This window comes from Proteiniclasticum sediminis (assembly GCF_018128025.1).
Taxonomy (GTDB): domain Bacteria; phylum Bacillota; class Clostridia; order Clostridiales; family Clostridiaceae; genus Proteiniclasticum; species Proteiniclasticum sediminis.
In genome coordinates, this window is sequence record NZ_JAGSCS010000002.1 from 57,672 (window position 1) to 115,342 (window position 57,671).

The 57,671-nt window shown below is 51.5% G+C and carries 57 protein-coding genes and 1 other annotated feature (2 of these 58 cut by a window edge); of the genes, 52 read left to right on the forward strand and 5 right to left on the reverse strand.

Features of this window, described 5'->3' with window-relative positions; translation table 11 throughout:
• From KCG48_RS01855 to KCG48_RS01925, 15 genes are all read left to right on the forward strand, one after another.
• A protein-coding gene (locus KCG48_RS01855) for an Ig-like domain-containing protein (protein ID WP_211799596.1) crosses the window boundary here: on the forward strand, nucleotides 1–5,292 show its 3' portion. Its footprint begins 1,752 nt before the window's first position; only the last 5,292 of its 7,044 coding nucleotides appear in the window; the start codon falls outside the window, past its left edge; the stop codon is at nucleotides 5,290–5,292.
• Between the two features lie 164 nt (nucleotides 5,293–5,456).
• On the forward strand, nucleotides 5,457–6,383 hold the full coding sequence (gene yhfZ / locus KCG48_RS01860) for a GntR family transcriptional regulator YhfZ (protein WP_269142394.1): 927 nt from the start codon (nucleotides 5,457–5,459) through the stop codon (nucleotides 6,381–6,383).
• Between the two features lie 46 nt (nucleotides 6,384–6,429).
• Nucleotides 6,430–6,795, forward strand: a complete 366-nt coding sequence (locus KCG48_RS01865) for a PRD domain-containing protein (RefSeq protein WP_211799598.1) — start codon at nucleotides 6,430–6,432, stop codon at nucleotides 6,793–6,795.
• A gap of 18 nt (nucleotides 6,796–6,813) precedes the next feature.
• A complete protein-coding gene (locus KCG48_RS01870; RefSeq protein WP_211799599.1) occupies nucleotides 6,814–7,170 on the forward strand; it encodes a DUF2620 domain-containing protein in 357 nt (118 codons plus the stop codon).
• Nucleotides 7,171–7,191: 21 nt separating this feature from the next.
• A complete protein-coding gene (locus KCG48_RS01875) occupies nucleotides 7,192–8,484 on the forward strand; it encodes a YhfT family protein (protein ID WP_211799600.1) in 1,293 nt (430 codons plus the stop codon).
• A 73-nt stretch (nucleotides 8,485–8,557) separates the two neighbouring features.
• Nucleotides 8,558–9,436: a phosphotriesterase family protein gene (locus KCG48_RS01880; RefSeq protein WP_211799601.1), complete on the forward strand. Its 879-nt coding sequence runs from the start codon at nucleotides 8,558–8,560 to the stop codon at nucleotides 9,434–9,436.
• Between the two features lie 6 nt (nucleotides 9,437–9,442).
• Entirely contained in the window at nucleotides 9,443–10,537 is a 1,095-nt protein-coding gene (locus tag KCG48_RS01885; protein WP_211799602.1) for an aminotransferase class V-fold PLP-dependent enzyme, read from the forward strand.
• A gap of 10 nt (nucleotides 10,538–10,547) precedes the next feature.
• On the forward strand, nucleotides 10,548–11,717 hold the full coding sequence (locus KCG48_RS01890; protein ID WP_211799603.1) for a YhfX family PLP-dependent enzyme: 1,170 nt from the start codon (nucleotides 10,548–10,550) through the stop codon (nucleotides 11,715–11,717).
• A gap of 16 nt (nucleotides 11,718–11,733) precedes the next feature.
• The gene (locus KCG48_RS01895; protein WP_211799604.1) at nucleotides 11,734–12,954 is read left to right on the forward strand and encodes a phosphopentomutase; all 1,221 of its coding nucleotides are present in this window, start codon (nucleotides 11,734–11,736) and stop codon (nucleotides 12,952–12,954) included.
• 340 nt (nucleotides 12,955–13,294) lie between these two features.
• A complete protein-coding gene (locus KCG48_RS01900; protein WP_211799605.1) occupies nucleotides 13,295–13,564 on the forward strand; it encodes a hypothetical protein in 270 nt (89 codons plus the stop codon).
• A gap of 14 nt (nucleotides 13,565–13,578) precedes the next feature.
• The gene (locus tag KCG48_RS01905) at nucleotides 13,579–14,622 is read left to right on the forward strand and encodes a type II TA system antitoxin MqsA family protein (RefSeq protein ID WP_211799606.1); all 1,044 of its coding nucleotides are present in this window, start codon (nucleotides 13,579–13,581) and stop codon (nucleotides 14,620–14,622) included.
• A 182-nt stretch (nucleotides 14,623–14,804) separates the two neighbouring features.
• Nucleotides 14,805–15,131 carry a PadR family transcriptional regulator gene (locus KCG48_RS01910; RefSeq protein WP_211799607.1) on the forward strand — a complete coding sequence of 109 codons (327 nt, stop codon included), beginning with the start codon at nucleotides 14,805–14,807 and terminating at the stop codon, nucleotides 15,129–15,131.
• Nucleotides 15,131–15,634 (forward strand): DUF2812 domain-containing protein, encoded by a 504-nt coding sequence (locus KCG48_RS01915; RefSeq protein WP_211799608.1) that lies wholly within the window; start codon nucleotides 15,131–15,133, stop codon nucleotides 15,632–15,634. Before KCG48_RS01910 ends, KCG48_RS01915 begins: the two co-directional genes overlap by 1 nt.
• A gap of 156 nt (nucleotides 15,635–15,790) precedes the next feature.
• Complete coding sequence (locus KCG48_RS01920) at nucleotides 15,791–16,132, forward strand: DUF1475 family protein (RefSeq protein WP_211799609.1); 342 nt, start codon at nucleotides 15,791–15,793, stop codon at nucleotides 16,130–16,132.
• A gap of 14 nt (nucleotides 16,133–16,146) precedes the next feature.
• Nucleotides 16,147–16,818 carry a DUF3159 domain-containing protein gene (locus KCG48_RS01925; RefSeq protein ID WP_211799610.1) on the forward strand — a complete coding sequence of 224 codons (672 nt, stop codon included), beginning with the start codon at nucleotides 16,147–16,149 and terminating at the stop codon, nucleotides 16,816–16,818.
• A gap of 128 nt (nucleotides 16,819–16,946) precedes the next feature.
• On the opposite strand, the gene KCG48_RS01930 is transcribed toward KCG48_RS01925, so the two are convergent.
• Genes KCG48_RS01930 through KCG48_RS01940 form a run of 3 tightly spaced genes read right to left on the reverse strand, consistent with a single transcriptional unit; the run spans nucleotide 16,947 to nucleotide 18,868 of the window.
• On the reverse strand, nucleotides 16,947–17,648 hold the full coding sequence (locus KCG48_RS01930; protein WP_211799611.1) for a hypothetical protein: 702 nt from the start codon (nucleotides 17,646–17,648) through the stop codon (nucleotides 16,947–16,949).
• Nucleotides 17,638–18,525, reverse strand: coding sequence for an ImmA/IrrE family metallo-endopeptidase (locus tag KCG48_RS01935; RefSeq protein ID WP_211799612.1), 888 nt, complete (start codon nucleotides 18,523–18,525; stop codon nucleotides 17,638–17,640). Before KCG48_RS01935 ends, KCG48_RS01930 begins: the two co-directional genes overlap by 11 nt.
• Entirely contained in the window at nucleotides 18,503–18,868 is a 366-nt protein-coding gene (locus KCG48_RS01940) for a helix-turn-helix domain-containing protein (RefSeq protein ID WP_211799613.1), read from the reverse strand. Before KCG48_RS01940 ends, KCG48_RS01935 begins: the two co-directional genes overlap by 23 nt.
• Before the next feature lie 355 nt (nucleotides 18,869–19,223).
• Here KCG48_RS01940 and KCG48_RS01945 point away from each other — a divergent pair, with 355 nt between their 5' ends.
• The 34 genes from KCG48_RS01945 to KCG48_RS02105 all read left to right on the forward strand — a co-directional run bounded on the left by KCG48_RS01945 (nucleotide 19,224) and on the right by KCG48_RS02105 (nucleotide 54,097).
• Entirely contained in the window at nucleotides 19,224–19,907 is a 684-nt protein-coding gene (locus tag KCG48_RS01945) for a nuclease-related domain-containing protein (protein WP_211799614.1), read from the forward strand.
• 37 nt (nucleotides 19,908–19,944) lie between these two features.
• Nucleotides 19,945–20,832 (forward strand): ROK family protein, encoded by an 888-nt coding sequence (locus KCG48_RS01950; RefSeq protein ID WP_211799615.1) that lies wholly within the window; start codon nucleotides 19,945–19,947, stop codon nucleotides 20,830–20,832.
• Between the two features lie 149 nt (nucleotides 20,833–20,981).
• On the forward strand, nucleotides 20,982–21,794 hold the full coding sequence (locus tag KCG48_RS01955) for a sugar phosphate isomerase/epimerase family protein (protein WP_211799616.1): 813 nt from the start codon (nucleotides 20,982–20,984) through the stop codon (nucleotides 21,792–21,794).
• 17 nt (nucleotides 21,795–21,811) lie between these two features.
• A complete protein-coding gene (locus tag KCG48_RS01960; protein WP_230976957.1) occupies nucleotides 21,812–22,777 on the forward strand; it encodes a Gfo/Idh/MocA family protein in 966 nt (321 codons plus the stop codon).
• 242 nt (nucleotides 22,778–23,019) lie between these two features.
• Nucleotides 23,020–24,033: a LacI family DNA-binding transcriptional regulator gene (locus tag KCG48_RS01965; protein ID WP_211799617.1), complete on the forward strand. Its 1,014-nt coding sequence runs from the start codon at nucleotides 23,020–23,022 to the stop codon at nucleotides 24,031–24,033.
• 57 nt (nucleotides 24,034–24,090) lie between these two features.
• Nucleotides 24,091–25,089 carry an ABC transporter substrate-binding protein gene (locus KCG48_RS01970; RefSeq protein WP_211799618.1) on the forward strand — a complete coding sequence of 333 codons (999 nt, stop codon included), beginning with the start codon at nucleotides 24,091–24,093 and terminating at the stop codon, nucleotides 25,087–25,089.
• A gap of 116 nt (nucleotides 25,090–25,205) precedes the next feature.
• Nucleotides 25,206–26,726 (forward strand): sugar ABC transporter ATP-binding protein, encoded by a 1,521-nt coding sequence (locus KCG48_RS01975; protein WP_211799619.1) that lies wholly within the window; start codon nucleotides 25,206–25,208, stop codon nucleotides 26,724–26,726.
• A complete protein-coding gene (locus tag KCG48_RS01980; protein ID WP_211799620.1) occupies nucleotides 26,719–27,759 on the forward strand; it encodes an ABC transporter permease in 1,041 nt (346 codons plus the stop codon). Before KCG48_RS01975 ends, KCG48_RS01980 begins: the two co-directional genes overlap by 8 nt.
• A 56-nt stretch (nucleotides 27,760–27,815) precedes the next feature.
• Complete coding sequence (locus KCG48_RS01985; protein WP_211799621.1) at nucleotides 27,816–28,871, forward strand: Gfo/Idh/MocA family protein; 1,056 nt, start codon at nucleotides 27,816–27,818, stop codon at nucleotides 28,869–28,871.
• Between the two features lies 1 nt (nucleotide 28,872).
• A complete protein-coding gene (locus KCG48_RS01990; protein ID WP_211799622.1) occupies nucleotides 28,873–29,787 on the forward strand; it encodes a sugar phosphate isomerase/epimerase family protein in 915 nt (304 codons plus the stop codon).
• Between the two features lie 155 nt (nucleotides 29,788–29,942).
• Nucleotides 29,943–30,737, forward strand: a complete 795-nt coding sequence (locus KCG48_RS01995) for a glucosamine-6-phosphate deaminase (RefSeq protein WP_230976958.1) — start codon at nucleotides 29,943–29,945, stop codon at nucleotides 30,735–30,737.
• 3 nt (nucleotides 30,738–30,740) lie between these two features.
• Nucleotides 30,741–31,751 carry a 3-dehydro-L-gulonate 2-dehydrogenase gene (gene yiaK, locus KCG48_RS02000; RefSeq protein ID WP_211799623.1) on the forward strand — a complete coding sequence of 337 codons (1,011 nt, stop codon included), beginning with the start codon at nucleotides 30,741–30,743 and terminating at the stop codon, nucleotides 31,749–31,751.
• 24 nt (nucleotides 31,752–31,775) lie between these two features.
• Nucleotides 31,776–33,176, forward strand: a complete 1,401-nt coding sequence (uxaC, locus tag KCG48_RS02005) for a glucuronate isomerase (RefSeq protein ID WP_211799823.1) — start codon at nucleotides 31,776–31,778, stop codon at nucleotides 33,174–33,176.
• 89 nt (nucleotides 33,177–33,265) lie between these two features.
• Complete coding sequence (locus KCG48_RS02010) at nucleotides 33,266–33,454, forward strand: hypothetical protein (protein WP_211799624.1); 189 nt, start codon at nucleotides 33,266–33,268, stop codon at nucleotides 33,452–33,454.
• Nucleotides 33,455–33,699: 245 nt separating this feature from the next.
• Nucleotides 33,700–34,779 carry a mannonate dehydratase gene (gene uxuA, locus KCG48_RS02015; protein ID WP_211799625.1) on the forward strand — a complete coding sequence of 360 codons (1,080 nt, stop codon included), beginning with the start codon at nucleotides 33,700–33,702 and terminating at the stop codon, nucleotides 34,777–34,779.
• A gap of 14 nt (nucleotides 34,780–34,793) precedes the next feature.
• The gene (locus KCG48_RS02020) at nucleotides 34,794–35,474 is read left to right on the forward strand and encodes a GntR family transcriptional regulator (RefSeq protein ID WP_211799626.1); all 681 of its coding nucleotides are present in this window, start codon (nucleotides 34,794–34,796) and stop codon (nucleotides 35,472–35,474) included.
• A gap of 83 nt (nucleotides 35,475–35,557) precedes the next feature.
• The gene (locus tag KCG48_RS02025; RefSeq protein ID WP_211799627.1) at nucleotides 35,558–37,063 is read left to right on the forward strand and encodes a sugar ABC transporter ATP-binding protein; all 1,506 of its coding nucleotides are present in this window, start codon (nucleotides 35,558–35,560) and stop codon (nucleotides 37,061–37,063) included.
• A 50-nt stretch (nucleotides 37,064–37,113) separates the two neighbouring features.
• Nucleotides 37,114–38,124, forward strand: a complete 1,011-nt coding sequence (locus tag KCG48_RS02030) for an ABC transporter permease (protein ID WP_230976960.1) — start codon at nucleotides 37,114–37,116, stop codon at nucleotides 38,122–38,124.
• A gap of 72 nt (nucleotides 38,125–38,196) precedes the next feature.
• A complete protein-coding gene (locus KCG48_RS02035; RefSeq protein ID WP_211799628.1) occupies nucleotides 38,197–39,255 on the forward strand; it encodes an ABC transporter substrate-binding protein in 1,059 nt (352 codons plus the stop codon).
• A gap of 136 nt (nucleotides 39,256–39,391) precedes the next feature.
• The gene (locus KCG48_RS02040; protein WP_211799629.1) at nucleotides 39,392–39,793 is read left to right on the forward strand and encodes a hypothetical protein; all 402 of its coding nucleotides are present in this window, start codon (nucleotides 39,392–39,394) and stop codon (nucleotides 39,791–39,793) included.
• Between the two features lie 87 nt (nucleotides 39,794–39,880).
• Nucleotides 39,881–40,543 (forward strand): GntR family transcriptional regulator, encoded by a 663-nt coding sequence (locus tag KCG48_RS02045; RefSeq protein ID WP_211799630.1) that lies wholly within the window; start codon nucleotides 39,881–39,883, stop codon nucleotides 40,541–40,543.
• 243 nt (nucleotides 40,544–40,786) lie between these two features.
• Nucleotides 40,787–42,250, forward strand: coding sequence for a tagaturonate reductase (locus KCG48_RS02050; RefSeq protein WP_211799631.1), 1,464 nt, complete (start codon nucleotides 40,787–40,789; stop codon nucleotides 42,248–42,250).
• A gap of 19 nt (nucleotides 42,251–42,269) precedes the next feature.
• Complete coding sequence (locus KCG48_RS02055) at nucleotides 42,270–43,766, forward strand: UxaA family hydrolase (protein WP_211799632.1); 1,497 nt, start codon at nucleotides 42,270–42,272, stop codon at nucleotides 43,764–43,766.
• 53 nt (nucleotides 43,767–43,819) lie between these two features.
• A complete protein-coding gene (locus KCG48_RS02060) occupies nucleotides 43,820–45,307 on the forward strand; it encodes a tagaturonate epimerase family protein (RefSeq protein ID WP_211799633.1) in 1,488 nt (495 codons plus the stop codon).
• Between the two features lie 211 nt (nucleotides 45,308–45,518).
• Nucleotides 45,519–45,653, forward strand: coding sequence for a hypothetical protein (locus KCG48_RS14850; RefSeq protein WP_269142390.1), 135 nt, complete (start codon nucleotides 45,519–45,521; stop codon nucleotides 45,651–45,653).
• A 32-nt stretch (nucleotides 45,654–45,685) separates the two neighbouring features.
• A complete protein-coding gene (locus tag KCG48_RS02065) occupies nucleotides 45,686–46,039 on the forward strand; it encodes a hypothetical protein (protein ID WP_211799634.1) in 354 nt (117 codons plus the stop codon).
• A 135-nt stretch (nucleotides 46,040–46,174) separates the two neighbouring features.
• The gene (locus KCG48_RS02070; RefSeq protein ID WP_408004690.1) at nucleotides 46,175–46,849 is read left to right on the forward strand and encodes a DUF969 domain-containing protein; all 675 of its coding nucleotides are present in this window, start codon (nucleotides 46,175–46,177) and stop codon (nucleotides 46,847–46,849) included.
• Between the two features lie 20 nt (nucleotides 46,850–46,869).
• Nucleotides 46,870–47,799 (forward strand): DUF979 domain-containing protein, encoded by a 930-nt coding sequence (locus KCG48_RS02075; protein WP_211799636.1) that lies wholly within the window; start codon nucleotides 46,870–46,872, stop codon nucleotides 47,797–47,799.
• 48 nt (nucleotides 47,800–47,847) lie between these two features.
• Nucleotides 47,848–48,492, forward strand: coding sequence for a pyroglutamyl-peptidase I (pcp, locus tag KCG48_RS02080; RefSeq protein ID WP_211799637.1), 645 nt, complete (start codon nucleotides 47,848–47,850; stop codon nucleotides 48,490–48,492).
• A gap of 215 nt (nucleotides 48,493–48,707) precedes the next feature.
• Nucleotides 48,708–48,959 (forward strand) — a binding site (T-box leader).
• 123 nt (nucleotides 48,960–49,082) lie between these two features.
• A complete protein-coding gene (locus KCG48_RS02085) occupies nucleotides 49,083–50,531 on the forward strand; it encodes a tryptophanase (protein WP_211799638.1) in 1,449 nt (482 codons plus the stop codon).
• A gap of 81 nt (nucleotides 50,532–50,612) precedes the next feature.
• On the forward strand, nucleotides 50,613–51,656 hold the full coding sequence (locus KCG48_RS02090) for an LCP family protein (protein ID WP_211799639.1): 1,044 nt from the start codon (nucleotides 50,613–50,615) through the stop codon (nucleotides 51,654–51,656).
• A gap of 345 nt (nucleotides 51,657–52,001) precedes the next feature.
• On the forward strand, nucleotides 52,002–52,691 hold the full coding sequence (locus tag KCG48_RS02095; RefSeq protein WP_211799640.1) for a CpsD/CapB family tyrosine-protein kinase: 690 nt from the start codon (nucleotides 52,002–52,004) through the stop codon (nucleotides 52,689–52,691).
• Nucleotides 52,692–52,763: 72 nt separating this feature from the next.
• Nucleotides 52,764–53,543, forward strand: a complete 780-nt coding sequence (locus tag KCG48_RS02100) for a tyrosine-protein phosphatase (protein WP_211799641.1) — start codon at nucleotides 52,764–52,766, stop codon at nucleotides 53,541–53,543.
• A gap of 398 nt (nucleotides 53,544–53,941) precedes the next feature.
• Nucleotides 53,942–54,097 carry a hypothetical protein gene (locus KCG48_RS02105; protein ID WP_211799642.1) on the forward strand — a complete coding sequence of 52 codons (156 nt, stop codon included), beginning with the start codon at nucleotides 53,942–53,944 and terminating at the stop codon, nucleotides 54,095–54,097.
• An 87-nt stretch (nucleotides 54,098–54,184) separates the two neighbouring features.
• Here the strand turns inward: KCG48_RS02105 and KCG48_RS02110 are convergent, their stop codons facing one another.
• Both KCG48_RS02110 and KCG48_RS02115 read right to left on the reverse strand, forming a co-directional pair.
• Nucleotides 54,185–54,970: an SDR family oxidoreductase gene (locus tag KCG48_RS02110; RefSeq protein ID WP_211799643.1), complete on the reverse strand. Its 786-nt coding sequence runs from the start codon at nucleotides 54,968–54,970 to the stop codon at nucleotides 54,185–54,187.
• Nucleotides 54,971–55,072: 102 nt separating this feature from the next.
• Nucleotides 55,073–55,483 (reverse strand): Hsp20/alpha crystallin family protein, encoded by a 411-nt coding sequence (locus tag KCG48_RS02115; protein ID WP_211799644.1) that lies wholly within the window; start codon nucleotides 55,481–55,483, stop codon nucleotides 55,073–55,075.
• 287 nt (nucleotides 55,484–55,770) lie between these two features.
• Here KCG48_RS02115 and KCG48_RS02120 point away from each other — a divergent pair, with 287 nt between their 5' ends.
• From KCG48_RS02120 to fsa, 3 genes are all read left to right on the forward strand, one after another.
• Nucleotides 55,771–56,487, forward strand: coding sequence for a copper homeostasis protein CutC (locus tag KCG48_RS02120; protein ID WP_211799645.1), 717 nt, complete (start codon nucleotides 55,771–55,773; stop codon nucleotides 56,485–56,487).
• Nucleotides 56,488–56,521: 34 nt separating this feature from the next.
• The gene (locus KCG48_RS02125; protein WP_211799646.1) at nucleotides 56,522–57,151 is read left to right on the forward strand and encodes an HAD family hydrolase; all 630 of its coding nucleotides are present in this window, start codon (nucleotides 56,522–56,524) and stop codon (nucleotides 57,149–57,151) included.
• Between the two features lie 98 nt (nucleotides 57,152–57,249).
• Nucleotides 57,250–57,671, forward strand: the 5' portion of a protein-coding gene (fsa, locus tag KCG48_RS02130) for a fructose-6-phosphate aldolase (RefSeq protein ID WP_211799647.1). It continues 223 nt past the right edge of the window; only the first 422 of its 645 coding nucleotides appear in the window; its start codon is at nucleotides 57,250–57,252; the stop codon falls past the right edge of the window.

Sequence of the window (57,671 nt, forward strand, 5' to 3'; positions counted from 1 at the left end):
GCCACCGATTTGAAAACTACGACATATTTGTCTAGTAATAGCAACATAGCTACGGTTAATGAAAATGGTTATGTTACTGGAATTTCTCCCGGGGAAACAACAGTGACAGTATCAAACGGAAACACGAAGAAGGACGTCAAGATAAAAGTAACATCAGTATTAGAAAGTATTACCCTAAATAAAACAACAATAAGCGGTTCGAAAAATGCGAGTGAACTATTAGTTGTTAATTTTAGTCCACTCGATACAACTGATGATAAGACCATCACATGGAGTTCGAGTAATCCAGCTATTGCTTCAGTTGATAACAACGGCCTTGTATCCTTTGTATCGAAGGGAATAGCGACGATAACCGCAACAGTTGGAAACTATGCCGCAAAATGTACGGTAATTGTTACTGAAATTCCCTTAAGGTCTATTTCACTAAATTATTCATTACTTGATTTGGTTTATGGTGAAAGTGTTGATTTAAACGTAATTTTTGATCCTTTTAATACCACTGAAAGTAAGAGTATTGTATGGACGACAAGTGATGAGACAGTGGCAAAAGTCGATTCTGAGGGAATGGTTATGGGGATGAGTAGCGGAACTGCGACGATTCGTGCTACTACATCTGATGGGGCGAAAAATGCAACTTGTGTAGTGACAGTTATTGTACCCATCACTGGGGTTGAACTTGATAAAAGTGAACTGCTCTTTACAGAATTTAATCAATCATATCCATTAGCTGCTAAAATTCTTCCAATACATGCACCTGCTCAGGACCTGATCTGGACATCCAGCAGTGAGTCTGTAGCTACCGTGAGTGTAGACGGTGTCGTAACAGCCGTGGGAAATGGAGCAGCTATGATTGTTGTCACCACAGCAGATGGACAAAAGAATACAGCCTGCAAGGTTACCGTGGCTGTTCCGGTGAAAGCAATAACTTTGGATAAGACTGAATTGTTTTTCTCTGAGTTTAATCAGACAAGTATGCTGATACCAACAATAATGCCGATAAATGCAGCGAATATGAACCTGACTTGGACTTCCAGTGATGAGACGGTGGCGTCGGTAAATGACTTTGGAACTGTTACAGCTTTGGGAAATGGTACTACAGTGATCACTGTCTCAACTGAGGATGGTAATTTTAGTGCATCCTGTGTAGTAACCGTTACTGTAACCGTCATTGGAGTTTCTTTGGATAAGAGTGAATTATTTTTTTCGGATTTTCAACAGACCAGCCAGTTGGTTGCCTCAATTTTACCTTCTAATGCAGCAAATCAGAATTTAATTTGGGTATCTAGCGATGAGACGGTGGCAACCGTGAGTAACGACGGAAGAGTTACTTCTGAAGGAAATGGATTGACAGTGATCACTGTCACCACGGAAGATGGTGAAAAGAGTGCATCTTGTTATGTCCGTGTTGCGGTCCCAGTGACTGGAGTGGTCTTAGATAAGTATAGTTTGGATTTCGCAGAATCAATGCAGATGATTCAGCTGATGGCAACCATTATGCCCTCAAATGCAGCTAACCAGAATCTGGTTTGGTCATCCAATGATGAGCGGGTAGCTACGGTAGATGCATTTGGCAAGGTTACAGCCATAAACAATGGAACTGCACGTATCAGTGCCACGACAGAAGATGGGCAGAAGGTTGCAACTTGTACTGTCACCGTAGCTATAAGGCTAAAGGGAATCACCCTTGATCAGAGTGAAATTCATTTTAATGATTTAAGTCAATTCCGGAGGCTGATCGCATATATTGAGCCATCCAATGCATTGAACCAGAAAATTACGTGGACATCCAGTAATGAGTTAGTAGCAAAAGTGAGTTATGATGGAGTAGTTACATCTATTGGGATTGGAACTGCAATAATAACTGCAACATCAGATGAAGGGCAGTTTGCAGCATCCTGCACTGTCATTGTGGCAATACCTGTAGATGGAGTTATTTTAGATAAGAATGAGTTGCTTTTTACAAAGTTAAGTCAAAGCTATCAATTCTTAGCTAAAGTTTTACCATCCAATGCTGGCAATCAAAATGTATCATGGACTTCCAGCAATGAGTCTGTGGCAACAGTCAGTAAGGATGGACTAGTTACAGCCGTGGCCAATGGAACAACTATAATTACCGTGACTACGGAAGAAGGGAAGAAAAGTGCAACATGCTTAGTTACTGTGGCTTTACCGGTAACCGGAGTCGCTTTGGATAAAACCGAAATTTACTTTACTGAGTTGAAACAAACAAGTATGTTAAAGGCTACAGTATTTCCGGGCAATGCAGCCAATCAAGATTTGATTTGGATGTCCAGTGATGAGGCTGTAGCTCTGGTCAATCAGTATGGAACCGTAACTGCAGTAGATAATGGAACAGCAGTAATTACGGTAACAACAGTAGATGGTAATTATCGTGCATCTGCTACAGTCAATGTGGCAATGGCGGTTACTGATGTCAGATTGGATAAGCAAGAGCTTTATTTCTGGGCAATTAACCAAACCGACTACTTGAGCGCTTCTATTTTGCCCAATAATGCAGTCAATCAGAAAGTCACCTGGACATCCAGCAATGAGTCTGTGGCGATCGTAAGCGCAGATGGCAAAGTCACTGCCGTTGGGAACGGAACGGCAGTGGTTTTCGTGACAACAGAAGATGGGCAAAAGAGCGCAGCTTGCTTAGTTACTGTGGTAGTGCCAGTTACCGGAGTTTCATTGGACAAGAAAGAGCTTAACTTTACTAAAATTTCTCAATCAGACATATTGGTTGCAACTATTGTGCCCTTTAATGCAGCGAATCAAAAACTTATATGGAGTTCACTTGATGAAGCTGTGGCCACGGTAAGCATTGATGGTACAGTCACCGCAATAGGAAATGGGTCTACGTATATTATGGTTTCTACTGAAGATGGTGATTGGAGAGCATTTTGTTTAGTTACGGTGGCAGTTTCAGTTTCCGATGTTATTTTAGACAAGACGATCATTAAATTTACAGAGTTTAATCAGACAAATAGGTTACTCGCGACTGTAATACCCTTCAATTCGGCCAATCAGAATGTATGCTGGACTTCCAGCGATGAGTCTGTTGCAACGGTAAATCAGTTCGGAACCGTTACGGCGATGACTAATGGAACAGCAACGATCACCGTTTCCACGGAGGAAGGTAATTTTACAGCATCTTGTATCGTTACCGTGGCGGTACCTGTTACCAGCGTCACTCTGGATAGGAACGAACTGTACTTCACGGAGCTTAATCAAGTGAGTGAATTAGAAGCAACGATTCTACCTTTAAATGCGGCTAATCAGAATATCATCTGGACGTCCAGTGATGAGTCTGTCGCTTTAGTCAATTCTGATGGAGTTGTTACTTCGGTAGGAAACGGGACAGCGACGATTATGGCAACCACAGCAGAGGGCCAAAAAAGTGCTGCCTGCAAGGTCACAGTTGCTGTGCCGGTGACAGGAATCATGCTTGGTCAGAGCGAGCTTCATTTAACGGCATATAATCAAACAAGTCAACTGATTGCAACAATATTGCCATCAAATGCAGCCAATCAGACACTGATTTGGACAACCGATAACGCATCTATTGCAACGGTAAGTTCAGATGGCGTAGTTACAGCAGTAGGGAATGGGATAGCCTCGATCTCCGCAACCACAGTCGATGGGAGCAAAACTGCAACGTGTATAGTAACTGTGAAGGTCCCCGTAACAGGGGTAATCCTGGACAAAAGTGAACTTAATTTCACTACCCTTACACAAACAATGAAGTTAGTTGCTATCGTTATCCCAGGAAATGCAGCGAATCAACAGGTCATCTGGACTTCCAGCGATGAGGATGTAGCTACGGTCAAAGCGGATGGAACAGTCACTGCAATAGGCAATGGAGTAGCGATTATTAAAGTTACGACGGCCGATGGAGAGAGGAGTGCCACTTGCGCAGTTACCGTGGCAGTCTCGGTGACGGGGATTGCTCTGAATAAGGGTGAACTTAAATTTACGAAAATTGGACAAGTCGAGCGTTTACAGGCCACCATCACTCCATGGAATGCATTAAATCAGAAGATGGTTTGGACTTCTAGCGATGAGAATGTGGCAACGGTAAGTTCTGATGGGTTGGTTACTGCAGTAGGAAATGGCTCAGCGAAGATCACTGTAAATACGGCAGATGGAAGTTTTACAGATGTGACAGACGTCAATGTTCAAGACTACAGTGGTATCTATACGATTAACTCCAAAAACAGTGGATTAGTCATGGATGTGTATGATGGTGGGACAAAAGAAGGAACGAACATTATTCAGTACAGCTACCACGGTATGGAGAACCAGCAGTGGAGGTTTGATTCCCTGGGTAATGGCTACTACAAGATTACCTCAGTTCTCAACCCCGAGTACTCCATTGATGTCTTTGGCGGGGGAGACACCATGGGGAACCGCGTGATCCAATACCACTATCATGGGGGCACAAACCAGCAGTGGAAGATTCTCAAGAATGCTGATGGTTCCATCTCATTGATGTCCAGACTCGCAGAAGAAAATGGAACCAACTTTGTGTTGGATGTCTTCGGAGGAGGAAAAACGGAAGGGGTAAATGTCATCCAGTGGGCTCTCAATGGCGGAGACAACCAGAAGTGGTTCCTGCAGCCCGTGGCTTCTCACACAGTGAACTTTAACAGCAATGGCGGAACGGAAGTAACATCTGTCTCTGGAACCGAAAGATCATTAATCACTGAGCCTGCAGCTCCGGTAACAGAAGGCATGGTCTTTGACGGCTGGTACAAGGATGAAGCCCTGACGCTTCGCTGGAACTTTGCTTCTGACCGGATCCCCACGACGGACATCACCCTCTATGCCAAGTGGGTGAAGGACTACAGTGGAACCTACATCATCCGCTCCAAGAACAGCAACCTGGTCATGGACGTCTATGGTGGAGGCACCACCGAAGGCACGAACATCATCCAGTACAGCTACCATGGCATGACCAACCAACAGTGGAAGTTTGAATCCCTGAACAACGGATACTACAAAATAACTTCCGTGCTCAATCCGGAGTACTCCATCGATGTCTACGGCGGAGGAACCACCATGGGCAACCGGGTCATTCAGTATCATTACCATGGGGGCATCAACCAGCAGTGGAAGATCCTCGAAAATGCCGATGGCAGTATCTCCTTAATGTCTCGCCTAGCCGAAGAAAGCGGAACCGGGTATCTTCTGGACGTCTTTGGTGGCGGAAAGACCGAAGGGGTAAATGTGATCCAATGGGTCAGCAATAATGGAGACAACCAGAAATGGTATCTGGAGAACGTGAACTAACTCTATGATTTATAAGGGAGCTTCGGCTCCCTTTTCCATGTTTTGGAGGGGATAGAATAGGGTGGGCTGAAGTCAGGGTAAATTATTTGTTTGAACGAAGTCTTGTAAACCTTTAGAAAGTATGTTATCTTGAAAGTACAGAAAATTGTACGTTGGTGATGAAGATGGAAATACGGGAAAAACTGCTAAATAAGAATGCTTTAATGATCAATTACCTGGCAAAAGAATTCATGACCAAGGATGAAGGCGACCGAATTATGACCGTGGCGGACTATGCGGAGAAATACTACCTGGGCCGTGGTACGGTGCAGTCGGCGCTGAAATTTCTCTGTGATCTGGACGCGGTCTCCCTGGATAAGCGGGGACATCTGGGCACCTATCTCACGAAGATCGATTACCTGAAGCTCCTGAAAGTGACGGATATCAACTTCATCGTGGGTGTTATGCCGCTGCCTTACACCAAGCGCTATGAAGGCCTGGCCACAGGACTTAACCACAGCGAGTTTGCCAAAAAGTTCGCCATGAACCTGGCCTATATGCGCGGTGCCATCAACCGTCTGGAGTCACTGCTCCAGAACCGCTACGACTTTGCCGTGCTTTCCAAATTAGCGGCTAAGCACTATATTGGCGAAGGATACCCGGTGGAGATCATTCTCAGTTTTGGGAAAAACAGCTTCGTCGGAAACCATGCCTTGGTCTTCTCCAATGGGAAGAGTCACACCATTGAAGATGGCATGCGGGTAGGGGTAGACTCCACCTCCATTGACCATGTGATTATCACGAAGAAGCTCACCAAAGAAAAGAAAGTGGAACTTTTAGATATGCCCTATAATGTCATGCGGGCAAAGCTTTTTGAAGGCGAACTGGATGCAGGAGTTATGACCTTGGATGAAGTCCAGGGGAAAGACATCAACTTCAACACCAAAATTGTGGATGAACTCCTTCCCCAGGGGGAAAACACGGAAGCGGTCATTGTGGTTAAACGGGACAAGAAAGAGATTCAGAAAATCCTGGAGAAATACATCGTCAAAGCCGATGTGCTCCGGATCCAGGAACAGGTAGTCGCGCATCAGATGGTGCCCAACTACTGATCCTTTTTACTCCAAATATACAAAAAATTGTACATTGAGGTGCCCCATGGAAATTTATGAAAGACTGGACATCCTGAAAATGGCAGGACAGATCAGTGAAAACACTTATGAGCAGGTTCTTCGGATCATCGACTACTTCAACGAAGAGCATCTTCTTCAGATCAACGAGGAAAACGGAGCCATGTTCATCACCCACCTGTGCATCGCCCTGCGCCGCATGGAGCAGAAGGAAGCCATCGCAGGCATGGAAGAGGAGATCTACCAAGAGATCCGCGAGAATTCGTATTATAGCCGGTCCAAGGAGACCTTAACCCATATGGAACAGCTCCTGGGTAGCACCATACCCCCTGAGGAGAAAGGATACCTCATGATGCATTTGTGTGTCCTGTTCGAAAAAACATCAGCAAACTAGCGAAAGGAGGAGAGATCTATGAAAATTGTCGTCGGCGGACAAATGGACAAAGAAAATGTGGCTGCGCTTCTGCGCAAGTATGTCAGTGCAGACACTCAGATCACCATTCAATCGGATATCCAGGCTTCCATGGCCATCAAGACCGGAGCTGCGGATTACTACTTCGGTGCCTGCAACACCGGAGGCGGAGGAGCCTTAGCCATGGCCATCGCCATTTTGGGGATGAACCAGTGTGCCACCGTAGCCATGCCTGGAAACATCAAGAGCGAAGCTGAAATTATCCAGGAAGTGAAGCAGGGCAAGAAAGCCTTCGGCTTTACCCCCCAGGCTGCAGAAACCGTCATTCCTATCATTGTTCGAGAAATCCAAAAATAACTATTTATAAGGAGTGAAATCATGAATTATGTTGTAATCGCCCTTTTAGGAGCTCTCGCTGCTGTTCTCGCCAACGTCGGTGTCGCTGTCTTCAATGATGGTCTTCGTCCCATTATGCCCGAATATCTGGAAGGCCGCATGGACAAGAAAGCCATCGCTGCCACTTCCTTCGCCATGGGCTTTGGTCTGGTCATCGGATTTGGTATTCCCGTTTCCGTAGCCGCCAGCATCATCCTCATCCATAGTGTGCTTCTGGGCACCGACATCATCGGTACCTGGGCACCCAAAGGAAAAGTTGGCATGGCCATCTCCGCTGGCGTTGGTGCCCTTTACGGCATTGGCCTTGTGGCCGGACTCCAGTTTGTTGTGGACCTTTTTGCCAAGCTCCCCGTAAACTTCCTGGGCAGCCTCGGCCAGGTCAGCACTCCTGTCACCGCAGCCTTCGCCATTTTCCCGGCGCTGGTGGTGGCTTATCAGTTTGGTTATAAGCACGGACTCATTACTTTTGGTGTTTCCTTCCTGGTTCGCCAGATTGTCACCTACTACGGCAAGTTCAACCTGGGAACAGCCAAGATCGCGCTGAATGCTGAAGGTATGGCTCTCCTCGCCGGTATGATCATCATGCTGATCTACGCCATGAGAGAAAAGCAGGACAAGAATGACGTCAGCGTCGATTTGACCTCCATTTTTGCGGACCGCGTAAAAAAGATCAAGAAGAACCTTCCTGTATTGGCAGTCATGGGTGGACTTATTTCCATGGCGACCAGTCTGACCATCGTTGCTGGAGACCCCATTTCCCTGAATCTGATGAAAGAGGGACAGTTGGTTGAAGGCGGATTGGCTGCACTGGCTCGTGCCATTGGCTTTGTGCCCCTGGTGGCTACCACAGCCATCACCACCGGTGTATACGCTCCGGCAGGAATGACCTTTGTCTTTGTTGTGGGCTTCTTCGTGAAGAACCCCTTCCTGGCTCTGGTTCTCGGTGCTGTCGTCATGGCCGTGGAAATTCTTCTTCTGGAAGTCATCGCCAAGGGACTGGATAAGTTCCCGGGCATCCGCAAGGCTGGAGACAATATCCGTACAGCCATGACGAAGGTACTGGAAGTGGCTCTTCTTCTGGGAGGACTGCTCTCTGCCTACACCATGGCCCAGGCCATGGGTCTCTTCATCGTCATTGGCATCTATGTCCTCAACAAGACCAGCAAGAAGCCCATTGTGGAAATGGCCATCGGACCGGTGGGCGCCATCGCCACAGGCATCATCATGAACATCTTGTATCTCATTGGTCTGTACCAGATCCCTGTTGTAAAGTAAAACCAAGAGTATTGGACGTCTCCCTCCTTAAAGAGGAGACGTCCAATTTCAAAAGAAGAGAGGAGCAACAACTATGCTGGTTCCTGGAATTACCTATTCCCATGAACATATTGCCCTGGACCTTTCTGCCGTGAAAAAAACAGACGATACCAAGCTAGACTGTATTGAAGAAACCATTCAGGAATTTCATGATCTGTACGCCAAAGGCGTCCGCAATGTCCTGGAAGTGTCCAACCGCGGGATGGGCCGAGATATCAAAGCCATTCAGCGGGTTTCCCAAGAAACGGGAATTCAGATCATCTGCTCCACAGGGTACTACAAGGAACCCTTCTTTCCACCGGAAGTGACTGAGCTGTCAGAAGAAGAGCTCACCCGGATTATGGTGGAAGAAATCGAAGTCGGCATTGAGGGCACAAAGATCAAAGCCGGAATCATCGGCGAAATCGGATCCAGCCTGAACCGCTTCGAAGAAACTGAGCTTAAAGTCTTCCGGGCTGCAGGCGCTGCCCAGAAAATCACCCACAAGCCCCTGATTACCCATACGTCCCTTGCGACCTTAGCCTTAGAACAGATTGCGATGTTTCGGGAAATGGACATCGATTTGGATAAAATCATCATCAGCCATGTGGACCTTTCTGGCGATGTGGGATACATCGAAGAAATTCTAAAAACCGGAGTAAATGTGGCCTTCGACACCATCGGAAAAACTAACTATCAACCCGATGAACTGCGAGTGGACATGCTAAAGACCCTTTGTGAGGGAGGATATAGTCACAAGATTCTCCTCTCGCTGGATATTACCCGCAAATCCAATATGAAACATCAAGGCGGCATCGGCTATGCCTATCTGGTGGATACCTTCCTTCCCCGGCTTCGGGAAGCGGGGATTTCCGAAATGCACATCCAGAACATGACCCAGAAGAATATTATAAGGATCCTTGAGGAGGCGTGAAGAACCATGGAAACCTATCCGTTGAAAAGTATAACCCTTGAAGAAGCACAAAGGCTTCAGTTCCGCATCGTGGATACGGTGACCCGTCACTTCTCTGGAAGAGAAATTCTGGGACTGGGGGATCTGGGTGTAGTTCCGGGGCTTAATAAGCCCACCTACACGCTGAAAGTCGAAGCGGTGCTGAAAGATCTCTTCCATGCAGAAGCTGCAGTACTCCTTCGAGGAGCCGGCACCGGCGCCCTCCGGGAGGGCATTCAGGCGGTGCTTCGCCCGGGAGAAAGGCTCCTGGTCCATGATGCGCCGGTCTATCCCACCACGCAAAACACCCTTCATCAGATGGGCGTGGAGCTGGTTCGAGCAGATTTCAACGATCCGGTGGCCCTTCGGGCTTGTATGAAGAAAGAAAAGCTCAACGCCGCCCTCATCCAGTACACCCGGCAAAAGCCCCAGGATAAGTATTCCCTGGGCGAAGTGGTGCAGATCATCCGGGAAGAGGCCGGGGATCTCCCCATCGTCACCGACGATAATTATGCCGTGTTTAAAGTGGCAAAAATTGGCTCCGAGCTGGGGGCAGACCTCAGCGCATTTTCCGCCTTTAAGCTTCTTGGACCCGAAGGGATTGGTGTTCTGGTGGGAAAGAAAGTCTATATCGATGAAGTCATCCGGAAAAACTATTCCGGCGGAAGCCAGGTCCAAGGCTTTGAAGCCATGGAGGTTCTCCGGGGAATGATTTATGCCCCCGTGATGATCGCCATTCAAAATGAGGTCATCCTGGAGACAAAACGGCGTCTGGACGCCGGGGAAGTGCCCGGGGTGAAGGCTGCGGTCATTGCCAATGCCCAATCCAAAGTGCTTCTGGTGGAATTTGAGAAAAATATTGCGGCGGATGTTTTAAAAGAAGCCGAAAAGCGGGGAGCAGCCCCCAACCCTGTGGGCGCGGAATCCAAGTATGAGGTGGTGCCCATGTTCTACCGTCTCTCCGGAACCTTCCGAGCAGAAGATCCGGAACTGGAAAACCGCATGATCCGCATTAACCCCATGCGCAGCGGTCCGGACACGATCATCCGGATCCTGAAGGAAAGCCTGGAAAATTTGAAATGAGGTGAAAGCCATGTTCTTAGAGAAAACACGACAAGAGAATGAAAAGCTCATCGCATGTGCTTTCGATCTCCATCAGCGGGGACTGATTTCCCCTGACACCTACATCCTCGACATGGATATGATCCGAAGAAATGGGGAAATGATGATGAAGGAAGCCCGGGAAACCGGGGTAAAGCTCTTCTTCATGACCAAGCAGTTTGGCCGAAACCCCCTCGTGGCCACCATGCTTCAGGATTTGGGATTCGATGGAGCTGTCGCTGTGGATTTTCGGGAAACCGAAACCTTGCGAAAAGCAGGTATCCAGCTGGGAAACGTAGGGCATATCGTCCAGATTCCCAAAGCGCAGATTCCCGCCATCCTAGAGGCGAAGCCTCATACCCTCACAGTCTATACCTTGGAGAAGATGAAGGAAATTGACGAAGCGGCCAAGGCTTTAGAACGGGTCCAGGACATCACCCTCCGCATCATCGGAAAAGAAGATTTCCTCTATCCGGGTCAATATGGCGGATTCACCTTAGAGGAACTCCCTCAGGTAGTGGAAACCGCCAAAAGTTTACCCCATGTACGAATCTCGGGGGTTACCTCCTTTCCCTGTTTCCTCTATTCGGAAATGTCCAAGAAAGTGGAAAGTACCCCTAACCTGAAGACGGTGCTGGAGGGAAAACGGCAGCTAGAGGAGTTGGGGCTCACCATCAAGGATGTGAACCTGCCTTCGGTGACCACCACCGCTACGCTGAAAGCCATCCGAAATGCCGGGGGGACCCATGGCGAACCGGGACACAGTCTCACGGGAACTACGCCCTATCACCGCCAGGCTAAGGGTGAAGAAAGCCCGGCCATGGTCTATGTCTCCGAGGTTTCTCACCAGCTGGAGGGGATGAGCTACGCCTATGGCGGCGGTTCCTATGCGAGGTCCCATGTGGCGAAGGCCTTGGTGGGGAAGAATTTGGAAGATTCCGTGATCACTGATGTAATACCACCCCGGGCCGATAATATTGACTACTATATCGCCTTGGAAGGAAATCATCATGTCTCCGATACGGTGGTCATGGCCTTTCGGACACAGATTTTTGTCACCCGAAGCCATGTGGCCGTAGTGGACGGAATTCAGCAAGGCACACCGAAGCTTCTGGGGATCTTTGATGCCCAGGGTAGAAAACTGGACGAACTGGCTATTTAGAAAGAAGGATGAAATTATGGGAAGATTTGTTGTTGTGGTGCTGGATGGATTTGGAATCGGAGAAATGCCCGATGTGGGCATGGTGAGACCGGAGGATGCCGGCTCCAACACCTGTCGTCATATCTTGCAGCAAAAACCGGATCTGTATCTTCCCCATCTGGAGAAGCTGGGTCTGATGAACGCTTTGGGGGAGGAAATCGGAAAGATGCGATTCAGTCCCAAGGCAAATTATGGCCGGGCAGAGCTCCTTCATTTTGGCGCGGACACCTTCTATGGTCATCAGGAAATTATGGGAACAAGACCCCGAATGCCGGAGAAGGCTCCCTTTAAAAGAGTTCTGCCCTTGGCTGAAGAGGCTCTCAAAAAGGCTGGATATGAGGTGGAACGCCTTCGAAAGGGTTCGGATGAAATTCTTTTTGTGGATCAGGCCGTGACGGTGGGGGACAACATCGAGACAGATCCTGGGCAAGCCTATAATGTGACCTCGGCCCTGGATGTGGTGGACTTTAAAAAGGTTGTGGCCATCGGGAAAATTGTGCGCAGTGTTTCTCGGGTTTCCCGGGTCATCACCTTTGGCGGTGAAGGGGTGACATCGGAGGATCTTCTTCAGGCCATCGAAGTCCGGGAAGAAGGGTATATGGGTGTCAACGCTCCTCGATCAGGGGTATACCGACAGGGTTACCAGTGTGTTCATCTGGGGTATGGGATCGATCCGGAAGTCCAGGCACCCACTATCCTAGGCAAAGCCGGGACAAAGGTCGTTCTCATCGGGAAAGTGCAGGACATCGTCTTTAATGATTATGGAAAGAGCATCCCCGGCGTAGACACCAAAGAAGTCCTCACCCGTACCATTGAAGAGCTGGATCAGCTAGACGAAGGGTTCATCTGCACCAATGTTCAGGAAACGGACCTCAGCGGTCACGCTGAAAGCGTGGATCGCTATGCGGAAATCCTGACCATTGCAGACCGGTACCTTGGAGAGCTCATGGAACACCTCCACGGCGATGATCTTCTCGTGGTCATGGCCGATCATGGTAATGATCCCACCAGCGGAAGTTCCCGGCATTCGCGGGAAAGAGTTCCGCTTTTGGTCTATCAAGAAGGTGTAGAGGGGCAAGTCATGGGCACCCGAAAGTCCTTATCCGATGTGGGGGCCACGGTGCTGGACTATTTCCAGGCTTCTGCTCCAGAAAATGGGGAGTCGTTCCTGGACTTTTATCGAAAACCAAAGAAATAATCTCTTAAATGCCACAGAGAGACCATGCAATTATTAAAAACTCACCTTTCAAAAATTGAAGGGTGAGTTTTTGATTGTGAAGAATAGTGATCGGTGATCACATATCATGTAAGCGTAGAAGTAGATTCTCAAAAGCATCATTGACAACTATCAATTGATAGTCAATACTGAATACGATGAGGTGTTTCATGAGTCATAGCTTTTAAGTACAGTAGAAGAGGTAAGTCAATTTCTGCAGGAACTTGGAGATATTCTCCTCGATAAAAAGTTCAACATCTTCACGGATTTAGACATCTTAATTAAGCAGGATCCAACTTCTCGGCAGGATCCGTACTCGACCATGAACACCATGTTGGAACTAGATTATGATCTCCATGACCTTCATCGCCAGTTGATTTCTTTACAGGTTTCTGATTATCTGGAGTCATTAAAGGATAATCTTAATCCATCATCACCACTTTATATGTTTGTATCAAAGAAATTCAGCAGTGGCAAGTCTACATCAAGATTAAAATTCGGGTTCTCAGCAAGAAGCAGGTGTTTTGCATTTCCTTCTATTTTGCGCGGTATCCCATCACGAATCCACGGCCATACGATTAGTTGGAAATGAAAGAAGAGGGGAATATGAAAAAGAATATTGATCATCAAACAAAAGAAATGATTTGCCCACTTTGTGAGAAAAAACACCTCATTATGGTTAGTGAGCGATGGACAGAAGCCCTGGTCAAAGGTGAAACTGTCGCGTATAAAGAACGGTATTACCGATGCGAGAATGCCCTTGAAGATGAAAATGAGTTTGTTTCGGGTGAACTACTCAATCTCAATTTGCTGCATGCACGAGATGCCTATCGGGAAATGAAAGGATTATTGACTTCGGAAGAGATCAAGCAAATCCGTAAAAAGTATGACCTTACTCAAACGGATTTAGCCCATCTCTTGGGGTGGGGAGAAATCACGGTGACTCGCTATGAGAGTAAGCTAATCCAAGATGAAACGTACGATTCAATATTGCGGTTGACGTGGGAAAATCCTTTGTTCGCTCTCCAGTCTTTGGAGAAACATAAGGGCAAGTTTACGTCAGATCGCTACAAGATGATTAGAGAGCAAATTTTACGGAAGCTGGAAAGCTCCGGCATGAGCTATTTGAAACTGCAGAATCTGGAGGCAAGATACAGTAGATTTTCGGAAACCAGTGATGCGAATGGATTTCAAACCCTAGACTTGTCGAAGCTTTCGGAGATTGTGGGGTATTACGCGCAAAGCATTGGAAATCTACACAAAGTCAAACTGATGAAGCTATTGTGGTATACCGATGTTCTCCATTATAAAAGACACGGTAAAGCTTTAACGGGACTGGTGTATCAGCACAAACCCTTTGGTGCGCTCCCCGTAGGCTATGATGAGCTGATCTATTTACCCACCGTGAAAGTACAAGAAGAGGTGATCAACTGGGAGCTTTGTTATCAAATCCTTCCGGCTAAAGCCCGTCAAAGGTTTCATTTTTCGAAAGAAGAAGAAGCTGTGCTTCAAGTTGTCTTGGAGAAGTTTAAGAACTTCAATACCCGCGAAATTGTGGAATACATGCATGAGGAAACAGCGTATCCATCCACAGCAGATAGTCAGATTATTCCTTTTTTCCATGGCGCAAATTTAAATGAACTGCACTAGCCTGTTGTTCAAGAAGCCATATGATAGAGCGCTCCATCTTCGGATGGGGCTCTTTTGCCTGGTGGTACCGATGCTCCAGGCACTCTATAGTGTCGCTGCAGATTAATTAGAGCTAGTTCTTGACAAATGTATCCATCATTGATACACTGAATTATATCAATGATGGATATAAGGAGGACGTAATGGCAAAGACAAGCCCCTATGAAACGGGGGAGCTCACAGACAGTATTTTTCTCATTCTATTGGCAACCATGGAACCCATCCATGGTTACAAAATCATGCAGAAGATCCAGGAAATGACCCAAGGAGCACAAAATATCGGTCCAGCCACCATGTACACCACCTTGCGGAAACTGAAGGAAGCAGCATGGATCGAAGAGCAGGCGGAGGAAGAGGCGAAAATTGTGTATCAGCTGACGCTGGAAGGTCGAAGGATATTGGAGAAGAACGTTGTGCAGCGAAGACAGCTGCTCAAACTGGCGGAAACCTACATGGGAGGGAAAAGATAATGGCAAAATATCGAGTATGCGGCGGACTCGCCATGACTCCAGAACGGGAAATGCGGCTCTTGCGAAAAATGAGTGGGAAGGGATGGCACGTCAAGGCCATGAAGGGAATCTGGTACCAGTTTGAAGAAGGGACACCCCAGGATCTGGAGTATGCGCTGAACCTGGAAAGCCGGGTAAACGCCGAGATGCTGTCCTTCTACAAGGCCAGCGGCTGGGAACCGGTCATCGTCCACGAGGGATATCAGATATTCCGGGCACAGGCAGGAACCACCCCCATCTTCAGCGATACGGAGTCAGAAGTGGATGTCATCACCCGAAGCCGAAGGCTCACGGGACGCTGGGCTGCAGTTTTCGGCATTCTTCTCCTCCTTTGGCTGGGGATCATGCAGGTACTGGACGCAATGTTGCTGGAACCTTTGATCCTGATCCTCTTCTTTGTTCCCTTTGTCTTCACCTTCCTCCCATATTTGGGGTATACCCGAACCCTTCGGAAACTGAAGTAGGAGAAAAATAGACCCATCATAAAGGATGAATCGTTCTGAACAACACAGAATGTCATAAAAACCCCACAAAAATCACTTTTCGTGATTAAATGAAATTAAAGGTCGGGAAAGTAGACACTTTCCCGAAAGATTGAAAGAAGAAAAGGGGAAGAAAAGATGAAAACCGCGAAACTTTTTTCTGCACTGGGACTTCTGGCCATGACGGCCGTTCTGATTTATGGGTTTACCATTGGAAATTTTTCCGCTGATGGGGCCAAAATCCTGGCCAATCCCTGGGGGATTGTCTCTTTAGTGGACCTCTATGTGGGCTTTACCCTCTTTAGCCTTTGGATTGCCTACCGGGAAGAGAATAAGCTGGTCGCCGCACTTTGGATTATTGCCATGATGATTCTGGGCTTCTTTGCCGGAAGCCTGTATGTGCTCCTGCATCTTGTGTTTTCTAAAGGAGACATGGCCCGCTTCTTCATGGGAAAGCAACACAGAGAAAAAGGACGTTGAGGGAGGGGACAATCATGGCGGGAAAAACACAGGAAGTTCGGGAAGAACTGAAACTGGTCCTCTCCGGAAAAACCAAAGACGCCCTATGGCCCCCTCTGGTCTATGCCATTTTGCAGAGCCGAATGGGGATCCTGCCTGCGGCCTTGGCCGCCATGGCAGGGAGCCTGGCAACGGCGGTGTACCGCAGGATGAAAGGGGAGAAAACCCTCTATGCCTTCACGGGCTTTCTGGGGATCGCCCTGGCATCGGGCCTGGCCTACTATAACCAGAATGCCTCCAACTTCTACCTTCCCGGCATCGTCAGCGGAGGGGTCATCACAGTCGTCTCGCTGTTTTCGCTCCTCCTCGGAAAGCCCCTGGCCGCCTGGACCAGTCACCTGACCCGGGGATGGCCCACCAGCTGGTACTGGCGAAAGGATGTTAAACCCGCCTACACCAACGTGACCATCAGCTGGACAGTACTTTTTGCCGTTCGGCTATCCCTGCAGCTCTACTTCTATCTTCGAAATGATGTGGCGAACCTCACCGTGGTGAATACCATCCTGGGACTACCCGCCACCATTGGGGTGCTGGTTCTCAGCTATCTCTACGGCATCTGGAAGCTGAAAGTCCTGGGAGGACCCAGTGTGAGGGAGCATGTGGAAAATCTTCCGAAGCCCTGGACGGGACAGACCCGGGGGTTTTAGGAATGTAAATCTGGAGTTATGACTCCTACTCCTTCAAAAAAATATCCCTTGAGAAGCACTTGCAACAGCTGCTCTCAAGGGATATTTCTATTCATGAACATAGTGTAGAACAAGCAGAAAAGACACTGCTAGTCAAAGTAAGAGGAATAGATTCGATCCATGGCCTGATAAAAATCATTCCAAGGGAGGTTCTCTTTCTTCTCATATTCCGTGAGATGGTATCGGTATTTGTACAAGAATTTCATATTTTCTTTCTGAACTTCACCCTGGTGGAACAGATAATACATCAGCTCATACATCCTGATCGCTTGAATGTTATCCAATCCTGTAGCCCACTCTTTAGATTTTTCTATCAGCTGTAAGGCATTAGAGTCGTGAGCTGCAAAGTAGAGCAGACCTTTCACTGCGAGATAACAAAGGGTTTTAACCTCGCCTCGATCATCCGCATTATCCAAGAATGAGTTATACAAAGTTCTTGGGGAAATTCTTTCTTCAATGGTATTTCGCAAAGCCATTTCAGATGGACTTAACTCCGTATCGCGATGAATGATCAGTTCTGAAGGTATATTCTCATGCTTCATTCGAATATAGTTTTTCGATGGACCAGGGATAATCTCGTCCCAAACGGACTCATAAACGGCTAATGAAGAAAAGGATCTGAAAATCGGATCGAGCCAAATTTCTTGAAATGTCGAAAAGAGAAAATCATTTTTTCGTCGAACAGTACGATCGGGTTTGATCAAAAAGTTTGCATCTAAAGTGATCACTTGATGTGGATTTCTTATGATACTGATCAACGCTGGATTCGGCATCGAGAGATTAACCTTCATCCATATCCTCCTGACGAGGGAAATACATCGGATCGTCCAAATCTTCATCCTCAACAATAATTTCATAACCAAAATCGGAGGGAGTACGATTAAAAAGTTGAAGAGTCTCTGCAAAAGTATCTTCACTGATGAGGTGGTCTTCGAAATTGCGAATGATGTATTCAATCCCTTGAGGGGATGTTCCAACCTCTTCGGTTCTTCTATTCAGCTTGCGAAATGTTTCTGCATTAATAGCCAAGCCGATTTTTCCATATTCACTCTGGAGGTCTCGTTCACTAAGTTCATACAGCTCTTCATACTGTGATTCAGTGATGGCATCAATTTCATGGAGTCTCCTTACCAGTGAACGGTAGGGTAACCACCATGTGCATTGTAAACGGGCAATGAACCGCTGAATTGTCTTAATGGAGATCAACTTAAGAGAAGCATCTCGGAACTCAGCCTGAATGATCTCTCTCAGTTGAGACTCAGGGAGCAGAAACTCTGCAGCGAAACGATTGGCTTTCGATTCAATCAGATTATACTCGTCATCTTCCATATCGAGTCGACTTAGATGTGTTCCTGTCTTGGTGAAGTAATGATAGAGCTCATGGGCTATGGCGAAAATCTGCTTGTCAAAGTAATCTGCTGTATTCACACCCACAAAAACAAGTTCCTTTCCCTCTTCACATAAATATAAAAGCACTGCAGAAAATGCAGGACGATCACTCACCGATGAAATAGGATATTGAAGTAAGTGGATGTTCAAGTTTTCGAGAATCGTGAACAGATCATTGGCGATGGGGGCTTCGTTCATAAATCCTAAAATGCGTCGCTGATCTTGTGCTAACTTGCAGATTTCTTCAATTTGACCATTAGTCAGCTTTATTGGTTTCATTTTCGTAAGAGCTCCTTATAAAAATTTGCTGTCGAAGAGAAAGCATCATCTTGAACAGTCGATCGACGCCTTCTTTCTCAGCTTCATTTAATGCCTCGCTCCGCAATGCAACGAATGTATTCGTTCGTTCTTTTTCGACTAACAGATCAGACAAATCAAAGTTCAACACCTGACTCAACGATTCCAGCTGGGGCATGGAGGGAATAAAGTCCTCTCGTTCAATTCGGCTGATCATTATTCGGTTTATTCCAGTTTTTTCGCCTAGACTTTCTTGAGTGAATCCTTTTTCCGTGCGCAGCTGTTTTACGAACTCCGCCAGCTTTTGTGTTGATAATACTTTCATTTGTACCCCTCTTTCCTCCGTGATGCATTTCACCCTTGTGATAATTATATTAACATTAATAAGATCTAATTTAAAGATAATCGATAAAATGTTATTTTAAATTTCATTCCCGGGTAGTGAACTACTTGTCTTGAGGAATAATGAGCTTGCAGGAACTTGATGAAATGTAACTGAGAGTATCAGCAAAATCACTCGACCAACATGTTCTCCCCTAATTAACTAGGCTAGACTGATCTAAAAATCGCTATGATTACCAAGATCAGACAGAATGATTTTCCACTTCTCATCACACTTTGGTACAATGGGAGAGGATCAAGCGATCCCATAGAAAACCAGGTCAAAGAAGGAGTTCATCATGGCGAAAACCGTACATAAAATCAATCATCTGAAGACCGCAGTCTGGCGCAATCGAGTATACGCAGGACTGGTGTTCCTGCCCATGCTCTATCACGGGGCAGCAGTTTTTCTCAGTCTGCCCCTGGCGGTGTTCTTTCTCCGGCGAGCACGGATCCTCGAGGGGGGAGCAAGGGGCGAAGACGAGACCGGGCGGGTCCTGAAAAAGCTTCCGGACGGGTATACCATCCTGGGCGATCTGACGGTGAAAACCCAAGGCCGGGAAGCCCAGCTGGATCATGTGGTAGTGGGCCCTGCCGGGGTCTTCATCATTGAAACTAAGAACATGAAGGGAAGAATCAGCGGCAAAGATGGGGACCAGGAGATCACCCAGGAAAAGCGCAATGAACGGGGACAGCTTATCATCGTTCGTTCCTATAACCCTATCAAACAAGTTTCCACCCATGTGCGCCGGGTGGAGGAGATTCTCCAGGAGGCCAAGCTTCGTATTCCCGTAAAAGGCGCCGTATTCTTCACCCATCCCCAGGCCGATGTTCAGATCGCCACCCGGACCATTCCCGTGTTCACCCTGAAACGAGATCAGGGGGAGGGACTGCTTCGTTATCTGCAGAATCCCGGGAAGGGAAGACTGCTTAGTCATGAAGAATGCCAGCGAGTGGTGAAAACCATACGGAAATCCGCATAGCAGCTGTTACTTATTTTGTAGGCGAGGAGGAGAATCCATGCGAATACTCACGGCCGATGTAGGCGGAACCATGATTAAAGTTGCCCTGGTGGACACCGGGGGGAGAATCGTTAATTTTCAGGAGGTACCCACAGAGGGCAAGCTGGGCGGAGAGCACGTCATGGCAAAGCTCATCCGGGTGTTGGAAGAGTACTCCGGTTATGATGCTTTAGCCATCAGCACGGCCGGACAGGTGGATGGGGCCACGGGCTCCATTGTCTTCATGAATGACAACATTCCCGGGTATACGGGTATGGCGGTGAAAAAGATCCTGGAAGAACGCTTTGCCGTAGAAGTTAGGGTGGAAAACGACGTGAACTGCGCCGCCCTTGGCGAAAGCGCCTTCGGGGCAGGACAAGATGCCCAGGTGATGCTCATGCTGACTTACGGGACAGGTGTTGGCGGCGCCATGGTCTTTTCCGGCAAACTCTTTGCCGGCGCGGAAGGCCTCGGTGGGGAGTTCGGACACATGATCCTCCATCCCGAGGGGGAACGATGCAGCTGTGGCAAGGTGGGATGCTATGAAGCCTATGCCTCCACCTCGGCGCTGCTTCGTGGAGCTCAGAGAATAGATCCCACCATCACCAGCGGAAAAGACTTCTTTTTGAAGGTGGAAAAAGGGGATCCGCATCTTCTCCTCGTCCTGGATTCGTGGGCGGAAGAGGTATCCACGGGCTTGGTGTCCCTCATCCATATCTTCAATCCCGACACCCTGATCCTGGGCGGAGGAATCTTGGAGCAGCCCAAAGCCCACGGCGCCATTCTGGAGAAAGTCCGGGAGAAAATCCTCCCCAGTTTTTCCCGGGTGAAGATCCTCCCCGCGAAGCTGGGAAATCAGGCAGGACTTCTAGGGGCCGCTGCCCTCTATCCGGAATTTCTGAAGTAACAGGCACACCGCTTCTTCTCGAGCGGTGTGTTTTCACGGTAGAAAGCCATTCGTAGAAAAATGTTGCGTGAAATTTCCTGAATATTGCGCGTATACCGTTTGTTCCCTATAATGAAGTTATCGAAATCGTTATCGGAAAGGAGCAGGTTATGGATCGTATTGTCGCCGTCAATTCGAATACTTATCACGGCTATTCCCTGGAGAATGCCCTGACGGGCATTGCCGACGCAGGTTTTCACCATGTGGAGCTCACCGCCACCAAGGGATGGACAGAGCACGTTTTCCCCTCCATGAGTCTTCGGGAGCTTTGGGCCATTAAGGATGATCTCCTGGAGAACGGACTGCAGCCATTTTCACTCAGCGGACACACAAACCTCATGGACAAGGACCGCATCGCGGACTTCATCGCCAACATCCGCCTGGCCGCCTTCTTTGGCTGCACCTACATCATCTCCTCCATCGGCGAAGCTCATCTGGAAGACAAGGCGGAAGCCTCCGACGAGGAAGTGGCCAAGCAGATCCGGGATCTCCTTCCCTATCTGGAGGAATACGGCCTGACGCTGGGACTGGAGAACCATGGAAAGCACGCCACGGGCAAACACCTGAAACACATTGTGGATCTGGTGGACTCCCCCTTGGTGATGATCAACTATGACACGGCCAATGCCGTGTTCTACGGCCATGTGGATGTGGAGGAAGACCTGGCTGCCTGCATCGAGAAAGTCGGACACATCCACCTGAAGGACAAAGGGGGAGAGTGGAATGAATGGAACTTTCCCGCCATCGGGAAGGGCACCCTGAATTTCAAGCGGATCTTTCAGCTTCTTAACGAGGCGAAAAACGCCTGCCCCGTGAGCATTGAGATTGAGTTTACCCAAGCCGGGCCCCAGGATCTGGCGGAGGTCCATGAGGCGGTTCGGGATTCGGCGGAAGCCCTGAAGGCCCTGGGGCTGAAACTGTGAGCCGGGATGCTGCGATCTTGAAGATCGCCATTGTGGGAGTTGGAGGCATGGGACAGGTCCATGCAGCCAACTACACCAAGATCGCCGGCTGCCAGGTGGTGGCCACGGTGAACAATTCGGAAGCCGGCATGGCGAAAGCCAAGGAGATGAACCTGCCCAGCTACAGCACGCTTTCGGAGCTGGTGGCCCAGGTGGAAGTGGATGTGGTGGATATCTGCACCCCCACCTTCAAGCATAAGGAACTGGTCCTGGAGGCTCTGGAACTGGAAAAGCACGTCATCGTGGAAAAGCCCATGGCTCTTCATGAGGCAGATGCCCGGGAAATGTTTGCCAAAGCCCGGGAAAAGGGTAGGCTTCTCTTTGTGGCCCAGGTGCTCCAGTTCACCAAAGAAGTGGAGATTCTCCGAACCCTGGTTCGGGAGAACACCCTGGGAAAACCTTTGGACGGGTATTTTGAACGACTGGCCGGGCGGCCGGAGTGGAGCCAGGGAGGCTGGCTCTTTGACAAGGAAAAAAGCGGTGTGCTGCCCTTTGACCTCCATGTCCACGATCTGGATATTATCGTCAGTCTCTTCGGGGAGCCCATGGAGGTGTCCTATACCTTCAGTAAAGGGGAGAAGAGTGACATGGCGGAGCAGTATCGCTTTGTCTATCTTTATCCCGACAAGACCATGGCGGCGGAAGCTGCCTGGTACAATGCGGACTTTCCCTTCACCGCCCGCTGGCGGGTCTACTTTGAAGAAGGACTTCTGGTTCAGGATGGGCAAAACCTTACGCTCTACCAGAAAGGCAAAGAGCCGATGGTCTACGACACTACAGAAGAGATCCTCGTCTCCACAGGAATCAATCTTCCCCCCACGGGCATGTTCCATCGGGAACTATCCCATTTCCTCCACTGCATCCGGGAGGGTATTCCCTCACCGGTAGTTTTGGAGGAGCAAATCCTCACCACCATCAAGCTTTTGGAACGGATCACCTTCTAGAAAGCCGCCCATCATAAGCCTGGACAATCATGTAAAGAGGTTGTCCAGGTTTTTTAGTTGTTTGATCAAAGAAAAATCGTTTTCAGGGGTTGACTTCCCCAAAGAGTCGCGGTAGACTTGAAATGTAATCAATTACATTTCAGAAAATTGGAGTTTCCGGAATCGTTGAAAAGATGTCTACGCTGACGGGAACAATATTTTGAGGTAAAATGTAATCCATTACATTTTTAGGAGGTGAGGACATGGCGACCATATCCGATGTGGCCCGGGAGGCGCAAGTCTCCGTGGCGACGGTATCCCGAGTGCTCAACAAGCAGGATTCTGTGAAGAAGGCGACGGCGGACCGCGTATACGCGGCCATCGAGAAGCTCAAATTCGAGCCCAATATTCTCGCGCGAAATTTTCGGCGCAGTGAAAGTCGGGTGATCCTCATCATTGCCCCCAACATTACCAACCCTTATTACTCCCATATCCTCACGGGCATTGGCGACACCGCCAATGAACTGGGGTACAGCGCCCTCATCTTCAACACCGCCAACTCCGAGGAACGGGAGAAGGAAGGTATGGAGATGCTGAAAAAGAGAAGGGCGGATGGCGCCATACTTTTGGCCCGAAATCAGGGAAGCCAGTGGCTGGAAGAGTATGCGGAAAACTACCCCGTGGTCCAGTGCTCCGAGTACGACCCCGATGTTCCTTTTCCCCATGTCTCCATCGACAACTATAAAGCCGTCCGGGAAGTTATGGCTTATCTCTTTGCCCTGGGGCATGAACGCATCGCCACCATCAGTTCCAAGAACCGTTATATTTCCACGGACCTTCGCATGAAAGCCTACAAGGATGCCTTAGGGGAAGAGGGGCTTCCCGTGGAGGAGAACCTGGTGGCCTATGCTGGCCTCGATTACTCCTTCCGCAGCGGAAAAGAAGCCGCGGAAAAACTACTCGCCCAGGAGAATCGGCCCACGGCCATCTTCTGCATCTCCGATACCATCGCCCTCGGCGCCATTGCCGCCGCCATGGAAAAGGGCATTCGGGTGCCGGAGGATCTGACGGTCATCGGCTTTGACGACGTGGAAGACACCATGATGTTCCACCCCTACATCACCACCGTGGGGCAGCCCTGCTACGAGCTGGGGAAGAATGCCATGCGGATGCTCTACGACCGGATTAACGGACAGCTGGATCCCCAGCATGAAATGGTGCTGAAGCACAAGTTCATCATTCGGGAATCTGCAGGAAGACGCAAACAGGACGATTAACCGCCAAATCTTAAGGCGGATGATCATAGGAAAGATCAAAATTAGGAGGATGTTCACATGAAGAAACTCGTTGGTATTGTTCTGGCACTTTCATTGCTGCTCACTCCTTTACTCTCGGCCTGCGGCACCAAGACTCCTGTAGAGACTCCGGCAGAAACCCCGTCGGAAACTCCCGCAGAGACTCCTACAGAAAAAGAAAAATTCAAGATCGGCATCCTGGCTCCCGCCGTCACCCATGGCTGGGTAGCAGCTGTGGCCTATCATGCGGAGAACCGCGCCAAGGAACTCTCCGATAAAGTAGAATACCAGATCCAGACCTCCACCAATGCGGAAGAAATGACCGCACAGCTGGATGACCTCCTCACCTGGGGAGCAGAAGCCATCGTGGCCTTCCCCCAATGGGAAGGAATGGAAGTGCCGATTCAGGCAGCCATCGACAAGGGTGTTACCGTCGTAAACTTTGACATCGCCATCGATGCCAAGGGCGTATACCGTGTATCTGGCGACAATGAAGACATGGGCGTACAGGGTGCCAACTACATCGTCGAAAAGATTGGCAAGACCGGCACCGTCGTCATGCTCGAAGTGCCCACCTCCGGCTCCGTCTCTGAGCTTCGCAAGAAGGGCTTTGTGGACACTATGGCCAAGATTGCTCCGGACATGGTCATCAAGACCTATGCCACCAAGTTCACCCGCGAAGACGGACTGAAGGACTTTGCCGACATTCTCACCAGCAATGCCAAGATCGACGCCGTGTACTCCATGGATGATGAAACCTCCATCGGCGTACTCCAGGCCATCAAGGAAGCCGGCAGAACCGACATCAAGGTGGTCACCGGTGGCGGCGGAATGCAGGAATACTTCAAGATGATGCCTGAAAACAAGGACATCTGGATCCAGTCCGCACTGTACAGCCCCGCCATGGTGAAGGATGCCGTCAATATGGCTCTGGACATTCTGGAAGGCAAGAAAGTAGACGAAGTGGTCATCATCCCCACAACCATCGTGGATCGGGACAATGCCAAGGACTATCTGGACGAGAAGAGCCCCTACTAGGATCGTTAGGAATAACCCAAAAATCAAAGAGGTTATGGCTCGCCATAACCTCTTCCTTTCAAACAAGATCAGACGAACCTCATCAGGACGAAATCTACGGACAAGGAAGTGAAGCCATGAACGTTGAACTTAGGGGCATCCATAAAGCCTTTGGCAGCAACCAGGTGCTCAAGGACGTATCCCTGTCCCTCCAGGGCGGAGAGGTATGCGCCCTCCTGGGGGAAAATGGCGCGGGAAAATCCACCCTCATGAATATCTTGGGGGGAGTTTTGCCCAAGGACCAGGGGAAAATCCTCCTGGACGGCCAAGAGCGGGAATTTGAAAGCCCCTCGGCTTCCCTGGAGGCCGGCATTGCCTTCATCCATCAGGAGCTGAACCTCATCAATGATCTGCCCATCTACGAGAACATGTTCCTGGGACGGGAACTGAAGAAAAAATCCGGGCTGTTGGATCTGGAGGAGATGGAGCGTCAGACCGCCGCTGTCTTCACCAAGATGGGGGTCTCCCTGAACCCCCGGACCATGGTCCGGGACCTGGATGCCTCCTACAAGCAGATTGTGGAAATTTCCCGGGCCATGATGATGAATGCGTCCATAATCATCATGGACGAGCCCACCACCTCCCTGACGGATCCCGAAATCCAGCGGGTCTTCGAGATGATGAAGACCATGAAGAGTCACGGGGTGGGCATCATCTTTATCTCCCACAAGCTGGGCGAGGTCATGACCATCTGCGACCGCTATGCGGTACTCCGGGACGGAGCTAAAGTGGCGGAAGGGGAGGTGAAGGACGTGGATACGGATCTCCTGGCGAAGCTCATGGTGGGCCATGACGTCCGGACTGAATCTCTCCAGCGGGAAGGGGAAAAGGGGGAGGAAGTGCTCCGGCTGGAAAATCTCACCCGGGAACCTCATTTCCGAAACATCAGCCTAAGTGTCCATCGGGGAGAGATCCTCGGGGTCACAGGCCTTTTGGGCGACGGACGCAGTGAGCTCTTCCTCACGGTCTTTGGAGCAGAAAAACCCGCTGCAGGAAAGATCATCCTGGAGGGCAAGGAAATCCAGCTTCCGGGAACGCCCCATGCCCTGAAGAGCGGCATCGGCTATCTTCCCCGAAACCGAAAAGAGAACGGCATCATTAAAGATATGGATATTTTCGAGAACGCCTCCATCGTCACCTGGCCGAAGTTTGCCCGCAGAGGCTTCATCGACCGGACAGTCCAGGCAGAGAAGTTTGCGAGCCAGGTGAAAAAGTTGAACATCCGCATGGGGAAGAAGACGGACCCCATCCTCAGCCTCTCCGGGGGCAATCAGCAGAAGGTGGTCCTGGCCAAATGGCTCACGGCAAACCCCAAGGTCCTGATTCTGGACAATCCCACCCAGGGGGTGGATGTGGGCGCCAAGGAAGACATCTACGATATCATCCTGAAGCTGGCGGAAGAAAATATCGCCGTGGTGGTCCTCTCCAGTGAGGCCCAGGAAATCATCCGGGTCTGCAGCCGGGCTCTGGTCATGTACCATGGAGCCATCCAGGGCGAGGTATCCGGTCCCACCATGAATGAACACGACATCATGAAGCTGGCCACGGGCGGTCGGCTGAATATTGCGCAAAAAGGAGAGAATGGAATCCATGGATAAGCAAACGAAGCAAAAAACAGGCCTTCTCCCGTGGTTCACCCGGAAATGGTCTGCCGATCCTCTGTTCAGTACCGGGGTGGCCCTGATCCTCATGGTCATCCTCCAGACCCTGACCCTGGGTTTCGATTTTGATTCCTTCGGCAGCTGGTTTCTCACCTGGACCAACAACTGGATCAATATCCTCCGCAATAATGCGGGCATCGGCATCATTGCCTTAGGCATGACCCTGGTCATCATCTCCGGCGGAATCGACCTGGCCGTGGGCTCCACCCTTGTGGCCACGGGAGCGGTGCTCATGATGCTCCTGGACACGGGAGCTAAGGGGATCCTCCTGGGCTTTGGCATCACCGGCATTCCCGCCTTTCTGCTGGCCATCCTCCTCAGCATGGTTCTGGGCGTCATTTTGGGAAGCCTCATTGGTCTATTGGTGACCAAAGGGCGAACCCCGCCCTTCATCGCCAGCCTCGGCGCCATGAAGATCTACCGCTCCGTCACCCAGCACTTCATGCAGGGGTATAACCCCACGGTGCCCAAGGATTTCCTGCAGATTTCCAGTTTCCGCATTGGAAACTACATGCTCATGCCCATCCTCTACTGGATCGCCATCGCCGTGATCCTCTACATCGTCTCCAAAAGGACCACCTTCGGCCGTCAGGTCATCGCCGTGGGCTCCAACGAGCGAGCAGCAAAGCTTTCCGGCGTTCCCGTGGCCAAAGTAAAGCTCAAGGTCTATGCCCTCATGGGTCTTCTGGTCTCCGTGGCCTCCATCATCCAAGTCTCCCGCATCGGCTCCATGGACTTTGCCAATGCCGGAAGCGGCAATGAGATGGATGCCATCGCCGCCGCGGTGGTGGGAGGAACCAGCATGAGCGGCGGAAAGGGCGTCATCATCGGTACGGTCTTTGGCATGCTCATCATCGCCGTCATGAATAATCTGCTGAACCTCTTCGGAGTTCCGCCTTTCCTTCGGGAAGCCTTCAAGGGCCTCATCGTGGTGGCCGCAGTGCTTCTGCAGCGAAAGGAAAAGATCTAGAGTCATTGGAGAATCTTGGGGAAGAGAAGCTTTCCCAAAGTAACAGGAGGTGTCCTATGAAACCCATACGCGTAGCCTTCATCGGCTGCGGAAAAATCGCTCAAGTGCGCCATATCCCGGAATTTGCCGCCCATGACGGGGCAGAGATTGCCGGGTACTATAACCGGACCCCGGAGCGGGCAAAGGATATGGCAAAAAAATACGGCGGAGCAGTCTACAGCTCCGTGGAAGAACTCCTGGCCGATGACGGGGTGGACGCCGTGGTCATCAGTGTGGCCAACCGGCTCCATGCCGCCTACACCCTCGCCGCCCTTTCCGCAGGAAAACATGTGCTTTGCGAAAAGCCCATGGCCCTGACCCTAAAGGACTGCAGGGCCATGGTGGAAAAAGCCAAAGAAACGGGCAAGCATCTTCTCATCGGCCATAATCAGCGGCTCACCCCAGCCCACCGAAAGGCCCGGGCGCTGGTGGAAGAAGGGGCCATCGGAAAAGTCCTTTCTTTTCGCACCACCTTTGGCCATGGGGGCCCGGAAGGGTGGAGCATCCGTCCCGGAAAAGACACCTGGTTCTTTGATCCGGAAAATGCCGGCATGGGCGTCATGGCGGATCTGGGGATCCATAAAACCGATCTCCTGCAGTATCTCACAGGGGAAACGGTGACGGAAGTCACCGCCCAGCTCCATACCCTGGACAAGACGGGACCGGAAGGAGATCTCATTGCAGTGGATGACAATGCCTTCTGCATCTACCGCCTCTCTGGAGGCGCCGTGGGCACCCTCACTGTGAGCTGGACTTTCTACGGCCCCGAAGACAACAGTACCATCCTCTATGGTACAGAAGGGATGATTCGGATCTACGATGATCCCCAGGTATCCCTCCGGCTTCAGAAAAAGAGTGGGGAAGTGGTGGATTATCCCTTGGAAACCATCCAGACCAATGAAAACCAGACGGCTTCCGGCGTAGCCGAGGCCTTTCTCCAGGAAATCTCCTCAGGCGAGCCTTCGGTGCTGAACGCCGAGGAAGCCCTCAGCGCCATGGCGGCGGTCTTCACCGCCCTGGAATCTTCCCGTCAGGGAAAGACGCTCCCCATTATCACTCTTGGAGGTGTATAGGATGAAGTTAGGATTTGTCAGTGCCATTTTAGCAGATTATTCCTTTGAAGCTATGATCGATACCGCCGCCCGTCTGGGATTCTCCTGTGTGGAGGTGGCCTGCTGGCCCCAAGGAAAGGCCGAGCGCCGCTACGCCGGCGTCAGCCACATCGATGTGGAGAACCTCACAGAGGAACGGGCCCAGGAGATTTTGCGCTATGTAGAGGCGCGAAACATCACCATATCCTCCCTGGCCTATTACCCCAATCCCATGGACGGGAACCTGGAAGCCCGGGAAGCTACCCTTCGGCATCTTCGAAAGGTCATCGACGCCAGTCAACTTCTGGGGGTGAACCTGGTCACCACCTTCATTGGCCGGGATCAGCATAAGACCGTGGAAGAAAACCTGGATCTTCTGGAGACTCTCTGGCCGCCCATCCTTTCCCATGCGGAAGAGAAAGGAGTGCGCATTGCCATCGAAAACTGCCCCATGCTCTTTGGTCCCGATCAGTGGCCCGGGGGACAGAACCTCTTTACCACGCCAAAGATCTGGCGGGAAGTCTTTCGCCGGCTCCCCAGCAAGGCCCTGGGGATCAACTTCGATCCCAGCCACTTTGTCTGGCAGCAGATGGACTACCTTCTGCCCCTCAAAGAGTTCAAGGACAAGATCTTCCATGTCCACTTCAAGGACATTAAACTTTACCCCGAGAAGCTTCAGGAGGTGGGCGTCATGGCCTATCCTCTGGAGTACATGAGCCCGAAGCTGCCGGGTCTGGGGGATGTGGACTGGGGCGCCTATGTGTCCACCCTCAATGAGATTGGGTTCCGGGGCTTCGCCTGCATTGAAGTCGAGGACCGGGATTTTGAGGATACCCCAGAGCGGGTTCTGGACTCCCTGATCCTCTCCAAGCGCTATTTGGAGCAATTCGTGATTTAATGGACAAATTCCGAGGATAATTCCCTCTAAGCACCGGATTTTCCCCAAGGAAGCCGGTGCTTGTATTTTTGGACGATTGACAGGGCACTTGTCGATGATTATGATGAAAGAGAGTGTTGAAAACGTATTGCCATTGAAGTATACATCAAGTATACTTGAAGAAAAAGGAGGGGATGATCCTGCAGTTCACCATGGACCAGCTCACGGTCAAAATCCTGGATAATCGCCAGGAACTGGGCATTCAGGCCGCTAAAGAAGCCGCGGCGTTTCTTCGGAAAAAAGGGGAAACCCAGTCGGTGATCCGCGTGGTTTTTGCCGCAGCCCCTTCCCAGCGGGAGTTTTTGAAAACCCTGCGGGAGGATCCCTCGATTCCCTGGACGAAAATCCAGGCTTTCCATATGGACGAGTACCTGGGGCTTCCCTTTGGGCATCCCCAGTCCTTCGGCGCCTATCTCACAGAAGAGATTTTTCGCCACGTCCCCTTGGGCGGGGTTCATCTTTTCCGGGGAGATGACGATCCCCAAGCAGAAGGAGCGCGGTATGCCAAGCTTCTGCAGGAAGCCCCCTTGGATGCCGTTTTCCTCGGCATCGGGGAAAATGGCCATCTGGCCTTTAACGATCCGCCTGTGGCGGATTTTGCCGATCCCCAGGCGGTGAAGATCATCACCTTGGAAGAAACCAGCCGGCATCAGCAGGTCCACGACGGCTGTTTTGCCGCCCTGGAGGATGTGCCCAAAGAAGCCTTGACCTTGACGATCCCCATCCTCCTCTCGGCGGAGCGGCTCTTTGTCATGGTTCCTGGGCCCACCAAGGCGAAGGCCGTGGAGCGGACCCTTTTCGGTCCCGTGGCCACAATCTGCCCGGCCAGCATCCTTCGGACCTGTCCCCAGGCCACCCTGTACCTGGATCCTGAATCTTCGGCCCTGGGCCAAAACCGCATAAAGGAGTAGTTTATGAGAATTCCCTATGATGAGATGAAAACCACAATCAAGGCCGCCATGCTAAAGGCAGGCCTCACGGAAGACCAGGCGGAAGCCGTATCTTCCGTCCATGCGGAGTCTTCCCTGGAAGGGGTTTACTCCCATGGCCTCAACCGGGTTCCCCGGTTTATCCAGTACGTCAAGGACGGCTGGGTAAATGTGGAGGGTAAGCCGGAGCTTCTGAAAGGGAAGGGCGTCATGGAGAACTATGACGGAAACCTGGGCATCGGGATCCTCAATGCCAAGTTTTCCATGAACCGCGCCATGGAGCTGGCCAAGGTCCATGGCATCGGCATTGTAGCCCTTCGAAACACCACCCACTGGATGCGAGGCGGCACGTATGCCTGGGATGCGGTGAAGGAAGGCTTCATCGGCCTATGCTGGACGAATACCGAATCCTGCATGCCCGCCTGGGGCGGAACCAACACCAGCGTGGGAAATAACCCCCTGTGCCTGGGCATTCCCCATGAGAATAGCCCGGTGGTGCTGGACATGGCCATGTCCCAGTTCTCCTACGGCAAGCTGGAGGTCACCCGATTGAAAGGGGATCAGCTTCCCGTGCCCGGCGGCTACGATGAAGAAGGGAATCTCACCACGGATCCCGGCAGCATCGAGATCACCCGGCGAATCCTCCCCACGGGCTACTGGAAGGGTTCCGGCCTCACTGTCGCTCTGGACCTCATTGCGGCCATTTTATCTGCCGGCCGCTCCACCAGCATGATCGATGAGCTGAACCTGGGCAGCTGCGGAGGCTGCAGCCAGATTTTCATCGCCATCGACCCCTTGGTCTTTGCCACGGAGGAAGAGATGGAGACGATTGTGGCCAGCACCAAGGCCCAGCTTCGAAACTCTACCCCGGTGGTGGAAGGACGCACCGTCCGCTATCCTGGGGAAGGTACCCTAAACACCCGCAAGCAAAATCTGTCGGAGGGCATTCCCGTGGACGAGTCCGTCTGGAACACGGTGAAAGGCCTGGCCCAATAAGCGTCAAAAGAGGAAAGGAAGAGAATCATGAGCATCATCAATGACCACTTCATGCTGAAGAATGAAACCGCAAGAACGCTCTATCACGAGTACGCCAAGAACATGCCCATCTATGACTACCACTGTCATCTCAATCCCCAGCTCATCGCCGAGGATGCCCGCTTCAAGAACATTACGGAGATCTGGCTGGGCGGAGATCACTACAAGTGGCGCGCCATGCGTTCCAATGGCGTTCCCGAGGACAAGATCACCGGATCCGCTTCGGACTTTGAAAAATTCAAAGCCTTCTGCGAGACCATTCCCTACACCATCGGCAATCCCCTGTACCACTGGTCCCATCTTGAACTGAAGATGTACTTCGGCATTGAGGACACCATCAACGGCGAAAATGCGGAAAAAATCTGGGAAAAGGCCAATGCCGTCATCGCTTCCCCGGACTTCTCCGTGCGCAAGCTCATTGAAAAGTCCAATGTGGCCTACATCTGCACCACCGATGACCTGGCAGACTCCCTGGAGTACCATGATGCCATCAAGGCCGATGAAAGCTTCAAGACGAAAGTGCTGCCGGCCCTTCGTCCCGACAAGCTCCTGAACATCGACAAGCCGGGCTTTGCCGAATATCTGGGAACCCTTTCCTCCCTGGTGGGCTATCCTGTGGATACCCTGGAAGCCTTAAACAAAGCGGTGGCAGAGCGGGTGGAGTTCTTCCACGCCCATGGGGCAAGACTTTCCGACCACGCCCTGGATGTGGTGACTTTTAAAGAAGCCACAGCTGAAGAACTGGAAGCCATTCTGACGAAGGCTCTGAAGGGCGACGCCCTGACCTTCGCCGAAGTGACCCAGTACAAGACGGCAATGCTCCTGACCTTAGGCAAGCTCTACCATGACTACGGCTGGGTACAGCAGTACCACATCGGGGCTATGCGCAACAACAACACCCGCATGATGAAGAAGCTGGGAGCTGACACCGGCTACGACTCCATCAACGACGGTCTGGTGGCCGAACCCCTGTCCAGGCTCATGGATGCCTTGGACAGCACGGATTCTCTTCCCAAGACCATTCTCTACTGCCTCAACGCCCGAGACAATGATGTGCTGGCCACCTTAGCCGGCGCTTTCCAGAGCGATGAAGCCAAGATGAAGGTCCAGGTGGGTTCCGGCTGGTGGTTCAACGATCAGAAGGACGGCATGGAGAAACAGATGGTCTCTTTAGCCAACCTGGGACTTCTTCGCCGCTTTGTGGGCATGCTGACGGATTCCCGCAGCTTCATCTCCTATCCCCGCCATGACTACTTCCGCAGAATCCTCTGCAACCTCTTGGGCACCTGGGCCGAAGAAGGGGAGATCCCCATGGATCTGGAGCTTCTGGGCAGCATGGTGAAGGAAATCTCCTTTGAGAACGCCGTAGAATATTTCAACATGTAAGGACTGTGGACCTGGTTCATGGAGCCAGGTCCTTTTTTCGCCCAAAATCCCGGTGATTTTCCGGGTTTCACGCTATTTTGCGCCGGACATTGAAGGAATTTTATCAAATTGATTTATTCCCGTTAAAAATCGGCAATGGCTCTGAAATTGAACGCAAGACCGAAGACAGCCCTGGAAAAAGTCCGTCCAAGGCTGAAAACTCAAGGGACGCTAAAGTTTCCATTCCGGGAAGAAAAAAATTTCGGAATGCCTTGAGCGAAATAATCCTTGCCGGTTAAAGGTTCGTTCCATTTCTGTGAAGTTTGCGTAAAAAAAAGTCCCTTATTTTACAAATTTTTCACATTGACACACTAGTATACTAGTGCTATATTTAAAGGGAAGTTGATGAAAACGATACGCACGTCGATGGCGAAAATCCTTGAACGGCAAGCTGAAAATCAGTTTTGTCCGTCAAGAAAAAAACCAGCGAAAGTGCAATGGGTTTACAACGACATCAAAACAAAAGAGAAGAGAGGTGATTCCAATGAAAATGATTCTAAGGTGGTTTCCCCATGGAGACGACAGCGTAACCTTGCAGCAGATCCGGCAAATTCCCGGAGTAAGCGGCGTGGCCACCTGCCTTCCGAAGATCCCTGTAGGGGAGATCTGGCCTTTGGAAATCCTGGAGACACTGAAGAAGGAAATCAATGATGCCGGACTCGAAATGGAAGTCATTGAGAGTGTGAACATCCATGAAGACATCAAGAAGGGTCTCCCCACAAGAGACCAGTACATCGAAAACTACATCAAGACCCTGGAGAATCTTTCCAAAGTGGGCGTAAAAGTCCTCTGCTACAACTTCATGCCCGTCATCGACTGGGCCAGAAGCGACCTGGAACACACCCTGCCCGATGGCAGTACGGTGCTTTCCTACCGCCATGAAGAAGTACTGAAGATGAACCCCAACACCATGGCGGACGCCATGGCGAAGAAAGCCCGAGGCTACTCCCTTCCCGGATGGGAACCGGAGAGGCTGGAAGCCATGGCCCGGGACATCGAGTTCTACCAGAACATGACGAAGGAAACCTATTGGGAAAACATGAAGTACTTCCTGGACAAGGTGATTCCCTATGCGGAGCAGTACGACATAAAGATGGCCATCCATCCCGATGATCCGCCGTGGCCGCTCTATGGCCTGCCCAAGGTCATCACCAATGAGGAGAATATCCGCACCTTCCTGAAGCTCAACGACAGCCCGTACAACGGCCTGACGCTGTGCACCGGAAGCCTTGGTGCAGACCTGTCGAACCACATGCCGGAAATTATCCGGGAGTTCTCGGGACAGGGGAGAATCCACTTTGCCCACATCCGCAATGTCCACCATCTCAACGAGAAGGACTTTGACGAGTCCGCCCATCTCTCCGAATGTGGAGACCTGGATATGTTCGAAGTGGTGAAGGCCTTTGTGGATACCGACTTCCAGGGCTATGTCCGTCCGGATCACGGAAGAATGATCTGGGGGGAAAAGGCTAGACCGGGTTATGGTCTCTATGACCGGGCCATCGGCTCCAACTACATCCTGGGACTCTGGGAAGCGATTCATAAAATGAAAAATAGAACATAAATGAGGGGACTTTGATGGAAATTACTGAACGTTTAAGCAAAGAAACGGCACGGGACTATGCCTATCGAACACTCAGGGAAAACATCATCAAGTTGAAATTAGCCCCGGGAAGCATGGTCAGCGAAAATGATCTGGCTTTGGAAATGGGACTGTCTAGGACACCCACCCGGGAGGCTCTCATAGAACTCAGCAAAAGTCAGATTGTGGATGTCCTTCCTCAGAAGGGAAGCTACATCACCAAGATCGACTATTCCATGGTGGATGAAGCCCGCTTTATGAGACTTGTCCTGGAGCGGGGGATCGTGGAGATCCTCTGTGACACGGCCACGGAGGAAGAGCTGAAGACGCTGCGCTACAGCGTTTCTCTGCAGGAGTTCTACCTGGGCCACGGCATGGACGACAAATTCTTCAAGGAAGACAACGCCTTCCACCGCCGTCTTTTTGAGATGGCGAACAAGATGCAGTCGTACAAGCTCATGAACAGCATGATGATCCATTTCGACCGGGTGCGCATGATGCGTCTGCAGACCAGCCGGGAAGTCAACGAGCTGTTGACGGACCACAAGGTCATCGTGGAAGCCATTGCCCAGCGAAATGTCACGGAGGCGGTGGAGCGCATGACCCTGCATCTTACCCGGTACAAGGTGGATGCGGAGCTCATCCGTAAGAATCATCCGGATTACTTCATCGACTGAAGGAATCCAACCAATACCTGAACAGAAAGGCCCGTAGGGCCATAACAGGCACAGACACGAAAATGATGAAAGAGGTGAAGTCAATGGCAGAGGGACTGTTCCGCATGGAAGGCATTTCCAAAAGCTTCCCTGGCGTTAAGGCACTGGATAAGGTGTCCTTCTCGGTGAATAAGGGAGAGGTACACGGACTGGTTGGCGAAAACGGCGCCGGAAAGTCCACCTTGATGAAGGTCATGTCGGGCGTCTACCAGGCGGACGAAGGAAAGATCTTCATTGAAGGTCAGGAAGTGAAAATCAACAACATCAGTAAAGCGCACGAACTGGGGGTTGCCATCATATTTCAGGAGCTGAATCTGCTCCCCCATCTGTCCGTTGCGGACAACATCTTCGTGGGACGTCAGCCCAAAAAAGGCCCGTTCATCGATGATAAGAAGATGCATAAAGAAGCCAAGCGCGTTCTGGACGAACTGGGCATCAAGATCAACACCTACGCCACCCTGAGCACCCTGAGCGTCGCTCAGCAGCAGATGGTGGAAATCGCCAAGGCCATTTCCATGAACTCCAAGATCCTGGTCCTCGATGAGCCTTCAGCGGCCCTGACGGATAAGGAAATCGATCAGCTCTTCGTCATCCTGCGCAACCTTCAGAAGAAGGGCATGGGCATGGTGTACATCTCCCACCGTATGGAGGAGCTGGAGCAGATCTGCGAGCGTGTCACCGTCATCCGAGACGGCCAGTACATCGGCACCCGCAACTACAAGGACATTTCCATGGACGAACTGGTCAAGATGATCGTGGGTCGTTCCCTGGAAGACAAGTACCCCAAATATGAGCGTAAGATCGGCGATGTGGTTCTCGAAGCCAAGAACATCCGCCGGGGCAACAAGGTTAATGTGGATCACCTGGAAGTACGTGCAGGAGAAATCCTCGGCATCGCCGGCCTCATGGGCTCCGGAAGAACCGAGATCGCCCGCTGCATCTTCGGTGCAGACAAGGCCGACCACATGGAGATCAAAATCAATGGCAAGGACGTGAAGATCAACTCTGTTCGTCAGGCCATTGCCCACGGCATCGGTTATGCCACGGAAGACCGCAAGTTTGACGGGCTGGCCCTGAACCTGGACGTGAACTACAACACGAACATGGCCCATCTTCCCAAGATCACCCGCTTTGGCATTGTCAATGACAAAGCTGCCAAGGCCAACGCCATCAAGTACAAGGAACTTCTTCGCACGAAGACCCCAAGCCTTCGGCAGACCATGAAGAACCTCAGCGGCGGAAATCAGCAGAAAGTTGTTCTTTCCAAGTGGCTGTGCAATGACGTGAAAATTCTCATCGTGGATGAGCCTACCCGAGGCATTGACGTTGGCGCGAAGTTTGAAGTTTACGAACTCTTCAACAAGCTCAGCGACCAGGGTGTGGCCATCATCATGATCTCTTCGGAGCTTCCGGAGATCCTGGGCATGAGCGACCGGGTTCTGGTGGTCCATGAAGGCACCATCAACGGGGAACTGGATGCAAAAACTGCCACCCAGGAAGATATCCTCTTCCTTGCAGCCGGATACAACAAACTTCAGAAAAAGGCTTAATTAAGCTGGTTCGCTGTGACCTTAAACCGCATATTTAGGAGGGAAAAACCTTGAGTGAAAATACAAAAATGGTAAAGAGTAAAGAGGCCTTCAGCCTCAGATTCGGGCCCAGCACCCGTAAGGCAATTTTTTCAGGCATTGCCCTGATCCTGCTTCTCGTGATGTTCAGCGTGATGCAGCCCAGCAAGTTCCTGACATCCAGCAATTTCATCAACATTCTGCAGCAGGTGGTCACCTACTCCATCCTGGGCTACGGCCTGACCTTCTGTCTCGTGTCTGGCGGAACCGACCTTAGCGCCGGCGCTTCCATGGCCCTTTCCGGAATTATCGTAACTTCACTGCTCATCGCCGGCGTGCCCCTGTGGCTCTGTATCGTGCTGGCTCTTCTCTTTGGTATCTTCATGGGAATCCTCAATGGTTTCACCATTGAAGTGCTGGGCGTTGTGCCCTTCATCGCCACCCTGGGAACCCAGTGGGTCTTCCGTGGTCTGGCTAACGTTCTGGTGGATGGTAAGCCCATCTACACCAACACCATCCCCGACAAGGGAATTCAGGAAGCATTCTACATCATTGGTGGCGGACGTCTTCCCGGTGGTCTTCCTTACTCGGTTATCATCACCGTCGTTTACGGTATAATCCTGGCCTTCATGCTGTCCAAGACCAAGATCGGACGACAGATCTATGCCTGCGGATCCAACCTGGAGGCTGCTAAGCTCTCTGGCATCAACGCCGTGGGAACCCGTATGTTTGCTTACTGCGTATCCGGTTTCTCCGCTGCCATCGCCGGTATCATCGTCACCTCCCGTATCTCCTCTGCACAGCCCATGGCTGGACAGGGTCTGGAACTGGAAGCCATTGCAGCAGCCGTTATCGGTGGTGTTTCCAACAGCGGCGGCCAGGGTGCCATCGTCAACACCATCATCGGAGCTCTCATCATGGGTGTTCTGCGTAACGGTCTGAACATCAGCCAGGTTTCCTCTTTCTGGCAGCAGATCATCATCGGTATCATTCTGGTGGCTGTAATCGCCCTGGATGTCCGAAGAAACCGAAAGTCCCGTTAAGAACCTTTCCCTTAATTCGTTGTTAGGCGGATCACCGCAGAACATAGATCAAAACATCAAAGGAGTTGTATCATGAAAAAGAAGTTAATTTCCATGCTTATGATCGCCGCTATGGCCGTCAGCGTAGCCGCTTGCGGGAAGAGCACACCCTCGGAGACCCCATCCGAAACCCCATCCGAGACTCCCAGCGAAACCCCAGCTGAGGCTAAAGATCCCAGCGAAATGACCATCTACTTCCTGACCAAGATCCTCGGAAACCAGTACTGGGCTGTTGTAGAACAGGGTGCTAAGGATGCTGCTAAAGAACTGGGCATCAAGAACCTCGTTGTAACGGGCCTTGCCAGCGAAGCTGAAGTTGAAAAGCAGGTTCAGCAGCTGCAGGATGCCGTTGCCGCTCAGGCAGACGCTATTGTTCTCGGACCCGTTGACTCCACTGCCATGGCTAATCCTGTGAACGATGCCCATGCTTCAGGCATTCCCATCGTCATCGTGGATACCATGATCAACACGGAAAACTATGATGCTGCGCTCATGACCAACAACGTACAGGCTGGTAAGGACGCTGCCAAGGAAATGATCAGACTGTTGGAAGAAAAAGGTGTGAAGAAAGAAGAAGTGGCAGAAGTTGCCATTCAGATCGGATCTTCAGGTTCCCAGACCATCATCGACAGACTGAAGGGCTTCTACGAGTACTGGGATGCCAATGCTCCCCAGACCTGGACTGTTCTGCGTGATGACGTTAAGGTTAACGACGGCGATATCTCCAAGGCTGTAGGATTCACTCAGGACTTCCTGACTGCATACCCCAACCTGAAGGGTGTCTTCGGACCCAACAACGGTTCCACCGTTGGATTCGTTACCGGACTGAAGGAAGCAAACAGAACTGACCTCGTTATGGTTGGATTCGACTTCTCCACCGAAATCGAAACCATGATCCGCGAAGGCAAGTTCAATGTTTCCACCGTGGTTCAGAAGCAGTACCTCATGGGCTATGAAGGCGTAAAGCAGGCTGTAGAACTTGCCCAGGGCAAGAAGCCAGCCACCAAGCTCATCGACACCGGAGTTCTGATTGTTGACCTGAAGAACATCGACAACGACGACGTTCAGAGCATCATCAAGCCCGGCAAATAAGCTGGAACTATGACTTGAAGTTCCCCCCTGGTTTCAGGGGGGAATTTTTTAATCGCAAACCTTTGGAAGATTTGTCAGATTTCGAGAGATCGGGTATGATGAATACAAGAAGGATCGAAAGGAAGAGGTGAAGAATATGGCGAGTTTAATCTCCAGAATGTTCGATTCCCGCAGCAAAGACGAAAAAGAGCGGGATTATGAGCTCTATTCCCAGCGGATATTTCCCTTTGGCGAAGCCCAGAAGGAAAAAATCGGTGATCTTTTAGTGGCCCTAAACCCCAAGGAAAAACGGCACTACCTCATGCTCCACTATATCCTACTCAAGGACAGCGTCACGGGACCGGAAAGCAAAGGTTACGCCGAGGAATCCCGGAAGCTGGAGAAGAAAAAGTTAGTGAAGATCACCCCACAGTTCCGACAGCAGGTAAAAATCCTCATGGAGCTGGATCAGAAGGTGGATGAAACCCTCCAGTATCCCACGGCGGAAGAACTCTCGGTGCTGGTGGACCAGGCCCTGGCGGAGGAAGCCGGCAAATAACGTTTGCAAAGCCTGCAAGAGAGCGGTAAAATAATACGTATATTTTGGGTAGCCCCACCGATTGAATGAAAGAACACGAGGTACATCATGGCTAAGTCAAATCTCAGCGATGCCGCATATCTGTTTATCAAGGATAAGATCATCAGCGGAGAGTATCCGCCCAACAGCATGATCAACGAAAATATGATCTGCCAGGAAATCGACAGCTCCCGCACGCCCGTTCGGGAAGCGGTGAACCGCCTGGAGCAGGACAACCTGGTGAAGGTCATCTATAAAAAAGGGATCATGGTGAAGGACATCACCTTGAATGACATCAAACTCATCTATGAGACCCGGCTTCTCATCGAGCCCTATGCCCTCCGAAACTACGGTCGGCAGATGGACAAGGAATACCTGAAGGTACTCTGGCAGAAGCTTCGGGAAGTGAAGGACCATGAGAAGTCCTACCAGATTGACGACGAGCTCCATTTCTACATTGTGAGTCAAACCAACAACATCTACCTTATGAACTCCATCCGCGCCATCTATGACCATAACATGCGGCTTCGGGTGCTCACAGGGAAGAAGAACAAGGAACGGTACTCCTACACTTCGGATGAGCATAACATCATCCTGAAGAATCTCATCGAGGAAAATCTCGAGGAAGCCTCCAATGCGCTGATCCTCCATCTGGAGCGATCCCGGGAGGCGGCATATAAAGCGATGCTGGAAGATATGAATCTGCACTTTTCATGGGAAGGCGAGGAATAAGAACGGCGTTGGACGCATGGGTTTTTGTTGTATACAACAGAATGACCGATGCGTCCTTTTTTATGGCGAAGCGGCAAATTTGCCGGGATGTCCAAAACTTCTTAAAATCCTTTGAAAATAGGGGCATGTTGAGGGCTCCGGCAGTTGACAACGGGAAATGGAAAAGTTATCATATGATGTATACAACAGAAAATTTAGCAGAGGGATCTGCCTGATGAATGGATAAAACGGAGGAAAAAAATCATGGTAAAAATCAACGAAGCCCACAAGAAAAACAATGGCCACTATCCCGAAAAGGTGCTGCAGTTTGGGGAAGGAAACTTTCTGCGCGCGTTTGTGGATTGGATGATCGATGAAGCCAACGACGGCGGACTCTTTGGCGGAAGCATCGTTATCTGCCAGCCCATCGGGCAGGGCATGGTGAAGATGATCAATGACCAGAACAGCATGTATACCGTCATCATGCGGGGACTGGAAAACGGAGAGAAGGTGGAGCGTACCAAGGTCATCACCTCCGTCTCCCGGGCCATCAATCCCTTTGAAGACTATGACAGCTATATGGCTCTAGCGGAGAGCGCAGATCTGAAGATCATCGTCTCCAACACCACGGAGGCGGGCATCAGCTACAGCGCCGGGGACCAGCTCACGGATCGTCTGCCCAAGTCTTTCCCCGCCAAGATCTGCGCCTTCCTCCATCACCGCTATGAGTTCTTCCAGGGCGACAAGGACAAGGGAATCCTTCTCCTTCCCGTGGAGCTCATTGACAACAACGGACCGGAACTGAAGCGCATCGTGAAGATCTATGCTGAGGAGTGGCAGCTGGATGCCGGATTCCTCACCTGGCTGGATGAGAGCTGTACCTTTGCCAACACCTTAGTGGACCGTATCGTCACCGGCTATCCCCGGGAAGAGGCTGCCCACTATGAGGAACGTTTCGGCTACGAAGATAAACTTCTGGTCACCTCCGAGGTCTTCAACCTCTGGGTCATCGAAGCGGACAAGAAATACGCCGATCTTCTGCCCATTGCCAAGACCCGCGCCAACGTCATCTGGACCGATGATGTGCGTCCCTACAAGAAGCGCAAGGTAAGAATCCTTAACGGCGGACACACTTCCACCGTTCTGGGCGCGTATCTCGCCGGTTATGATCTGGTGGGCGAGTTCATCGTCAGCGAGGACTTCTCCGGATTCCTTCGTCACCTGATCTTCGAGGAAGTCATTCCCACCATCGACCTGCCGGAAGCAGAGCTGAAGCAGTTTGCCCATGACGTCTTTGAGCGCTTCGGCAATCCCTTCATCAAGCACCGCCTCCTGGATATCTCCCTGAACTCCGTCTCCAAGTTCACTGCCCGCGTCTTGCCCAGCCTCCTGGACTACCGGGAACTGAAGCATGAACTGCCCAAGCGCCTGACCTTCTCCCTGGCTGCCCTCCTGAAATTCTACGATGTGAAGAAGGGCGAAGACGGATTCTATGGCGTTCGGGAAAATGGCGAACATTATCCCGTGAAGGATGATTTGGCTAACCTGGAGTTCTTCGAAAAGGCCTGGAAGGAAACGGACCTGGAAGTCTTCGTGAACCGCGTGCTTTCCGAAACCTCCCTCTGGCAGCAAGATCTCACCCAGGTTCCCGGTCTCTCCGCAGCGGTCCTGGAACACCTGAAAGACATTATGACCGGCGGTGTCCGCGCAGCCCTTCGCATTCTCTAAACCGGAAAGGATCAAAGAAATGACAGCAACATATAATTTCCACCAAATCACCCCCCAGGACAATGTGGCCGTGGCCCTGCAGGCTGCGCTTAAAGGGGAAGTCCTTACCCTGGACGGCCTCTCTGTGACCCTCACGGAAGACATCCCCGTGGGCCACAAGGTCGCCCTGAAAGCCATCGCCCAGGGCGAAGACGTGCGAAAGTACGGCTTCTCCATCGGCAAGGCCCGGGAAGCCATCGCCCCGGGACAGTGGGTCCACACCCACAATGTGAAGACCGGACTCCATGACCTCATGGAGTACCGCTATGAGCCCCACAGCACGGAAACTGCCGTCTTGGACGGTCCCGATACCTTCCGCGGCTACCGCCGAAAGAACGGGGATGTGGGCATCCGCAACGAACTGTGGATCGTTCCCACCGTGGGCTGTGTCAACGGGGTGGCCCAGCTGATTTTGAAGAAGTTCCAGGAGCGCGTGAATCCCCAGGGCCTGGACGCCATGGAAGTCTTCAGCCACAACTACGGCTGCTCCCAGCTGGGCGATGACCATGAAAACACCAAGACCATCCTGGCGGACCTGGTGAAGCATCCCAATGCCGGCGGCGTGCTGGTGCTGGGCCTTGGCTGCGAAAATAACACCATGGATCAGTTCAAGGCGGCCCTGGGCCCCGTGGACGAGGATCGGGTGAAGTTCATCGTCACCCAGCAGGTAGGCAATGAAGTGGAGGCCGGTATTAAGGCCCTCACGGAAATCTACCACGCCATGGAAAAGGACACCCGGGAGGATATCCCCGTCTCGGAGCTGAAGATCGGCCTCAAGTGCGGAGGTTCCGACGGATTCTCCGGCATCACGGCCAATCCGCTCCTCGGACGGTTCTCCGACTATCTGGTGAAGAAGGGGGGAACCACCATCCTCACGGAAGTGCCGGAAATGTTCGGAGCCGAAACCATCCTCATGGATCGGGCCAAGGACGAGGAAGTCTTCGGCAAAATCGTGAACCTGGTCAATGACTTCAAGCAGTACTTCATCGACAACCGTCAGCCCATCTACGAAAACCCGTCTCCGGGAAACAAAGAAGGCGGCATCACCACCCTCGAAGACAAGTCCCTGGGCTGCACCCAGAAGGGCGGAAGCTCCACAGTGACCGATGTGCTGAAATATGGGGAAATCGCCAAGACGCCGGGGCTGAATCTTCTCAGTGCTCCAGGAAATGACCTGGTGGCTTCCACCGCCCTGGGCGCTTCCGGATGCCATATGGTCCTCTTCACCACGGGTCGGGGAACGCCCTTTGGCAGCTTCGTCCCCACGGTGAAGATCTCCTCCAACAGCCGCATCCACGCCCTGAAGCCCCACTGGATCGACTTCAACGCCGGAGAGCTCCTGGACGGCAAATCCTCCGATGAGCTCACCAAGGATTTCATCGACTACATCATCGGGGTGGCTAGCGGGGTCCTCGCCAACAACGAGAAGAACGGCTTCCGCGAAATTGCCATCTTCAAAACCGGCGTAACGCTGTAACTCTTTGCCCCCACTGCCAAAGCTTTCGCGGCAGCGTTGAAGGAGGATAAACCATGTTTGATCTCATTCGGCAAGATATCCAAAACAATACCCTGAAGGAAACCTACGGGGACATCAAAGTCTATACGAAATCCCTCTCCCGGGACGGCGACGATGCCCTGGTCATGGTTCGAAAGGATGGAAAGAAACAGCTGCTGGCCCTGAGCCACAGCGGCCTCTTCCAAGAACTGGAAGGGGAAGATGGCGGGGAATGGAAACTGGCCCCTTTGACCCACGGCAACCGTCTGGTGCTCAACGCCCATTTCCCCTACACCGTACCCCAGGCCAACACTGCCCGGAAGAACTCCATGGGCCTCGGCGATCGCCTCGGCGAAGCCACGCCGGGCCACATCGCCGCCCTGGGCGATGCGGAAGTCTTCCCCATCTTTGCCCAGCAGAGCATCCGGGAGCTGAACTTCACCGCCCGTACCTATGATGACGTGGTGGATGCCGCAGCCTTTGCCGTCTTCCAGGAAGGCTACAAGACCGGCTACGGCGCCGACGGCGACCATCTGAAAACCAAGGAGGACATCGTGAAGACCCTGGCCATGGGGGCCACCATGATCACCTTGGACTCCTCGGAAAAAATCGACAACTCCATATCCGGCCTCAGCGCCAAAGCCCAGGAGGAAAAGTACAAGACCCTGGATCCAGAGGTGCAAAAGACCTACGAAGACCTCTATCTGGACAAGACTGTGGAAATTCCCGGGCTCACCCTCACCCTGACGAAGGAGACTCTCCTGCGGGATGTGCTCATCTACCATAGTGCTTTGGACTTCATCACCGAAGTCTATGAGGAAATCATTCGGGATTACCCGCGGCCCGTGGACTTTGAAGTGTCCATTGACGAGACGGTGACCCCCACGGATGTGGAGGCCCACTATCTCATCGCCGCCGAGCTGAAACGCCGCGGCGTCGTTATCTCCACCATGGCCCCCCGATTCCTGGGCGAGTTCCAGAAGGGCATTGACTATATTGGCGACCTGGACGTGTTCGAAGCGGATCTGAAAAAGCATGTGAGCATTTCGGAAGCCTTTGGCTATCGCCTCAGCATCCATTCCGGCAGCGACAAGTTCAGCATTTTCCCCATCCTGGCCCGGAATATTCCCCAGACCTTCCATGTGAAGACCGCGGGGACCAGCTGGCTGGAGTTTATCCATGTGCTGGCGGAGCATGAGCCCAAACTCTACCGCGATATTCGGCGCTATGCTCTCCAGGCCTTCCCGGAAGCCACCAAGTCCTACCATGTGACCACGGACCTGACGGCCATTAAGGACGTGGACAAGATCCCCGATGGCGAACTTCCTCGGGAGCTCAAGGACAATAATGTCCGGCAGCTGCTCCTCATCACCTTTGGGTTCATCCTCCGGGATACGGACGATGAAGGAAACTTCCTCTTCAAGCACAAACTGGAGCGAGCCTTCCGCATCTACGAAGAAGAGTACAAGGAGCATCTGAAGGCCCACATCGGACGCCATCTGGATCTTCTGTCCTTCCGTTAAAGAGCGTTGAAAACTTGTCCCACATTGGGGCGATTTTTCCCAAAGTCCAGGTTTCCCCATCCCCGAAAGGGCCTCTGGCCCCAGGGGGATGGGGTTTCTTTTTGCAATTTCACAATTTCCTTGGGGGTTTTGTAACAGGTTTGAAATATTCTTTCGACAGGAACGTGTTACCCTTAAGATAAGATCTACGAAACAAAAGAAGGTGTAAAGCATGGAATTCTATTTCGGTTTAGGCATTATTCTCGTCTTGGGACTGCTCTTTCTGATTCCTGCTGCGGTGAAACATCGAGGCCGCCAGGGAGAACTGGACAGTTTCTTTGAAGAGGCTAAAGGAAGCAAAAAATAACGCTCGGAAAACGCGGTGCAGGGAGGGATGACATGGGCGAGGCAAAGATCGTGAAAAGGAAATACCCGGTGATGCCCCTGGTCACCACCGTTCTTCTTCTGCTCCTTCTTCTCTGGGGCATCCATGTCTGGCGGAATCTTCGGAAGGACTATATTGTGGTGGCCCAGGAGCATCGGGTCATCCAGCGGATCCCCGTGACCAGTTGGGGGCGGGAAGAAGTGTTCTTCCCGGTCTATGTGGAAGGGCAGTACCGGGTTCTTTGTCTGGAAATCGCCTACGGGAAAGCCTGCCTCAAGGATCGGACAAAAGGGTCCGAAGCCTGGATCCAGGATAAGGAGGATCGGATTCACCTGGAAGAGTACCAGATGGAAATCTATTTTGACTGATATCCTGAGGAAAATGATGATGTTCCTCAGGATATATTTTTTTGAGTACGTTTTCTGAATATTGTAGCGACTTGTGCGGAGTGCTATAATTGTGCTGTACTCATTAATCCGTAAGGGAGTGTTATTATGGAAGCGTTGAAACTCATCGGCGTCCTCGTGGTGATCCTGGGATTCTATTTCAAAAAGGACACCATTGCCACTGTCGTTGTCGCGGGAATCGTCACCGGTCTTGTGGCCGGGATGACCCCCATGGAAATTCTGGAAGTGCTGGGCAAGTCCTTCATCACCCAGCGCACGGCGACTCTCTTTGTGCTGACCCTGCCGGTCATTGGCATCTGTGAGCGCTATGGCCTCAAGGACAAGTCTGTAGACTTTATCCGAGGTATCAAAGGCGCCACCACCGGTAAGGTTCTCTCCCTCTATCAGACCATCCGTGCCGCCGCTGCCGCGTTCTCCGTGAGACTGGGCGGACATCCCCAGTTTATCCGGCCTTTGGTAAACCCCATGGCCCAGGCTGCCGCCATTGCCAAGCATGGCGAACTGGACGACAAGACCCAGGATGAGATTAAGGGTGCTGCTGCTGCCTCGGAAAACTACGGCAACTTCTTCGCCCAGAATGTATTCATGGGCGCTTCCGGAACACTGCTCATCGTCAGCACCATGGCCGAGCAGGGCTTTAAGGAAGTCACGGCACTGAACATCGCCATGTGGTCCATTCCTGTGGCCGTAATCTCCGTGATCCTCGGCATCGGAAAGAACTATCTCCTGGACAAGCATCTGGAGTCTAAATCGAAAAGGAAAGCCGAGTAGGCGGAAGGGGAGTTGATTCTATGGAACTGAATGTCGCCATTGGCGAATTTTTCTACATCATCATCGGCCTGATCTTTGTTCTTTGCGGAGTCTATGCCTTGAAGGATGACAAGCATCCGGCCAGGATTCCCACAGCACTCTTCTGGTTCATTCTGGCTTTCACCTTTACGGTGGGCCCCCATATTCCCTACTGGATCACCGGCGTCTGCATCCTGGTTCTGGCGTTCCTCACGGCCTTTAACAAGGTGAAACCGTCAAAAATTGATGTGCCTTCCGATGAAGTCACCCGTAAAAATGCGGACCGCATCGGCTACAAGGTCTTCATTCCGGCCCTGTCCCTGGCTCTCATCGCCGTGGTGGTGGCCTACATTCTGGTGGCCCAGAAGCTCAGCACCAATCACGCCATCGGCATCTCCGCCGCCATTGCCCTCGTCATCGGCTTTGTCGTGACCAAGGCTCCGGTGAAATATGCACCCATTGACGGCAGCCGACTCATGATGAACGTGGGTCCCGTGGGCATTTTGCCTCAGCTCCTGGCCGCTCTGGGCGCTCTCTTCACCGCAGCCGGCGTTGGGACGGTCATCGCCAGCGGCGTGTCCACCATCATTCCGGACGGCTCCAGATTCATCGGCGTTGTGGCCTACTGCGTGGGCATGGCCCTCTTTACCATGATCATGGGCAATGGCTTTGCCGCCTTCTCCGTCATCACCGTGGGCATCGGCATTCCCTTTGTCATCGCCCAGGGAGCCAATCCCGTCATCGTCGGCGCTTTAGGCCTCACCGCCGGTTACTGCGGAACCCTCATGACCCCCATGGCCGCCAACTTCAACATCATGCCCGCGGCTCTTCTGGAGACCAAGGACAAGTATTCCATTATCAAGTCCCAGGCCCCCATGGCCGGGATTATGCTCCTCATCCATATTTTCCTCATGTACTTCCTGGCCTTCTAGAACCGGGATAACAGGGAAAACTGCACAAAAGCCTAAGGAGGTTTATCCATGAAGATACTCATCACAGCCTTTGATCCCTTTGGCGGAGACAAGGTCAACCCCGCCCTGGAGGCGGTGAAACTCATGAAGGACACCATTGCCGGGGCACAAATCGTCAAACTGGAAATCCCCACGGTGTTCAACAAGTCCATTGATCTGGTGGTGAAGACCATCGACGAGGTGCACCCCGATGTGGTCCTCAATGTGGGCCAGGCCGGCGGCCGCTTCGAAGTTACCCCGGAACGGGTAGCCATCAATGTGGACGACGCCCGAATCAAGGACAATGAGGGAAACCAGCCCATTGACCAGCCCATCGCAAAAGACGGCGCACCGGCTTATTTTGCCACGCTGCCGGTGAAGGCCATGGTGCAAGCGATCAAAGAGGTGGAGCTGCCTTCCTCGCTATCCAACTCCGCAGGAACTTTCGTCTGCAACCACATCATGTACGGTACCCTGCACCACATTGCGAAAAATCACCTGAACATCCGGGCGGGCTTTATCCATGTGCCCTTTATCCCGGAGCAGGTGGTGGGTCGTCCCGCACCGGCACCATCCCTTTCCACGGCGGACATCGTCCGGGCCCTGGAAGCTGCGGTGCAGGCCATTGTGGAGCATACGGAAGACATTGTGGCTGTGGGCGGAAAAACCGAATAACCGCGAAGTCCGACTCTTTGCCCGGAAGAACCCTGAGGGTTCCTCCGGGCTTACTTTTTCAAAAAGAATAACAGCGGGGAGGAAGGAGGGGCCTTTTCGGAAACCTCTTTAAAGGGCTCCCCTGGCGGGCGGAAGCACGCGAAAGAAAAAGGGGAATCTTTAAATTAAATTCGTTGACAAAATTCGCACCATTCCCTATAATGAGAACAATTCAAGAAAAAGCTTTGACGGGAAAGAAGTACGATTTGAGGAAACTCTACAGAGAGCGGCCGGGTGGTGTGAGGCTGCGGGGGATCAGATCCGAATACATTCCACGATGCTGTCCGCTGAAGGGGAGGACTCCCTGGTAGACCGGACCGGGATTCTGCACCCGTTACAGTGCTAGGGTATCATGGGTACCCGATAAGATTGGCGTCGTGAGGCGTCAGTGAAAAAAGGTGGTAACACGGAGACAATCCGTCCTTTGCATGGTGCAAAGGGCGTTTTTTTATGAAAAAAAGGGGGGATCCGCATGGAAAGTGATTATTCGGACTATCTGTATTCAAAGCATGACTATGGCAAAATGAAAAGAATCGAAGGAGAGAATACCAATGACGACAATCAAATTCATGAATGGAGAAACTCTACCCCTGGAGATGCATAAGGTCCGCATCGTGCAAAAGCTGCAGCTGCCCCCCGTGGAGGATAGGCTTCAGCGCATGGCGGAAGCGGGGAACAACACGTTCCTTCTGAACAACCGGGATGTGTTCCTGGACATGCTCACGGACAGCGGGGTCAACGCCATGAGCGATCTGCAGTTGGCTGCCATGATGCGGGCCGATGACAGCTACGCCGGCAGTGAAACCTTCACCCGCATGGCGGGGAAGATTGAAGAGATTTTCGGCAAGGAGTTTTTCCTGCCGGCCCATCAGGGACGAGCCTGTGAGAATATCCTGGCCAAGACCTTTGTGAAGCCCGGCAGCATCATTCCCATGAACTTCCACTTCACCACGACCAAGGCCCATATTGTCCTTAATGGCGGGGAAGTGGTGGAGCTCCTTCACCCGGAAGGGCTCCAGGTGGAAAGCACTTTCCCCTTCAAGGGCAATATGGATGTGGAGGCCCTGGAGGCTCTTCTGGTGGAAAAAGGCCGGGAGAAGATTCCCTTTGTCCGCATGGAGGCCGGAACCAACCTCATCGGCGGCCAGCCCTTCTCCCTGGAGAATCTTCGTCTGGTGAAGGGACTGTGCGTTCGTCACGGCGTCCTCCTGGTCCTGGATGCCAGTCTTCTCACGGACAACCTCCACTTCATCAAGGAGCGGGAAGAGGAGTGCAGAGACTGGAGTATTCGGCGCATCACCCGGGAGATTTCCGATCTCTCAGACATCATCTACTTCTCCGCCAGAAAACTGGGCAGTGCCAAGGGTGGTGCCATTTGCACCCATCGGGAGGATCTCTTCCGGAGCATGCGGGAACTGGTGACCCTCTACGAAGGGTTCCTTACCTATGGCGGCATGTCCGTGCGGGAGATGGAAGCCATCACCGTGGGTCTGGATGACGCCATGGATGAGGATTTCATCGGTCAGGGACCCCAGTTCATCGAGTTCATGGTGAAGGAGTTCCAAAAGTCCGGTGTCCCCGTGGTGACGCCGGCGGGAGGGCTGGGCTGCCATCTCAATGCCCGGGCCTTCCTCGACCATGTGCCCCAGGCAGAGTACCCCGCAGGAGCTTTAGCCGCGGCCCTCTACCTGGTGGGCGGAATCCGGGGGATGGAGCGGGGAACCCTTTCCGAGCAGCGGGATGCCGAAGGACGGGAAGTTTTCTCCTCCATGGAACTTCTCCGGCTGGCCATCCCCCGACGGGTGTTCACCCTATCCCAGGTGAAATTCGTCATTGACCGGGTCCAGTGGCTCCATGCCAACCGACACCTCATCGGCGGCCTTCGCTTCGTGGAAGAGCCCAAGACCCTGCGCTTCTTCTTCGGCCGTCTGGAACCTTTAGGCGACTGGCAGGAAAAGCTGGTGGAAAAGTTCAAGGCGGACTTCGGGGACAGTCTCTAAAGACTGTCATCACTTCGTAGCCAAATTGCCCTTCGGATGGTTTAGGATAAAGACAACAATGAGAAAGTAAGGTGACGACCCATGGATCAGAAAAACAAGAAACGAATAAAATTCAGTATCGCGGGAGTGCTCCTTGGCCTCGTCGCCATCGTACTCATCTCCGTTGGACTGCTTTATCTGAAACTCCACTCCCTGAATAAAACCATGGCAGACTTCATCGCCAAACCCCAGATTATTCTGGCGGAACCGGAGGAGCTGGATCCCGTGGTGGAGACACCGGGGGATCTGGATGAAGACTATGTCTATGATGTGGAAACCCCGGGCAATGAAGCCATCTACAAGCAGGTGACCATCGATGAGGATGTGTTCAATATCCTCATGGTGGGCAGCGATGTCCGGGACAATGAAGAAGGCAACGGCCGCTCCGACAGCATGATGCTGGTGTCCTACAACCGGAAGACCCATGACATCAAAATCACCTCCTTCATGCGAGATACCTGGGTGGCCATTCCCAACAAGGGCTGGAACCGCATCAATGCCGCCTTTGCCTATGGGGGAATCGGTCTCTCCGTGAACACCGTCAACGAGAACTTCGGACTGGACATCCAAAACTATGCCATTGTGGAGTTCGAAGGGCTGAAAAACATCGTGGACAGCCTGGGCGGGGTGGAAGTGAATCTCACCTTGCAGGAGATCAAGATGATCAATGCGGCCAATCCCAAGAATCCGCTGAAACTGGTGGAAGGCAAGCAGCTCCTTAACGGAGACCAGGCGCTCACCCACAGCCGAAACCGGAAGACCGGTGATGGGGATTTCGGCCGAACCCGTCGTCAGCGGGATGTGATGCTGGCGATCCTGGTGAAGATGAAGGCCTCCCTGAATCCGGTGAAGCTGGCGTCCTTTGTCACGGAAACCCTGAAGTTTGTGGATACGAATATCTCCCCCAATACAGTGTTTACCCTGGGGATGGAAATCCTCGGCGCAGGCGGGTATACCGTTCAGCAGGCCCGGGTGCCCTTCGACAACACCTGGAAGTATGCCAATAAAGATGGCCGCAGTGTGGTGACCATCGATCTGGAAAAGAATAAGACTCTTCTCCATGAGTTCCTCTACGGGGAAGAGTAGAATGAAAAGAGCGGGTGATCCAAAAAAAAACGGATGATCCGCTCTTTTTCACGGGGGGAATAAAAATGACGGTCTGGGCGATAATGATGAAGACGAAAGGATGGTTAACCTAATTTCGCTCCAAAGAAAGCTCGACAAAACGTTAGATTTATTGGGTGAAGGGAGTCCTAAGCCTTTGAACTGAGCCTGGGCGAGGGAATTCATGGTTATACGGATTTATCTATATATCCAAAAAGCATGATTGAATATGTGAAATTACAACACAATTGCAAAATTTATGGTATAATGTTTTATTGAGTAGAAGAAAATCAATGCAAGGCAATTGTTCAATAATTGGAGGAACCGATGAAAAATAACCTGATCACCATAACGGATAAGAAGTCAGTGACGGCCGAAGCCTATCGTACCTTGAGAACCAATATCCAGTTCTCATCCCTGGATAAGGAACTGAAGGTCATCACGGTGACCTCCTCCCGACCGGAAGAGGGGAAGTCCACAGTCTCGTCAAACCTGGCCATCACCTTTGCCGACAATGGCAACAGCGTGCTCCTCATTGACTGCGACTTAAGACGTCCCACCATCCATAAGGTTTTCCGCCTTCCCAACTCCATGGGCATGGTGAATGCGGTCATGAATCCTGACCTTTTACCGGAGATCCTTCATAAAGATGTGGTTCCCGGTCTCGATATCATCACCAGCGGTGCCATTCCCCCCAACCCTTCGGAGCTTCTGGGGAGCAAGAAGAATCTGAAGCTCATGGAAGAGCTGAAGACCCGCTATGATGTGATCATCCTGGATGCGCCGCCGCTTCTGGCCGTCACCGACGCCCAGGTGCTGACCACCCTCTCCGATGGCACGATCATTGTCTCCTATCATGGGGTTACCAAGAAGGAAGAGATCACCCGCGCCAAGGAGCTTCTGGAAAAGGTCAATGGAAACATCATTGGCGTAGTGCTCAACGGCATCCCTGAGGATGACAGCAGCTACTACTATTATTCCTATGATGAAAAGAAGCGAACCCGCAAGGTCAAGTAAGAAATCGAAGAAGCTGAAGACTCGTCTTTAGCTTCTTTTCTTCAAGATTAATAACGGAAGGAGAGAAAACCCATGGTGGATTTTCATTCCCATATTCTTTATGCCGTGGATGACGGCAGCGAAAGCTTTGAGATGTCCGTCAGCATGGTGGAACTGTCCCTCCGGGAGGGCGTAACCGTCATGGCGCTGACACCTCACCATGTACCCGGCCAGTTTGAAGTGGATCCCAAGGAGTATGAGGAGAAGTTCGAACGGCTGAAGCAGCACTTTGAGGGACGGATGGAGCTGGTCCCAGCCATGGAGATCATGGTGGAACCCCACCTCCTCGAAAAGCTCCAGAGCGGGAGGCTCTTCGGCTATAACCGTTCCAAAACCCTCCTGGTGGAGTTCGATCTCCTGGATTACCCGCTCTATTCGGAAAAACTGTTCTATGATCTGCGAAAACTCGGGTATCAGGTGATTCTGGCCCATCCGGAACGGAACCGCATGCTGCGCAATGATCCGGAGAAAGTGTACCACCTCATTGATCTGGGGGTGCTCTGCCAGCTCAATGCGGGCAGCCTTCAGGGGCATTTTGGGGAAAAGACGAGAGTTTTTGCGGAAAAGCTCATCGAGAAGAATCTGATCCATGCTGTGGGTTCCGACGGCCACAATGACACCAGCCGCAATACCCGTATCCGCTACGCCTATGACCGGATTCATAAACTTAATCCACAGCTCCACACCTTTCTTCTGGAGTCAGGTCCTTCCCTGATTCATGGGGAAGTCCCGGAGATCTTGGACTATCTTCCCTGGGAAGAGCACAGTCCCGTTAAAAAGAATAAGTCCTGGCTGTCCAAGCTTTGGAAATAAAATGAACACCTTCTTTCTTTCGAGAAAGGAGGTATTTTTAGTTGATATCACTTTTTAATTTAAATGATACTTTATTAGTTTTGGTGTTATAAAATGGAATCCTGTATGTCGAAATCTAGGGCGGTTTGACAAATGAGATCGGTTTTTCTGGGGCGTAAATCATGAGATTCATATTTTTCCGAAAAGCCGTCGAAAAATATGGCGATTTTTGAAAAATGTGGTATGATATAACATATGTGTGGATAGTACAGTAACGGTGTAAGTCAAGAATTATCAATCAAGGTCAATCAGGATATATTTTGTGATTTATATTATTTATTAATAATCATTCTTTGATCACCATGATGTTATACGTGCTAAAGAAAGAAAGAATATACAAAACATCAGGGGGAATTCCTATGCCATGGTATTCATTCAGTGAGATTTGGACACCGCTTTCCATGTTTGGGGTCAAACTGTATCGGGAAAAAAATGAACGGAAACTTTGGGTGAAGGTGGGCAACAAGAAGCGCAGAAGGCTTTTTGGGCACAAAGATCACCGGATGGAAGAGTAAAGAGAAAAGAAAAGAGCCTCGGTAAAGCGAGGCTCTGAAGGCGTGATCCGAAGGGGTCATGCCTTTTTAGTTCCGTAAATAACTGAATTAGAGGACTTTGGCCATGCCGCCATCCAATAGCAGGGTGCTTCCCGTGATGTAGGTATTGGCTTCCGAGACGAGGAACGCCACGGCTTTACCAAACTCCTCCGGGGTGCCGTACCTCCCTAAGGGAATTTTTCCCAGGGCATCCTTCTCCACAGTCTCCAATGGGAGTTCCAGTCGGCGGGCTTTGTCGGCGTTGAGGGACTTGATCCGGTCCGTGGCAATTTGACCCGGGGCCACCACATTGACGAGGATCTGGTAGGGGGCCAGTTCCTCCGCCAGGGTTTTCGAGAGTCCCACCACCCCGCTGCGGAAGGTGTTGGAGAGGATGAGTCCGGGCAGCGGTGTTTTCACGGAAATGGAGGCCAGGTTCACAATGCGCCCGCCTTTGGCTTTGAGGTAGGGAAGGGTTTCCCGGATGATCCGGATGTAGCTTAAAAGGTTAAGCTGAAAAGATTCCATCCAGTCCTCATCGGTGAGGTCATCGAAGGTTCCCGTAGGGGGACCGCCGGAATTGTTGATGAGAATGTCGATTTTTCCGTAGACCTTATGGGTGTACTTCACCAGCTCCCGAATGGCCTGGGGCTTCGTAATGTCGCAGACCCAGTGGGACACGCGTCCCCGGTGAAGCTCTGCCAGTTCCCTGGCTGCGGCTTCAAGTTTTTCTTCATTTCGGCTGGTGAGCATCACGTGGCAGCCTTCCTTCACCAGTTCCCGGGCACAGGCTTTTCCCAGCCCCTGGCTGGAGGCAATGACGAGGGCAACTTTTCCCTCCAATCCCAAATCCATAATCGTCCTCCTTTTCATATGCGGTGCTGAGGCCTTACCCCAGAACCCTTTGGCGAGAAGAAAAGGGAAGAACGGGACCGTCCTTCCCTGACTGCAGTTCCTTCAACGAATATTAAACTTTCGGCTTTCGCCTTCCTCCAGACGTTTTCTCGGCAGATCCACAGTGAGCACGCCATCGTGGAAGGAAACATTCACCTGTTCCTCATCGACATTCTCCACATAGAAGCTTCGCTGGACCTGTCCGCTGGAGCGTTCCCGAAGGATATAGTTTTCCCGGACCTCCTCCTTGGAATCTTCCCGCACCGCAGTGATGACGAGATATTTCTCTTTGTACTCCACGGTAATGTCCTCTTTTCGGTAACCCGCCAGATCGGCATGGATGAGATACCCTTTCTCCGTTTCTTTCACGTCCACCTTGAACATCTTTCGGGGAACAATCCCGGGATAATCCCAGGCAAGACTGGGCATGAGCTCTTCGAAGGGAAGCAGTCCTTTCAGCATACGGTTTCGCATAAGACACCTCCTAATCGGATTTCGAGAGAACCTCTCTTGCCTTCATTTTATCCCATCTCCGGGAGAAGGCAATCAAAAGAGGAAGGGATAAATGGAGATAACGTACAAAAACGAACGATTGGTAACCATAACCGTTTGAAAGCGAAGATAACGATAGAATATGCCGGTTTTCAGTGAAATATGGAGAAATGAGTTCCGGTCATAGAAAGTTAACAGGAAGGTGGGGTACAGGCGGGAAAAAGAGGCTATACTGAAGTTAGAACTCAAAGTGAAGGAGGGAATCAAACATGCTGGAAATTATCGCGCAGTCCCTGGAGGATGCCCTTACCATTGAACGAATGGGCGGGAACCGGATTGAGCTGATCCAGTCCCTGGGAGAGGGCGGACTCACGCCCAGTGTAGGCCTCGTCAAAGCAGTACTCAGTGCGGTGAGCATCCCGGTGAATGTCATGATTCGACCCCACAGCCGTCATTTTCGCTATTCTCCAGAGGATCTGGAGATCATGCGTGAAGATGTGCTGACCATGGAGAAGCTAGGGGTGAAACACGTGGTCCTGGGGATCCTCGATGAGGACGGGCTTCCGGATATGGGAGCCATGGAAAGGCTTCTGAAAGACACGCAGCTCACCGTGACCTTCCATCGGGCCATCGATGAAAGTGCAGACCTTAGGGCATCGCTTGAGCGTCTGAAAAGTTTATCCGCCATTACCCATGTGCTGACCTCCGGTGGTGAGGGGAAAGCGGAGGATCACCTGGACGTCCTGAAGAACCTCATCAGGAATTCCGGAGATCTCCGGATCATTGTGGCCAGCGGCATCCATGCGGGAAATCTCAGTGCCATCCGCAATGAGCTGGAATATGCCTTAAGCGGGGATGATCCCAATGGGGGACACTTTGATCTCCATGTGGGCACCGGGGTGAGAAGCAGCAATGTGAACCATCCGGTCCATGCCGAAGAGGTGGAGCACCTGGTGGCGGTCTACCGGAAAGAATGCTGTACATGAGAAAATCGACAAAATAGGAAAGGCAGGAAAAGAAATGATTCGTAATGTTGTGTTTGACTTGGGCAATGTGCTGCTACGCTTTGATCCCATGGCGTATCTTCTGAAAACCTATGAGGACTTTACGGTGGCAGAGACCCTGTACTGGGGGATCTTCCGATCGGAAGAGTGGAAACTCCTGGATGAAGGGAAAATTACAGAAGAGGAAGCTTTGATAAGGATGGAGAACAGGCTTCCCCAGTGGAAGGAGGACGTTAAAACCCTCTTCACCACCTGGGAATATACGGTCATTGAAGAGATGAGCGCCTCGGTCTTTTTCCTTCGGCGGTTTAAGGATATGGGGTATCAGCTATACGCCCTTTCCAATTATCCAAAGCGGGGCTACCTCAACACCGTTACCCAGTATGACTGGTTCTCCCTCTTTGACGGTCAGGTGATCTCCTATGAGGTGAAGCAGGTGAAACCGGGCAGAGGGATCTATGAAACGCTCTTTCAGCGGTATGGGCTAAAGCCCGAAGAATGCCTCTTTGTGGATGATACGCTGCCCAATGTGGAAGAGGCCAAGGCATTGGGGATGGAAAGCTACCATTACCGGAGCACGGATCAGCTCATGGACATGCTGGCCAGGCTTTTGCAGGAGAAGAAGGAAAATCCTGAAAACTTGTAAGCACAACTTCGTCGAGTTCCCCGTAGGATTATGGTACGATGAAGTTGTCATACAATTATGGAAAAAGCAAAACCGTATATTAAGGAGGAGTCAATTTTATGAAGTACTTTATCGACACCGCCAATGTGGAAGAAATCCGCCAGGCTGCGGCCTTGGGCATCATCGATGGCGTCACCACCAACCCTTCGCTCATTGCCAAGGAGGGAAGAGTCTTTGAAGAAGTAATCAAGGAAATCACCGAGATCGTCGACGGCCCCATCAGCGCTGAAGTGGTCTCTCTGGAGGCCGAGGGCATGGTGAAGGAAGCTCTGGAGCTGGTGAAGATCCACCCCAATGTGGTGATCAAGGTTCCCATGACTGCGGAAGGCATTAAAGCCACCTCCCAGCTGAGCAAAAAGGGCATCAAGGTCAACGTGACCCTGGTGTTCTCCTCCACCCAAGCCCTGGCTGCCGCCAAAGCCGGCGCTGCCTATGTCTCTCCCTTTGTAGGCAGACTGGACGACATCGGGCTGGAAGGCAT

Bases quoted from the DNA above. Each gene is read 5' to 3' on its own strand.
- KCG48_RS02110 (WP_211799643.1), bottom strand. From the start codon at position 54,970: ATGGATTTGGGATTGGAGGGAAAAGTTGCCCTCGTCATTGCCTCCAGC.
- KCG48_RS02085 (WP_211799638.1), top strand. From the start codon at position 49,083: ATGACGACAATCAAATTCATGAATGGAGAAACTCTACCCCTGGAGATG.
- KCG48_RS02115 (WP_211799644.1), bottom strand. From the start codon at position 55,483: ATGCGAAACCGTATGCTGAAAGGACTGCTTCCCTTCGAAGAGCTCATG.
- KCG48_RS01955 (WP_211799616.1), top strand. From the start codon at position 20,982: ATGGATCGTATTGTCGCCGTCAATTCGAATACTTATCACGGCTATTCC.
- KCG48_RS02075 (WP_211799636.1), top strand. From the start codon at position 46,870: ATGGAACTGAATGTCGCCATTGGCGAATTTTTCTACATCATCATCGGC.
- yhfZ (WP_269142394.1), top strand. From the start codon at position 5,457: ATGGAAATACGGGAAAAACTGCTAAATAAGAATGCTTTAATGATCAAT.
- KCG48_RS02035 (WP_211799628.1), top strand. From the start codon at position 38,197: ATGAAAAAGAAGTTAATTTCCATGCTTATGATCGCCGCTATGGCCGTC.
- KCG48_RS02020 (WP_211799626.1), top strand. From the start codon at position 34,794: ATGGAAATTACTGAACGTTTAAGCAAAGAAACGGCACGGGACTATGCC.
- KCG48_RS01870 (WP_211799599.1), top strand. From the start codon at position 6,814: ATGAAAATTGTCGTCGGCGGACAAATGGACAAAGAAAATGTGGCTGCG.
- KCG48_RS01980 (WP_211799620.1), top strand. From the start codon at position 26,719: ATGGATAAGCAAACGAAGCAAAAAACAGGCCTTCTCCCGTGGTTCACC.
- KCG48_RS01940 (WP_211799613.1), bottom strand. From the start codon at position 18,868: ATGAAAGTATTATCAACACAAAAGCTGGCGGAGTTCGTAAAACAGCTG.
- KCG48_RS02050 (WP_211799631.1), top strand. From the start codon at position 40,787: ATGGTAAAAATCAACGAAGCCCACAAGAAAAACAATGGCCACTATCCC.
- KCG48_RS01935 (WP_211799612.1), bottom strand. From the start codon at position 18,525: ATGAAACCAATAAAGCTGACTAATGGTCAAATTGAAGAAATCTGCAAG.
- KCG48_RS01905 (WP_211799606.1), top strand. From the start codon at position 13,579: ATGAAAAAGAATATTGATCATCAAACAAAAGAAATGATTTGCCCACTT.
- KCG48_RS01885 (WP_211799602.1), top strand. From the start codon at position 9,443: ATGGAAACCTATCCGTTGAAAAGTATAACCCTTGAAGAAGCACAAAGG.
- KCG48_RS01925 (WP_211799610.1), top strand. From the start codon at position 16,147: ATGGCGGGAAAAACACAGGAAGTTCGGGAAGAACTGAAACTGGTCCTC.
- KCG48_RS01920 (WP_211799609.1), top strand. From the start codon at position 15,791: ATGAAAACCGCGAAACTTTTTTCTGCACTGGGACTTCTGGCCATGACG.
- KCG48_RS01865 (WP_211799598.1), top strand. From the start codon at position 6,430: ATGGAAATTTATGAAAGACTGGACATCCTGAAAATGGCAGGACAGATC.
- KCG48_RS01910 (WP_211799607.1), top strand. From the start codon at position 14,805: ATGGCAAAGACAAGCCCCTATGAAACGGGGGAGCTCACAGACAGTATT.
- KCG48_RS02100 (WP_211799641.1), top strand. From the start codon at position 52,764: ATGGTGGATTTTCATTCCCATATTCTTTATGCCGTGGATGACGGCAGC.
- KCG48_RS02040 (WP_211799629.1), top strand. From the start codon at position 39,392: ATGGCGAGTTTAATCTCCAGAATGTTCGATTCCCGCAGCAAAGACGAA.
- pcp (WP_211799637.1), top strand. From the start codon at position 47,848: ATGAAGATACTCATCACAGCCTTTGATCCCTTTGGCGGAGACAAGGTC.
- KCG48_RS01875 (WP_211799600.1), top strand. From the start codon at position 7,192: ATGAATTATGTTGTAATCGCCCTTTTAGGAGCTCTCGCTGCTGTTCTC.
- KCG48_RS01915 (WP_211799608.1), top strand. From the start codon at position 15,131: ATGGCAAAATATCGAGTATGCGGCGGACTCGCCATGACTCCAGAACGG.
- uxuA (WP_211799625.1), top strand. From the start codon at position 33,700: ATGAAAATGATTCTAAGGTGGTTTCCCCATGGAGACGACAGCGTAACC.
- KCG48_RS01970 (WP_211799618.1), top strand. From the start codon at position 24,091: ATGAAGAAACTCGTTGGTATTGTTCTGGCACTTTCATTGCTGCTCACT.
- KCG48_RS01985 (WP_211799621.1), top strand. From the start codon at position 27,816: ATGAAACCCATACGCGTAGCCTTCATCGGCTGCGGAAAAATCGCTCAA.
- KCG48_RS02095 (WP_211799640.1), top strand. From the start codon at position 52,002: ATGAAAAATAACCTGATCACCATAACGGATAAGAAGTCAGTGACGGCC.
- KCG48_RS01975 (WP_211799619.1), top strand. From the start codon at position 25,206: ATGAACGTTGAACTTAGGGGCATCCATAAAGCCTTTGGCAGCAACCAG.
- KCG48_RS02060 (WP_211799633.1), top strand. From the start codon at position 43,820: ATGTTTGATCTCATTCGGCAAGATATCCAAAACAATACCCTGAAGGAA.
- KCG48_RS02120 (WP_211799645.1), top strand. From the start codon at position 55,771: ATGCTGGAAATTATCGCGCAGTCCCTGGAGGATGCCCTTACCATTGAA.
- KCG48_RS02045 (WP_211799630.1), top strand. From the start codon at position 39,881: ATGGCTAAGTCAAATCTCAGCGATGCCGCATATCTGTTTATCAAGGAT.
- yiaK (WP_211799623.1), top strand. From the start codon at position 30,741: ATGAGAATTCCCTATGATGAGATGAAAACCACAATCAAGGCCGCCATG.
- KCG48_RS02125 (WP_211799646.1), top strand. From the start codon at position 56,522: ATGATTCGTAATGTTGTGTTTGACTTGGGCAATGTGCTGCTACGCTTT.
- KCG48_RS02055 (WP_211799632.1), top strand. From the start codon at position 42,270: ATGACAGCAACATATAATTTCCACCAAATCACCCCCCAGGACAATGTG.
- KCG48_RS14850 (WP_269142390.1), top strand. From the start codon at position 45,519: ATGGAATTCTATTTCGGTTTAGGCATTATTCTCGTCTTGGGACTGCTC.
- KCG48_RS02025 (WP_211799627.1), top strand. From the start codon at position 35,558: ATGGCAGAGGGACTGTTCCGCATGGAAGGCATTTCCAAAAGCTTCCCT.
- KCG48_RS01990 (WP_211799622.1), top strand. From the start codon at position 28,873: ATGAAGTTAGGATTTGTCAGTGCCATTTTAGCAGATTATTCCTTTGAA.
- KCG48_RS01895 (WP_211799604.1), top strand. From the start codon at position 11,734: ATGGGAAGATTTGTTGTTGTGGTGCTGGATGGATTTGGAATCGGAGAA.
- KCG48_RS02105 (WP_211799642.1), top strand. From the start codon at position 53,942: ATGCCATGGTATTCATTCAGTGAGATTTGGACACCGCTTTCCATGTTT.
- KCG48_RS01930 (WP_211799611.1), bottom strand. From the start codon at position 17,648: ATGAAGGTTAATCTCTCGATGCCGAATCCAGCGTTGATCAGTATCATA.
- KCG48_RS01900 (WP_211799605.1), top strand. From the start codon at position 13,295: ATGAACACCATGTTGGAACTAGATTATGATCTCCATGACCTTCATCGC.
- KCG48_RS01965 (WP_211799617.1), top strand. From the start codon at position 23,020: ATGGCGACCATATCCGATGTGGCCCGGGAGGCGCAAGTCTCCGTGGCG.
- KCG48_RS01950 (WP_211799615.1), top strand. From the start codon at position 19,945: ATGCGAATACTCACGGCCGATGTAGGCGGAACCATGATTAAAGTTGCC.
- KCG48_RS01880 (WP_211799601.1), top strand. From the start codon at position 8,558: ATGCTGGTTCCTGGAATTACCTATTCCCATGAACATATTGCCCTGGAC.
- KCG48_RS02090 (WP_211799639.1), top strand. From the start codon at position 50,613: ATGGATCAGAAAAACAAGAAACGAATAAAATTCAGTATCGCGGGAGTG.
- KCG48_RS02065 (WP_211799634.1), top strand. From the start codon at position 45,686: ATGGGCGAGGCAAAGATCGTGAAAAGGAAATACCCGGTGATGCCCCTG.
- KCG48_RS01890 (WP_211799603.1), top strand. From the start codon at position 10,548: ATGTTCTTAGAGAAAACACGACAAGAGAATGAAAAGCTCATCGCATGT.
- KCG48_RS01945 (WP_211799614.1), top strand. From the start codon at position 19,224: ATGGCGAAAACCGTACATAAAATCAATCATCTGAAGACCGCAGTCTGG.